50 protein-coding genes and 1 tRNA gene (1 of these 51 running past the window's edge) are annotated in these 57,671 nt (G+C 36.0%); 23 read left to right on the top strand and 28 right to left on the bottom strand.

Going from position 1 to position 57,671, the window contains the following annotated elements; genetic code table 11:
• Window positions 1-629: 629 nt before the first annotated feature.
• Both B0A80_RS20695 and B0A80_RS06155 read right to left on the bottom strand, forming a co-directional pair.
• Complete coding sequence (locus B0A80_RS20695) at window positions 630-827, bottom strand: hypothetical protein (protein WP_070906069.1); 198 nt, start codon at window positions 825-827, stop codon at window positions 630-632.
• A gap of 85 nt (window positions 828-912) precedes the next feature.
• Window positions 913-2,475: a vitamin K epoxide reductase family protein gene (locus tag B0A80_RS06155; RefSeq protein ID WP_089076744.1), complete on the bottom strand. Its 1,563-nt coding sequence runs from the start codon at window positions 2,473-2,475 to the stop codon at window positions 913-915.
• A gap of 259 nt (window positions 2,476-2,734) precedes the next feature.
• On the opposite strand from B0A80_RS06155, the gene B0A80_RS06150 reads away from it, so the two are divergent.
• Genes B0A80_RS06150 through B0A80_RS06130 form a run of 5 tightly spaced genes read left to right on the top strand, consistent with a single transcriptional unit; the run spans window position 2,735 to window position 3,514 of the window.
• Entirely contained in the window at window positions 2,735-2,872 is a 138-nt protein-coding gene (locus B0A80_RS06150) for an rSAM-modified peptide (protein WP_089059924.1), read from the top strand.
• Between the two features lie 20 nt (window positions 2,873-2,892).
• On the top strand, window positions 2,893-3,045 hold the full coding sequence (locus B0A80_RS06145) for a TIGR04149 family rSAM-modified RiPP (RefSeq protein ID WP_017494661.1): 153 nt from the start codon (window positions 2,893-2,895) through the stop codon (window positions 3,043-3,045).
• Window positions 3,046-3,066: 21 nt separating this feature from the next.
• Window positions 3,067-3,219: a TIGR04149 family rSAM-modified RiPP gene (locus tag B0A80_RS06140; RefSeq protein WP_017494660.1), complete on the top strand. Its 153-nt coding sequence runs from the start codon at window positions 3,067-3,069 to the stop codon at window positions 3,217-3,219.
• A gap of 20 nt (window positions 3,220-3,239) precedes the next feature.
• The gene (locus tag B0A80_RS06135; protein ID WP_089059925.1) at window positions 3,240-3,377 is read left to right on the top strand and encodes a TIGR04149 family rSAM-modified RiPP; all 138 of its coding nucleotides are present in this window, start codon (window positions 3,240-3,242) and stop codon (window positions 3,375-3,377) included.
• 2 nt (window positions 3,378-3,379) lie between these two features.
• Entirely contained in the window at window positions 3,380-3,514 is a 135-nt protein-coding gene (locus B0A80_RS06130; protein WP_017494658.1) for a hypothetical protein, read from the top strand.
• A 19-nt stretch (window positions 3,515-3,533) separates the two neighbouring features.
• Here the strand turns inward: B0A80_RS06130 and B0A80_RS21115 are convergent, their stop codons facing one another.
• Window positions 3,534-3,791, bottom strand: a complete 258-nt coding sequence (locus tag B0A80_RS21115) for a helix-turn-helix domain-containing protein (protein WP_369769999.1) — start codon at window positions 3,789-3,791, stop codon at window positions 3,534-3,536.
• Between the two features lie 1,650 nt (window positions 3,792-5,441).
• Between B0A80_RS21115 and B0A80_RS06120 the strand changes: the two genes are divergently transcribed.
• The 6 genes from B0A80_RS06120 (at window position 5,442) to B0A80_RS06095 (ending at window position 10,865) form a co-directional block, all read left to right on the top strand.
• A complete protein-coding gene (locus B0A80_RS06120; protein WP_017494656.1) occupies window positions 5,442-6,620 on the top strand; it encodes an acyl-CoA dehydrogenase family protein in 1,179 nt (392 codons plus the stop codon).
• A gap of 87 nt (window positions 6,621-6,707) precedes the next feature.
• Window positions 6,708-7,490 (top strand): DUF3050 domain-containing protein, encoded by a 783-nt coding sequence (locus B0A80_RS06115; protein WP_089076743.1) that lies wholly within the window; start codon window positions 6,708-6,710, stop codon window positions 7,488-7,490.
• A gap of 67 nt (window positions 7,491-7,557) precedes the next feature.
• On the top strand, window positions 7,558-8,289 hold the full coding sequence (locus B0A80_RS06110) for an SGNH/GDSL hydrolase family protein (protein ID WP_089076742.1): 732 nt from the start codon (window positions 7,558-7,560) through the stop codon (window positions 8,287-8,289).
• Window positions 8,290-8,421: 132 nt separating this feature from the next.
• Window positions 8,422-9,249 carry a helix-turn-helix domain-containing protein gene (locus tag B0A80_RS06105; protein WP_089076741.1) on the top strand — a complete coding sequence of 276 codons (828 nt, stop codon included), beginning with the start codon at window positions 8,422-8,424 and terminating at the stop codon, window positions 9,247-9,249.
• A gap of 69 nt (window positions 9,250-9,318) precedes the next feature.
• On the top strand, window positions 9,319-10,278 hold the full coding sequence (locus B0A80_RS06100) for a nitrilase family protein (protein ID WP_089076740.1): 960 nt from the start codon (window positions 9,319-9,321) through the stop codon (window positions 10,276-10,278).
• Window positions 10,279-10,358: 80 nt separating this feature from the next.
• The gene (locus B0A80_RS06095; protein WP_089076739.1) at window positions 10,359-10,865 is read left to right on the top strand and encodes a GNAT family N-acetyltransferase; all 507 of its coding nucleotides are present in this window, start codon (window positions 10,359-10,361) and stop codon (window positions 10,863-10,865) included.
• 90 nt (window positions 10,866-10,955) lie between these two features.
• Here B0A80_RS06095 and B0A80_RS06090 read toward each other — a convergent pair whose 3' ends face one another.
• The 8 genes from B0A80_RS06090 to B0A80_RS06050 form a co-directional block, all read right to left on the bottom strand.
• On the bottom strand, window positions 10,956-11,978 hold the full coding sequence (locus B0A80_RS06090) for a hypothetical protein (protein ID WP_089076738.1): 1,023 nt from the start codon (window positions 11,976-11,978) through the stop codon (window positions 10,956-10,958).
• Window positions 11,956-13,470, bottom strand: coding sequence for an NAD(P)/FAD-dependent oxidoreductase (locus tag B0A80_RS06085; protein ID WP_233430716.1), 1,515 nt, complete (start codon window positions 13,468-13,470; stop codon window positions 11,956-11,958). The genes B0A80_RS06090 and B0A80_RS06085 overlap by 23 nt, the downstream gene beginning before the upstream one ends.
• Before the next feature lie 88 nt (window positions 13,471-13,558).
• Window positions 13,559-15,079: a polyamine aminopropyltransferase gene (locus B0A80_RS06080; RefSeq protein WP_089076736.1), complete on the bottom strand. Its 1,521-nt coding sequence runs from the start codon at window positions 15,077-15,079 to the stop codon at window positions 13,559-13,561.
• Window positions 15,072-15,287, bottom strand: a complete 216-nt coding sequence (locus B0A80_RS06075) for a DUF350 domain-containing protein (protein ID WP_070906079.1) — start codon at window positions 15,285-15,287, stop codon at window positions 15,072-15,074. The genes B0A80_RS06080 and B0A80_RS06075 overlap by 8 nt, the downstream gene beginning before the upstream one ends.
• Before the next feature lie 195 nt (window positions 15,288-15,482).
• Window positions 15,483-16,715: a DUF4178 domain-containing protein gene (locus B0A80_RS06065; RefSeq protein WP_089076735.1), complete on the bottom strand. Its 1,233-nt coding sequence runs from the start codon at window positions 16,713-16,715 to the stop codon at window positions 15,483-15,485.
• A gap of 3 nt (window positions 16,716-16,718) precedes the next feature.
• The gene (locus tag B0A80_RS06060) at window positions 16,719-17,081 is read right to left on the bottom strand and encodes an S-adenosylmethionine decarboxylase family protein (RefSeq protein ID WP_089076734.1); all 363 of its coding nucleotides are present in this window, start codon (window positions 17,079-17,081) and stop codon (window positions 16,719-16,721) included.
• 141 nt (window positions 17,082-17,222) lie between these two features.
• Window positions 17,223-17,309, bottom strand: a tRNA-Ser gene (locus tag B0A80_RS06055).
• Between the two features lie 60 nt (window positions 17,310-17,369).
• Complete coding sequence (locus B0A80_RS06050; RefSeq protein ID WP_089076733.1) at window positions 17,370-18,239, bottom strand: LysR substrate-binding domain-containing protein; 870 nt, start codon at window positions 18,237-18,239, stop codon at window positions 17,370-17,372.
• Window positions 18,240-18,330: 91 nt separating this feature from the next.
• Here B0A80_RS06050 and B0A80_RS06045 point away from each other — a divergent pair, with 91 nt between their 5' ends.
• Window positions 18,331-19,563, top strand: coding sequence for an MFS transporter (locus B0A80_RS06045; RefSeq protein WP_089076732.1), 1,233 nt, complete (start codon window positions 18,331-18,333; stop codon window positions 19,561-19,563).
• 76 nt (window positions 19,564-19,639) lie between these two features.
• Here B0A80_RS06045 and B0A80_RS06040 read toward each other — a convergent pair whose 3' ends face one another.
• The 6 genes from B0A80_RS06040 to B0A80_RS06015 form a co-directional block, all read right to left on the bottom strand.
• Window positions 19,640-20,671 carry an asparaginase gene (locus B0A80_RS06040; RefSeq protein WP_089076731.1) on the bottom strand — a complete coding sequence of 344 codons (1,032 nt, stop codon included), beginning with the start codon at window positions 20,669-20,671 and terminating at the stop codon, window positions 19,640-19,642.
• Window positions 20,661-21,797, bottom strand: a complete 1,137-nt coding sequence (locus B0A80_RS06035) for a 1-acyl-sn-glycerol-3-phosphate acyltransferase (RefSeq protein WP_089076730.1) — start codon at window positions 21,795-21,797, stop codon at window positions 20,661-20,663. The genes B0A80_RS06040 and B0A80_RS06035 overlap by 11 nt, the downstream gene beginning before the upstream one ends.
• A gap of 64 nt (window positions 21,798-21,861) precedes the next feature.
• A complete protein-coding gene (locus B0A80_RS06030) occupies window positions 21,862-22,641 on the bottom strand; it encodes a TatD family hydrolase (protein WP_089076729.1) in 780 nt (259 codons plus the stop codon).
• A 195-nt stretch (window positions 22,642-22,836) separates the two neighbouring features.
• Window positions 22,837-24,492 (bottom strand): S41 family peptidase, encoded by a 1,656-nt coding sequence (locus B0A80_RS06025; RefSeq protein WP_089076728.1) that lies wholly within the window; start codon window positions 24,490-24,492, stop codon window positions 22,837-22,839.
• Window positions 24,493-24,683: 191 nt separating this feature from the next.
• Window positions 24,684-25,409, bottom strand: a complete 726-nt coding sequence (locus tag B0A80_RS06020; RefSeq protein WP_089076727.1) for a tetratricopeptide repeat protein — start codon at window positions 25,407-25,409, stop codon at window positions 24,684-24,686.
• 2 nt (window positions 25,410-25,411) lie between these two features.
• Window positions 25,412-25,996: an RNA polymerase sigma factor gene (locus B0A80_RS06015; protein ID WP_089076726.1), complete on the bottom strand. Its 585-nt coding sequence runs from the start codon at window positions 25,994-25,996 to the stop codon at window positions 25,412-25,414.
• 149 nt (window positions 25,997-26,145) lie between these two features.
• Between B0A80_RS06015 and B0A80_RS06010 the strand changes: the two genes are divergently transcribed.
• The 6 genes from B0A80_RS06010 (at window position 26,146) to B0A80_RS05985 (ending at window position 38,118) form a co-directional block, all read left to right on the top strand.
• Window positions 26,146-26,445 carry a hypothetical protein gene (locus tag B0A80_RS06010; RefSeq protein ID WP_070906090.1) on the top strand — a complete coding sequence of 100 codons (300 nt, stop codon included), beginning with the start codon at window positions 26,146-26,148 and terminating at the stop codon, window positions 26,443-26,445.
• Window positions 26,446-26,567: 122 nt separating this feature from the next.
• On the top strand, window positions 26,568-27,551 hold the full coding sequence (locus B0A80_RS06005; protein WP_089076725.1) for a hypothetical protein: 984 nt from the start codon (window positions 26,568-26,570) through the stop codon (window positions 27,549-27,551).
• Between the two features lie 180 nt (window positions 27,552-27,731).
• Window positions 27,732-29,684 (top strand): PKD domain-containing protein, encoded by a 1,953-nt coding sequence (locus B0A80_RS06000; protein ID WP_089076724.1) that lies wholly within the window; start codon window positions 27,732-27,734, stop codon window positions 29,682-29,684.
• Window positions 29,685-29,793: 109 nt separating this feature from the next.
• Window positions 29,794-32,457: a CHAT domain-containing protein gene (locus tag B0A80_RS05995; protein WP_089076723.1), complete on the top strand. Its 2,664-nt coding sequence runs from the start codon at window positions 29,794-29,796 to the stop codon at window positions 32,455-32,457.
• Entirely contained in the window at window positions 32,409-32,846 is a 438-nt protein-coding gene (locus B0A80_RS05990) for a retropepsin-like aspartic protease (RefSeq protein WP_089076722.1), read from the top strand. The genes B0A80_RS05995 and B0A80_RS05990 overlap by 49 nt, the downstream gene beginning before the upstream one ends.
• Window positions 32,847-32,940: 94 nt before the next feature.
• Window positions 32,941-38,118, top strand: a complete 5,178-nt coding sequence (locus B0A80_RS05985; RefSeq protein ID WP_089076721.1) for a T9SS type A sorting domain-containing protein — start codon at window positions 32,941-32,943, stop codon at window positions 38,116-38,118.
• Window positions 38,119-38,208: 90 nt separating this feature from the next.
• On the opposite strand, the gene B0A80_RS05980 is transcribed toward B0A80_RS05985, so the two are convergent.
• Window positions 38,209-39,177 carry a C1 family peptidase gene (locus B0A80_RS05980; RefSeq protein WP_089076720.1) on the bottom strand — a complete coding sequence of 323 codons (969 nt, stop codon included), beginning with the start codon at window positions 39,175-39,177 and terminating at the stop codon, window positions 38,209-38,211.
• A 198-nt stretch (window positions 39,178-39,375) separates the two neighbouring features.
• On the opposite strand from B0A80_RS05980, the gene B0A80_RS05975 reads away from it, so the two are divergent.
• A complete protein-coding gene (locus B0A80_RS05975; protein WP_089076719.1) occupies window positions 39,376-40,212 on the top strand; it encodes a hypothetical protein in 837 nt (278 codons plus the stop codon).
• 204 nt (window positions 40,213-40,416) lie between these two features.
• On the opposite strand, the gene B0A80_RS05970 is transcribed toward B0A80_RS05975, so the two are convergent.
• The 5 genes from B0A80_RS05970 to B0A80_RS05950 all read right to left on the bottom strand — a co-directional run bounded on the left by B0A80_RS05970 (window position 40,417) and on the right by B0A80_RS05950 (window position 47,391).
• Entirely contained in the window at window positions 40,417-43,593 is a 3,177-nt protein-coding gene (locus B0A80_RS05970; protein ID WP_017494633.1) for an efflux RND transporter permease subunit, read from the bottom strand.
• Window positions 43,594-43,685: 92 nt separating this feature from the next.
• A complete protein-coding gene (locus B0A80_RS05965) occupies window positions 43,686-44,753 on the bottom strand; it encodes an efflux RND transporter periplasmic adaptor subunit (RefSeq protein ID WP_017494632.1) in 1,068 nt (355 codons plus the stop codon).
• A gap of 11 nt (window positions 44,754-44,764) precedes the next feature.
• The gene (locus B0A80_RS05960; protein WP_017494631.1) at window positions 44,765-46,099 is read right to left on the bottom strand and encodes a TolC family protein; all 1,335 of its coding nucleotides are present in this window, start codon (window positions 46,097-46,099) and stop codon (window positions 44,765-44,767) included.
• Window positions 46,100-46,161: 62 nt separating this feature from the next.
• Entirely contained in the window at window positions 46,162-46,761 is a 600-nt protein-coding gene (locus tag B0A80_RS05955) for a TetR/AcrR family transcriptional regulator (RefSeq protein ID WP_017494630.1), read from the bottom strand.
• Between the two features lie 108 nt (window positions 46,762-46,869).
• On the bottom strand, window positions 46,870-47,391 hold the full coding sequence (locus B0A80_RS05950; RefSeq protein WP_017494629.1) for a YceI family protein: 522 nt from the start codon (window positions 47,389-47,391) through the stop codon (window positions 46,870-46,872).
• A 272-nt stretch (window positions 47,392-47,663) separates the two neighbouring features.
• On the opposite strand from B0A80_RS05950, the gene B0A80_RS05945 reads away from it, so the two are divergent.
• Window positions 47,664-48,638 (top strand): polyprenyl synthetase family protein, encoded by a 975-nt coding sequence (locus B0A80_RS05945; RefSeq protein ID WP_026109778.1) that lies wholly within the window; start codon window positions 47,664-47,666, stop codon window positions 48,636-48,638.
• A gap of 166 nt (window positions 48,639-48,804) precedes the next feature.
• On the opposite strand, the gene B0A80_RS05940 is transcribed toward B0A80_RS05945, so the two are convergent.
• From B0A80_RS05940 to B0A80_RS05930, 3 genes are all read right to left on the bottom strand, one after another.
• Window positions 48,805-50,670 (bottom strand): trehalase family glycosidase, encoded by a 1,866-nt coding sequence (locus B0A80_RS05940; RefSeq protein WP_089076718.1) that lies wholly within the window; start codon window positions 50,668-50,670, stop codon window positions 48,805-48,807.
• A complete protein-coding gene (locus tag B0A80_RS05935; protein WP_089076717.1) occupies window positions 50,660-51,880 on the bottom strand; it encodes an MFS transporter in 1,221 nt (406 codons plus the stop codon). Before B0A80_RS05935 ends, B0A80_RS05940 begins: the two co-directional genes overlap by 11 nt.
• A 105-nt stretch (window positions 51,881-51,985) precedes the next feature.
• Complete coding sequence (locus B0A80_RS05930; RefSeq protein WP_089076716.1) at window positions 51,986-54,625, bottom strand: TonB-dependent receptor; 2,640 nt, start codon at window positions 54,623-54,625, stop codon at window positions 51,986-51,988.
• Window positions 54,626-54,792: 167 nt separating this feature from the next.
• On the opposite strand from B0A80_RS05930, the gene B0A80_RS05925 reads away from it, so the two are divergent.
• Together B0A80_RS05925 and B0A80_RS05920 are read left to right on the top strand one after the other, a co-directional pair.
• A complete protein-coding gene (locus B0A80_RS05925) occupies window positions 54,793-55,818 on the top strand; it encodes a LacI family DNA-binding transcriptional regulator (protein WP_070906102.1) in 1,026 nt (341 codons plus the stop codon).
• 41 nt (window positions 55,819-55,859) lie between these two features.
• Window positions 55,860-56,213, top strand: coding sequence for a hypothetical protein (locus B0A80_RS05920; protein WP_070906103.1), 354 nt, complete (start codon window positions 55,860-55,862; stop codon window positions 56,211-56,213).
• Between the two features lie 12 nt (window positions 56,214-56,225).
• On the opposite strand, the gene B0A80_RS05915 is transcribed toward B0A80_RS05920, so the two are convergent.
• Together B0A80_RS05915 and B0A80_RS05910 are read right to left on the bottom strand one after the other, a co-directional pair.
• Window positions 56,226-56,792: a hypothetical protein gene (locus B0A80_RS05915; protein ID WP_124020562.1), complete on the bottom strand. Its 567-nt coding sequence runs from the start codon at window positions 56,790-56,792 to the stop codon at window positions 56,226-56,228.
• A 54-nt stretch (window positions 56,793-56,846) separates the two neighbouring features.
• Entirely contained in the window at window positions 56,847-57,398 is a 552-nt protein-coding gene (locus B0A80_RS05910) for a hypothetical protein (RefSeq protein WP_017494620.1), read from the bottom strand.
• 116 nt (window positions 57,399-57,514) lie between these two features.
• Between B0A80_RS05910 and B0A80_RS05905 the strand changes: the two genes are divergently transcribed.
• Window positions 57,515-57,671 carry the 5' portion of a 2-oxoglutarate dehydrogenase E1 component gene (locus B0A80_RS05905; protein ID WP_089076714.1) on the top strand. Its footprint extends 2,618 nt past the window's final position, so 157 of the gene's 2,775 nt are visible here — the first part of the coding sequence; its start codon is at window positions 57,515-57,517; its stop codon lies off the right edge, out of view.

The raw sequence follows: 57,671 nt of genomic DNA, 5'->3' as shown, positions 1-57,671 counted from the left end.
ATTATCTGCCTTACAAAAATATAATATTTATCCGCCAAAAAATCGCAATTATTTGTTTTTCCTTCTGATTTATAGTTAAAAAACAACAATGATCCTAAAAAAAGGATTTTACAAGAATTTTTCTTGTCGGGTTTAAGGCTACCAGACCATTTAAAAATCCTACCTCTATCCTTTACCGCCCTAACAATCAATCCATATAAATGATTTCATTAAGTTCATTACAAAGCGACGGATTAATCCAAAAAAAAACAGAGAAGAAATAAATCTTCTCTGTTAGAGTATTTAAAAACATATCTATTAGAAATACAATTTCTTTAGGACATGGCACTGGTTAACCCTAACCAATTAAAATCAACTCAGTGACCAATTTCCTAAGAATCCCTACACCAATCATCAATGTGGGGAAATTTGCTCAATGTTCCACGATCGAGCGCCTACAAATTAAAAAAAACATGACTAAATTCTAAAAAAGGCTATTTCGTACTTCTATTAAAACGCTAAAAAATTAATATCAAAAACGACCAAAGTCATTTTACCTTGTCTTATATACTTCAATTTCGAAACATTCTGTAAATGTGAAGATTTCTTTAGCCTCCTTCTTACATTAAATGCTCCTCATTAGAGTAAGACTACAAACAATCCTCAAGCACTGCCGGTATTGTACCATTCGAACAAATCGAATCACACGTTACAAGAGTAGACGAACCTCTACCCGGACAAACGCAACATCTTTTAGGCGGATTAATTGGCTGTCCTCCTACCATGCTTTTTTGCTCGAACGCACTTAGCTCTTGAGCACCTTCTAAGTTTAAAATGATTTTTAACATAACTAAAGGCTTTTGTTTTTTGGACTCATACTTCAATCATTTTAAGACAGTTGAAGCTTCTGTCTGTTGTAACTATTTTCAGATATTATGCTGTTTTTTCTAAAACAACCTCTTCTTTCTCTTCGATATAATCGTTTAAAAAGTATTTTAACTCTCCTAATTCATATTCTGCCGGAAAAATTTTATCATTTACAATCTTAACGGGTGTGTAATTAAAATCGTTTTTAGAACACCATTCATATTGCTTGTTTATTTCCTGCGTTATCATCATACTTACAGAATCAACAGTCCATTTTTTCAACCATTTCTTAAGACTCATATTTTTAATATGCCAGTCTGAAATAGCCTCAACTGTTTTTCCCGGTGTAGATCTGTTTATTGTTAAAAGTCTTTCAACTACCACTTTATATGGATTTTCGGCATTCTCAGGATTTACATTAAACAACACATTCAAGTGTATCTTATCCGGAAATCTCAACACTAAATCAAACGCCTCCTGAAATGTTTTATGACAATGTCCACAACTAGGGCTGATGATTACTGATAACTTAACGGCCGCATTTCTATTTCCAAAATGCAATCCTCTCAGATCATCAAGTCCATTTATGTGAGGCACTTTTTTAGACAAGAAGTTCAATAAAGAGTAATTTCTTTTAAACTTTTTCATCTCTTTAAGTGAACTTTCGGTACCTAAGATGTTTTTTATAATTGTTTTCAAAACTGCCCAAATAGGAACAAGAAGTGCCAATGAGAACAAGAATGGAAAAATTTCGGCAAAACTAAAACTCAACGTAAACAAATCTGATGCAAACCATATAGCACTTTGCACAAAAATCAAAGAAGACACCACTAAGCACATTACACACCATCTTTGAATTTCAAATTTTTGAATCCAAATAGAAGACACAATAACCGGTATCGCTAATAAGCTTAAAAAACCTATGAAAATCGAAGACTCCAATGGTTTTACCAAAATTGCAATCAAACTGGCTCCAAAAAACATTAGTGGCAAGTCCGGAAAGCTAATCCACTTACTTTCATTACCCTCTTTACTATTGATTACAGAGCTACAGGAAGAGTTAGAACTAAAATTGCAAAGTTTTGAAATGATACTATTCTTAAATCCCAGTTTTTCCTGAACAATGAAAACACTTACAATGAATCCTAAAATTGATGTTGTTAAAAAAACAAGGCTAAATAAATTGTATGTATTGTAAAAAAATGACAATCCAACTACCAACAAAAGCGGCAAACCATATTTCAACCAGCTGAATTCAACTTTTATTCTGTCTCTTGCTATAACATTGTTTGGTTCAATTGCAACTATAACTCCATTCCAGTCTAATAAAAACTTTTCATAAGCCATTTTCTGACTTCCTTTTTTCATCGTATTGATTCGAACAAAATTCTTTGCCTTTTCCACTAATATTAACTCCTCTTTGAAATAAGCCAAAAAATTTGAAGGCAAATCTACTATTTGCTCTTTCGGAACTCTTATCGCAGCATTCTCTACAGACAGTAAATCCAGAGAATCTGTTATCGCAAACAAACTAGGATAATTTGGATGAGAAAGGAACAAATCTTTAAACTCATTTTTAATCTCCGAGTACTTGTTTATTTGTAGAAATTTTTGGACAAGCTTTAACATCTTTTCGAGTCTTTAAAATCATAATTACACTGCAAAGATTGTTGTTTTTGTTGAGAAAAAAACGCTAGTAGTACACATTTTATTAATTATACTACATACAATTTATAAATTATATCAGTCTGAATAAAACAGCAACTTGTTGATTATCAGTATTTTGATCTTGAAATGATTTATCAAAAACCCCAAAAACCCCATTCTCGATTAAGCGTTTTCCTTTTTGCATAGTTTTGATATATCAATAATCCTAATACAAACAAACATGACAAATCGAGCACAAAAATTCGAAGATTTTCAATCTGAAAAACTGTCAAAAAAAGAACAAAAAACGGTTCAGGGAGGAGACGAATCTAATATTCCAGGTGACCCAAGTAGAGGGAATGGAAAAGGGTCTAATTAATCATTTAAAAAAATCAAATTATGAAAAATAAAAAATTAAACTTCGAAAATTTCAAAAGCAATACACTTTCAAAAAAAGAACAAAAAACGGTTCGTGGAGGTGACGATCCTACTACTCCTATCGAGACAATTACTGGTGATCCAAGTAGAGGAAATGGAAAAGGATCTAATTAATCATTTAAAAAAAATCAAATCATGAAAAATAAAAAATTAAACTTCGAAAATTTCAAAAGCAATACACTTTCAAAAAAAGAACAAAAAACGGTTCGTGGAGGTGACGATTCTAATACTCCCATCGATACAATTACCGGTGATCCAAGTAGAGGAAATGGAAAGGGATCTAATTAATCATTAAAGATCTACTAAAAATGGAAAATAAAAAATTAAATTTCGAAGATTTTACAAGCAATACACTTTCAAAAAAAGAACAAAAAACGGTTCGTGGAGGTGACAACGATAGTAATAGAGGAAATGGCAACGGATCTACACAACTAATAAACCTATAACAATGAAAACTAAAAAAATAAAATTCGAAGATTTTGGAAACGAAAAATTATCAAGAAAAGAGCAACAAACAATTTTCGGAGGTGACGGTGACCCTTCCAGAGGGAATGGTAAAGGAAGCACTGACGAAATTCCTTAATAAAAATCTAAGAAACTTTTTAAATATTATTCGCAAACTGAGCTGGAGACACTCCAGTTCTTTTGCGAAATGATTTAGCAAAAGACACTGCATTTTTGAAACCTACACTTTCTGCTATCGCCTGAGTTGAATATTTACGATACATATGGTTCGTGATCATTTCATTAATAACATAATTAATTTTCAACTCATTCGAATATTCACCAAAAGACTTACCGAATCGTTTGTTTACCACATAAGACAAATAGGTTGTATTTGTTTTTATCTTCTTAGCCACATAAGGCAAAGTAAAATCGGCATGCAAAAATTCCTGTTTACTTTCTAAAGCCAGCAATTTTTCTACTATTTTATTCTCTTTTGCCTCATCAATACTTAAATTGACATTCTCTTTCTTAAGTTGTAACTCCTCAGACTCCAGAACAGCAATCTCTGGTTCAGGGTCGTTTTTCTTCTCTAAATTAGCTTTAAACTCTTCTATTAAAGCATTCATTTTTTTATGTGCTTTATTTTTATCCCGTATGTTTTTTATCAGCAAGAATACGATACCTATAAATATAACAACATAAAATACTTTCAGCGCTTTATTCAGAAAAACGTCGTATTTATACTTCTCCTGAATGGTAACCATCTCACTGGTCAAATCTCCTACTCCAAGTTTATAATTTACTTCCAGAATCTCATCATTTAATTTTGATTCTGACTTTTCGTAATTATCAAGGTAAATTTTTGAATGTTTATAAGCCAGTTCTGGTTCTTTTAGTATGTTATAAATCTTTGCCTGATAATAATTTGACTTCAGATGATCTACCTGATTGGTTTTAGTTAGCTCGCCAATAGAATCTGATTTTTTAAAAAACACTAATGCCTTATCATACTTTTTGGTATTATAATACAAGTCTCCTAAATTATAATTAGTAGTACATAAGATTTCCTGCATATTATTTTGATTGGCCAGAAAGATGATGTCGTAATACGTTTTTTCGGCATTTTTATATTCTTTCAGCTCACCGTAAATATTCCCTAAACTTAATTTCGCTACAATCTTATTGTCCGGAAAATTTTGAGAATAGCTAATGGTTTTTTGGTAGAAATACTCCGCAGAGTCAAGCAAAACCTTCTTTTTAGGATCTTTCATATAAAAGCTTTCATATGATCCTGCCAGACTAAGATTGATGTTACTCTTATTATTAAGATACTGCTGCTTGGTATAAACGCTCTGGTTTTTATCCACAAAATCATTGAGACTCCGCAAATCCTTAATCGCTAATCGATAATTACCTACAGCAACATTTATAGCCGCGATATTACTCTTAAACTTAACAATTTGAATAATATCCCCAATCTTTATAGAGAGTTTTATTCCTTGTTGGTAATTTTCGATCGCATCACTGTAATTCTCTCTTTTCCATTCTGATAATCCGGCATAATTATACAAATAAGACCGAAGTTGAGTTTTTTCTTTATCATCCGGCATTTTGTCTAAGTAATTTAAGGCTAACTGGTATTTTTCCTTAGATTTTACTGCATTTCCTTTTAACTGAATCAAATAAGACAATGCAGCATTTGCAAAAGCCAGATGTTTATTGTTATTAGATCTTGCCAGCTGATTAGCATATACGATCGAACTGTCAACATTAGCATTTGCCGTTAGTCGAATTTTGTCTTGTAATATTAAGTACTCTTGTTCCGTAAAATCCTTTTTCTCCTGAGAAACAGCGACATTTACAACAAAAAAGAGTATAAAAGAGATGATCAGCCTCATTCAATTCGTTTTTTGAATCTCAAAAATAGCTTATAAATTCACAATAAACTAAAATTAATTCGTGTTTATACTATTTTCCCTCTTTGCTATTTATAAAAATATAACAATTTAACCGTATTTTGTTATATTTTTATTGCGTAGATTTGTATTATAAAACTATCAAAAATGAAACCAGACCTATTTCAAGCACCAGATTACTATAACTTAGATGACTTATTGACAGACGAACACAAACTAGTTCGAGAATCGGCGCGAGCCTGGGTCAAGAGAGAAGTTTCCCCAATTATAGAAGAATATGCTCAAAAAGCAGCATTCCCTACACAAATTATAAAAGGACTCGGCGAAATCGGTGGTTTCGGACCGTATATTCCGGTAGAATACGGAGGTGCGGGTCTGGATCAGATTTCTTACGGTTTAATCATGCAGGAGATAGAACGCGGAGATTCCGGTGTTCGATCGACTTCATCCGTTCAGTCTTCCCTGGTAATGTATCCGATCTGGAAATATGGAAACGAAGAACAGCGAATGAAATATTTACCAAAACTGGCTACAGGAGAATTCATGGGATGCTTTGGTTTGACTGAGCCTGATCACGGTTCTGACCCCGGAAGCATGATCACTAATTTTAAAGATATGGGAGATCATTATCTTTTAAATGGTGCCAAAATGTGGATTTCTAACGCTCCTTTTGCCGATATCGCAATTGTTTGGGCAAAAAATGAGGAAGGAAGAATTCACGGTTTGATCGTTGAACGCGGAATGGAAGGCTTTACAACTCCTGAGACACATAATAAATGGTCTTTGCGTGCCTCTTCAACGGGAGAACTAATCTTTGATAATGTTAAAGTTCCTAAAGAAAACTTATTACCTAACAAATCCGGTCTTGGTGCACCTCTTGGATGCTTAGATTCTGCACGATACGGAATTGCCTGGGGAGCTATTGGAGCTGCAATGGATTGCTACGATACTGCTTTACGTTATTCTAAAGAAAGAATTCAATTTGGGAAACCTATCGGAGGAACGCAATTGCAACAGAAAAAACTAGCTGAAATGATTACCGAAATCACAAAAGCACAGTTATTAACCTGGCGCCTGGGTGTTTTACGCAACGAAGGAAGAGCTACAACCACACAAATCTCAATGGCAAAACGCAACAATGTCGATATGGCCATACATATCGCACGTGAAGCCAGACAAATGCTGGGCGGAATGGGTATTACAGGCGAATATTCGATCATGCGTCACATGATGAATCTCGAAAGTGTTATTACTTATGAAGGAACTCACGACATTCATTTACTAATAACGGGTATGGATGTAACTGGAATTCCAGCATTTAAATAATGAATATTTATTAAAATATATACAAAACCAATACAAAAAGCTTCTTCTTAACGGGAAGCTTTTTATATTTGCATAAAAAATTCGAAAATGAATATTGAAACTATAAACAATAGCATTCAACCCCAAAAAGATCAACTTCTACAACACTCCTTATACAATAAAATCCAAAATATCGATGACTTACATCGTTTTTTAGAAACTCATGTTTTCGCTGTTTGGGATTTTATGTCCTTATTAAAAGCATTACAATCTAAACTTACCTGTACTTCTACTCCTTGGTTCGCGACAAAAAATCCTGAAACAAGATACTTAATCAATGAAATCGTTTTGGCAGAAGAAACCGATTTAAGTATTGATGGAAAAAGACAAAGTCACTATGAAATGTATATTGAAGCTATGGAAGATTGTGGTGCCGATACAAGCGGAATCAACCACTTTTTAGCCGAAGTAAACTCCTTGCATAACATTTTTGTTGCCATAAAACAAAGTTCCTTACATCCTGATACAAAAGCTTTCCTGGACTTTACTTTTAGAGTAATTGAAGAAGGAAAGCCTCATCAAATTGCTGCAGCATTTACTTTTGGAAGAGAAGATTTGATTCCGAGTATGTTTACCGCAATCCTGAAAAACTTCCAGAAGAATCTTCCTGAAACGGATCTAAGTAAACTTTTATACTATTTTGAAAGACATATCGAATTGGATGCCGATGAACACGGACCAATGGCGATGCAAATGATCACTGATTTGTGTGAAGATGATGCTCAAAAATGGAAAGAAGTGGAAGAAATTTCGATTTTGGCATTAGAAAAACGTATCGGACTTTGGAATGCTATTGAAGAAGAAATTCTAATGAAGACTGAAATGGTCTAAAAACCGAAACAAGTTATTTAACGTAACTATTTGTTTAAAATGAACCGAAAATTAATTTGTCAAAATTATGAAACTGCATTTCAAACAAATAGTTCTTGTTATCCTTTCTATATTCCTGCTAAGCTGTAGTTCTGACGAAACCTCTTCGGAAATATCTACTTTTCCAATTACACCTCTTTTGGGCTCCATAAAATATTTGGCTTTAGGAGACAGCTACACCATCGGACAAAGCGTATGCGAAACGTGCGGATTTCCTGAACAGTTAAAATCGAGTTTAACGGCAATTTATCCGCAAGCCAGCTTTTCTTTAAAGATTATTGCGACCACCGGATGGACTACCACTAATTTAATTTCGGCAATAAACACCCAAAATCCGGATCCTAACTATGATTTAGTCACACTTCTTATCGGGGTTAACAATCAGTATCAGGGAAAAAGCTTTTCGATCTACGAAAAGGAATTTCCGGAACTCGTAGAAAAAGCAATTGTTTTAGCAAAAGGGAATAAAAAAAGGGTAATTGTTATCTCTATTCCTGATTATGCTTATACTCCTTTTGGCAAAATACAAATGGAGGGAGAAGGCGAAAGAATTTCAAGCGAAATCAATCAATACAATTCCTTTGCTGAAAGCTACTGCAAACTCAATAATATTGTTTTTGTTTCGATAACCGATATTTCCCGTAAAGGTCTTGATAATCCTGATTTGGTGGCCGCAGATGGCTTACATCCTTCTGCCAAAGCTTATACTTTATTTACAGAACGTATTTTACCGCTGGTGAAAGTAGCTTTACAGAACTAATATTTAAAATCTTAATTGGAAAAATATCCTTAATTTTATCAAAAGTTATTCTTCACAAATCAAAAATGATCTCATACAATTGACTTTTGAAGAAGCAGCAACAATTGACTGCAGTCCATAATCTTTTAAACAATGCAGATTTCACCATCAGTAGAATTAGCACCTTACATTAAACATTATCTTTTTTTAGATACCAAAGAAGTATCCCAACAAAAGCTTCGCCTGTTTTCGGATGGTAATACCGGTATTGTGTTTTCTTTAAAAGGCAATCTTACCTCTGATCTAAACCATCAAGAAGTTCAAAGCTTCTTGCCGGATTCTTTTTTGTATGGACAACTTACGGGATTTAAAGACATTTATTCCAACCAGGAAATCACTCTTATAATTGTTGTTTTTCAGCCTAACGGGATTCATCAATTGTTGGGCATTCCGGCTTATGAATTTCTCGACTCTATTGTTTCTATTGATACTATTTTTAACAGAGAGGGTTTAATTCTTCAGGAGCAGCTGTGCGAAAACTACACGATCTCAGAGAAAGTTGAACTTCTCAATCATTTTTTCGGCACTTATATTTCCGATAAAACAGCTTCTTCCCAATTAATTATTGAAAGTTCGCTTCGTTTTATTACCGCACATAAAGGGAGTTTTAATGTAAACCAACTGGCTAAATTTACAGGTTATACGGAACGTCATCTGGAAAGAAAGTTCAAAGAGTGCATCGGATTAAATCCGAAGAAATTTGGAAATATTATCAAACTGCATTATTTCTTAAAACTACTAAAAGAGAAGTCTGTCGATATAAATCTCACAAACATTAGCTACAATGCTGGTTTTTCGGATCAGTCTCATCTGATAAAGGAATTCAAAAAACACACCGGAATCACTCCAAAAGAATACTTAAACAATACCGGAAAATTAACCAATAATCTCATCAAAACTGTTCCGCCTATTCTTCTTTAAAATGTCGGTTTTGTACAATTTTCAGAATAGTACCGATGCTACCTTTGTCTCTAATCAATAGTAAGCATTATGAAAAATTTAAAAATAGCCACTGCTCAGTTCGAGAACAAAAGCGGCGACAAAAGCTATAACTTATCCGTAATTGAAAAACTTTCACAACAGGCAGCAAGTCAGGGCTGCGATGTTATCTCCTTTCACGAGTGTTCTGTAACAGGCTATACTTTTGCCCGACATCTATCAAAAGAACAAATGCTGAACCTGGCAGAATTAATTCTAAGTGGAGAAAGTATTCTGAAATTAACTGAAATTGCGCGAAACCATAATATCGTGATTCTGGCGGGGCTTTTTGAGAAAGACGAAGACGATAACTTATTTAAAGCTTATGTGTGCGTAGACGAAAATGGTTTGGTTGCCAAATACCGAAAATTGCATCCGTTTATAAATCCACACCTTACTCCGGGCGACCAATACTGTATCTTTGAGATTAAAGGATGGAAATGTGGTATTCTAATTTGTTACGACAACAATATTATTGAGAATGTTCGCGCTACCACTCTTTTAGGTGCCCAGATTATTTTTATGCCTCACGTTACGATGTGTACTCCTTCTACCCGACCGGGTGCCGGATTTGTTGCTCCACAGCTGTGGGAAAACCGTGAGTCTGATCCTACTTCTCTCCGACTGGAATTTGAAGGAATGAAGGGCAGAGACTGGCTTATGAAATGGCTTCCTGCAAGAGCCTATGACAACGCTATTTATGCCGTATTCTCGAATCCAATTGGAATGGACGATGATCAACTGAAAAATGGCTGTTCAATGATTATTGATCCTTTTGGGGATATTCTTTCTGAATGCAGCTCTTTTGAAGACTCTTTTGTAACTGCACTATTAACTCCTGAAAAATGCCTTCAGGCTGGCGGAAACCGTTACATAAAAGCAAGAAGACCAGAATTATATCGGGATATTATTGGTCAGGAGCATCAATCCGAACAAAATGTGGTATGGCTGAATACTGACACAAAAAGTTAAAACTGATATTTCATGGGACTTTACGCTTCTTAAAGATTTACCTTTGAGGGATTCATTAATCTACAGTATACCGCCCAATAATGAAATTTTTTAAAACTACAAACGAAGATATCGATGCCGTTTTTGATCTTTATAATGAAGCTACCTCTTATCAAAAAACGGTCAACAACAAAAGCTGGAGAGGTTTTGAAAGGACTCTGATAGAAAAAGAAATTGCCGAGAATCGTCATTTCATCATCAAAGAAGGAGACGAGATTGCCTGTACCTTTGTGCTTACTTTTAACGATTTGATTATCTGGAAAGAAGCCAGCGCCGATCCTGCCATCTACCTTCATCGTATTGCTACGAACCCAAAATTCAGAGGAAAGTCGTATGTTAAAAAAATCATCGAATGGGCAAAAATATATGCTCGCGAGAATAACAAATCATACATCAGACTTGATACGCATAGCGGTAACGAAAGGATAAATAAGTATTACACCAGTTGTGGCTTTAACTATAAAGGAATTAGCACCATCGAATGGACAAGTGAATTACCGGAACATTATAAAGAAGGCTCTTTTAGTTTGTTTGAGATTAAGCTGTAACACACCATATAGATAGACTTATATTAAAAAACGGCATGTGAATAAAATTTCACAAGCCGTTTTTTAATTTATTTGATATTCAGATTTAATTTATTTTTTAGTCTTCCAGATAAAACCATCTAAAATGTAATGTGTAAATTGAGGTACACTCAAAAGAGGCACTAATAGGAATTGCCATCCCGAAAAATCGAAGCTGGTGCTTACTGCAATATTTTCATTCCAAACAAAAAACTCCCAAAGAAACTCTTCTGAAAAAGCAATTACTACTAATATCCCTATGTAAATTAAAACGCCATTGTATCTCTTTAAATAAGTCAGAATACCTATTTCTTTTCCCCCCTTTCCATCAATTTCTTTAAAGTAAACCAGAGCCATATAAGGAATTCCGTGTGAAACTACATTTAGCAAGGTGAAAATAAGATCATCGTTGAAGTAAACAATCCCAAAATACCATGAAAGTGCAGTTCCAAAAATAATGCTGTTTTTAGGAATATTAAAAAACTTATTTTTTACCGAAACAATAACAGTACGAATAACATAGACGAGTAGAATGGCAATATAAAACCAAAACAAAGTTTCTAAAATGGCTTTATTTTCAAAACGAAAGAATTCATTTTCAACAAACCAATTGAATTTTCTTTCGGGTGAAAAAAACCAAAATAGCATTGGGTAAATCGTAGCAGCATAAATTGCCAGATTATCAATCCAGACGGAGGTCTTTGTTTTGACTTCATTACGAGCATATAATCGCATAAACCCATATTGCTGTCGAATAAAATGAAAAACAGCTACATAGGCCAAAAAAGACCAAAAAATTAAACTCCCAAAAGAAAATAAAACCATTCCTGTAACGAAGCAAATAACAGGTAAAAGAATCAATCTCTTCTTGTCTTTCAGAAATTCTTCTTTTACAAAATAGGTTTTAAATAAAGTTGCATAAACATGTGCCACGTCAATAAATACAATTAGAAAAAGCCAGGTATAAAACGAATAATTATTTTCAATTGAAGTGATATAATCCTGAAAAACCAAAATAATGGCCAGCACAAAAAATGACGGTCCAATGATTAACAATGAATCTGTTTTTGCTTTATGAATCCAGGGCTGTTCCATCTAAAAGTTTATTTACGGCATTAATTCCTTGGTGAAAAGCTTCTTCAAAAATTGAAATCCCCGACAAATCAGAATGAGCAAAGTAGATTTGATTTTCAATACTTTGTGAAGCTTTATTCTTTACTTCTCCAAAAATAAAATCAGGCACCGGCGAAATCATTCCATGCCCTAATAAGAAAATTTCCATTTCTTCAGTATCATTTTCAATATCTGGATGGGCAATTTTCAAGTCATTAAAAACGACCTGTTTCCAATATTCTTTGTCTTTTTTGTAGATTTCTTTACGTGTTTTCTTTAGATCTGCAGATGAGAAACTGTAATAATATGTAATCACTTTTTTGTCCTGAATCTGATTTAGTGTTTGGTGCTGTGCATAAACGTAACCGAGACCTTTTGCTTCATAAATCACATTATCCCACGAAAGAGGGAAACTTAAATTATCAGCCAAATTGTTTACAACTAAAGTCGCCAAAAGCCATGGTGTGTAGTGAAACTGTTTTGTAAATTGTTTACGATCTTTAATGAGGTATTGATTTACAAATTGCGGCGTTGCCATGATAACGCTATCCGCTATTATTTCTATTGAAGACTTATTAACATCATCAAATGCTTGGACAATAACCTTGTCTTTTTCGATTTTCACCTCATAAACCAAATGATTTTTGAGCGTTTTTTGTGCTGTGTATTTTTTAAGATGATGTGCTAATCTGGCATTTCCTTCCGGCCAGGTTAAAACGCTATCGGATTTTTCTGCAGCTGCATCTTGTTTTCGTCCTGCAAAATAATGAATTCCTGCCCAAGCCGATACAAAAGTAATTCCTAAACCAAAATCATCTTTACAGCAATAATCAATATAATTAAACAGGGGTTTTGATTTAAAATTATTCTTCTCAAACCATTGCTGCATAGTAATTTTATCTAATGCTCTTGTTTCTTGATCTTTAGAAGAAAGATGTATTGGAATATCAAATAAGTATTTTTGATCTTCTCCTTTTGCACTTCTAAAAACATCCATTTCTCTGAAAAATCGTTGAAACTCTTTATGTTCTTCTTCTGAATTTCCTTCCTTTGGAACAACTCCTTCCTGCCAATTGTTTTTATAAAACAACCTTTCATCCGGTGCAAAAGTCAGTTGCAATTCATCAAAAACCGGAAGCCCTTTTTTATCATAACTCAAAATAATCTTTTCTTCTTCAAGAAAACCAAGAAGCTCTTTATCTTCAAAATTTGGAAGAGGCAAATAATGTGCTCCCAGAGGGTACTTAGAATATTTATTTTGACCATTTGAAGAGTTTCCTCCTAAATGATCTGCCATTTCAATCAATAAAAAATCAGAGACTCCCTTTTTATGAAACTGTCGTGCGGCACTCAAACCTGATATTCCACCACCAATAATTAAATAAGGTATTTTTATTTGTTCTTTCGGTTTCGGAAAATCTTTTATCCACAAGCGATGTCCTAAAAGATGATTTGTTCCTGATAACCGAATCATCAGGACTGCTATTTTATCAGAACAAAATTGTATAAAAGGAATTAAGAGCAAAGATGCTGTGATTCCTTTTACGAAATTTCGCCTTCCTTTATTGCAATTTTCCCCATTCTTCATCAAAATAGCGTACTAAAATCTGGTTATCCAAACGATTAATTTCTATTTCATTTGAAATCATATCGTTGGTAAAATAATTAAATCTGTCAAACTGGTAATTGTAGAATTTCAATCCGGGACTTTTTCTATTCACTTCGTTAAAACCGGATCCAAAACCATTGATTGCAATTGTATATCCCCATTCTCCAAACGAAGGAACATAGGCATGATAAGCATCAACCTGAGGAAAAACCTGCATTACTGTTTTATTGATACACCAGAATGACTTAGGCGCAAAATAGGGTGAGGTCGTCTGAATGACAACTGCCGCATTAGGTTTTAAAATTCCTTTTATCGTTTGATAAAAATTCAAAGAATATAACTTTCCTAAGCTATAATTTGATGGATCGGGGAAATCTATAATTGCAACGTCAAACTTCTCCTGACAACTTTTTGCCCAGATATAAGCATCCGTATTTATAACTGTAACTTTCGGATTGTTTAGTGAATTTTGATTGAACTTCGTCAATACTTTATTAGTTTTAAAAAGTCTGGTCATCCCTTCGTCCAGATCGACTAAAGTTACTTTTTGAACCTCTTTGTATTTCAGGATTTCCCGAACTGCCAATCCATCACCTCCTCCTAAAACCAGAACATTTTTTACCGCTTTTGCCATTGACATTGCCGGATGAACTAAGGCTTCATGATACCGGTATTCATCTACAGAACTAAACTGAAGATTGTTGTTTAAATATAACCTGTAATCACTTTTATTGTGCGTTAAAACAATACGCTGATACGGAGTTGTGTTGGTATAAATTATATTCTCACCATATAGTTTTCCTTCTGAATAAGATAAAATTACATCCGAAAAAATAAAAACCGTAAGTAAAACGATAAATGAAAAAATAGCTTTTACTTTTAAGAAATAAGGCTTTTTTAGTTCTTTGGTAAGCAAAAAGCACAACACAATGGCTATGCTGACATTGATCATTCCAAAGAAAAGAGAAGTTCCCATTATCCCTAATTTTGGAACTAAAACCAAAGGAAAAAGTATCGAAGCCAGCAGGGCCCCAATATAATCAAATGTAAATACATTAGAAACCAAGTCCTTAAATTCGACTTTGTCTTTTAAAATATTCATTAAAAGCGGAATCTCTAACCCAACCAAAAAACCCGTTACAAAAACGAACAGGTACAATATGAATTGAAAGGATTCAACACTTTCGAACAATAGAAATAAAACTACCGAACTCAGGCCGCCAATCAAACCCACCAAAATCTCGATTTCGACAAATGTATTGAGCAAGTTTTTGTGAAAAAACTTTGAAAAAAAGGAGCCAATACCCATCGAAAACAGGTAAACTCCAATAATAAATGAAAATTGTTTTACGGAATCGCCTAATAAATAACTTGCTAACGTTCCTGCAACTAGCTCATAGATAAGCCCGCAGGTCGCAATAATAAATACGGCAAACAGCAAAAGAAATTCAAACCTAAGAAACTTTTTACCCATGAATCGCTGCACTAATGATCATCGAAATCCCGATGATGAATGCGGCCAAAACAATCGCAACGGCAACATTATTTTTCTCCCCTACCTCTTTCCAGGTGTTTTCCGGCGTAAGTTTTTCGATAATTAGATAAGCTGCCAATAAAATGATTATTCCTAAAAAAGAAAAAATAACTGAATTAACTACTGGTTGAACATGTATTAAATCCATAGTAAAATATTATTTGTGATAAAAACGGTTATAAGAAGTCCGGCTTCCCGTTGACTTGTAATTTTCTGTGGTTTCGCAATCGCAAATTCGGTTTCCCGCAATTGCAAAATAAAGATAAACTCCAAAGCAAAAAAATCCTATTGCTAATGAAGCGGCATTATTATAGATAAAATCCGAAATTTTTTTCATGACTATTTATTCATCGTAACGAGAATAAGAACTATCAGCCCATCTCTCTTTTTCAAAATTATACGTAAAAAACCATATTATTAAGTAAATGACAATCATAGCAATAACTACCATCCAGACATTTCTGTTTGATGGTTCGTTCCAAACTACATTTACACGCATTTCACTATTATTGACATCTTCCGGTGCTTTCATTGGGGTTATCAAGAGATGATATCTTCCTGCTTTAACACCACAAATATTGAACTTCTCCATATTGTCACCTTCTGTCCATGATTCTCCATCAGAATAACCGTGATAAAATTCTATGTCTTTATTGGCATAAATTTCATCATTGGTCATTTCATTTACTAAAGCGACATTAAGATTTGCCCAAGAATTATCAACATCTGTAGCAACTGTAATACTCAGCGGTGCCGAACCGCCATTTAGAATAAAAGCATCACTTGTAATTTCTTTATTATCAAATTCAGCAAATTTTATGGATTTGGAAAACACCTTTTGTTTAAATTGATCCTTATAGATAAACCAATTGGTTGCTATCAGCAATGCAGCAATACAACAAAAAATAATTGCTGTATTATTAAGGTTAAACCGGGATGGCTGAACCATGTTTACACCAAACTTATAAGCCAGTACAACATTCTTAAAAGCCTTTTTTATTTCTTCCTTTTTAATGTATTCTCCATAAAAAGCCGTTTCAACTCCATTCATTCTTTCCACAGAAATCATGTAAGGTGGTCTTATATACTCCACTAAATGAATATTCTTATTCTGAGGCAATTCGAAATCGAAAAACCCCTGAGCGTTTATAATTGCAGCATCTGAATATTCAAAAATATTATAGTCTTTGTTATTGTGCTCCAGAATTAAAGGGTGCTTTTTTACCTCAAAAACCTCTTCCATTTCTGTTAGTAAAATCCAATGTCCGTTAGAAACCGAAAGGTAAATACACTCGTTTTCGTGGTTCTCCAATATAAATTCTGTCCATCTGTAATCAGGATGAACTTTTTTTACCAGGATCCCAGTGACTTTATACTCACTTCCTTTTAAAAATCCAACATCACCAATCGCCAATGGGAAATCATTGAGTGTGGTTTTATACTTAGATCTCCTGCGAAACATCCCTTCACTATCACGAGTATACAAACTCTGACAATTGGGACATACAAAATTCACAACCTCAAAACCAACTCTTAATTCAGTTTCTGTATTACAATCGTAACAAGCAATTTTCATATCCTATCGGTTGATTTCAAAATCTTTAATAATTTTTCCTTCAAAATAGCTAATATAATCAGCCATAACATCTCTAACTTTCTTTGAATTATCCTGCAGATAATTACACAAATAAACATCCAACGTTAACTGATGGTATTCTGGCCAAGTGTGTATACAGATATGAGATTCTTTTAAGCAGAATGAAATGGTGAAACTATTGTTATCAAAATTATGCACAATTACACCTACCTTCTCCAGAACATACTTTTCTAAAATCATATGGGTCGCATCAACAAAGCCCTGACTATTGGTTAGTTTCTGAGTTTCATCGACATATAAAGTAACCAGTTTATGCAATCCTGGTGAGTAAGGAGGTAAATCCATTCTAGTTTTTTAGGGAACAAAAAAGGCCAAATATATAATAATTTCTTTAATAAAATAATCTAAAAAACACTCCGATATATCCTTTCTAAGGAGAAAGCCGCAACTTCATTTTTATATGAAATTGCGGCTTTCTTAATTTTGCAGAAAGGAAGGGATTCGAACCCTCGATACAGTTACCCATATACTAGCTTTCCAGGCTAGCTCCTTCAACCACTCGGACACCTTTCTAAATTGGTCTGCAAATAACATAAAAAAAAATGACTTAGAAAAACAAAATCGGATATTAGTTTACATACTTTTTCTAAATTCTTCCATAAACAGTTTTACGGCCTTTTTTTGATAGCCTCCAAGAGTCAGCATAAACGATTCTCTTTTTGTGGGAACTCCCGTAATCTGAATCGCTTTCAGCTCGTCCCAGCCTTTTAGGGCTTTCTCTGCCACTATGGTGGCCCAGTCACTGTCCTGCACCATTTGCAGCAGGGCGTGAATGGAGTTCAGTTCGATGGAAATCTTGGGTCTCATTTTGTTTTTGGCAAATAAATCTTCCACAAATTCTCTGGAGTTTGAACCTTTTCCGGGCAAAACAAGCGGAATTTCCTCTATTTTCTTGAAAGCGATTTTATCTAAAGCTGCCAAAGAATGTGTTTTTGAAACCACCAATACCATTTGCGAAGTAAACAAAGGAACTTTCTCAACGGGAATATTGATTTCATGTGACGAAATCACCAAAACCAAATCCAATTCGTTCGTCAATAATTTTTGTTCTAAAGCTTCTGTCGTGCCGTATTCGACGACAATTTTCAGGTTAGGATACTGTTTGGCGAACGTATTGATAACCGGCAAAATTAAAAGTCCGAAGATATAGGTTACGCCAATTCGCAGTTCACCGCCAATCATTTCGTTTAAATCTTCAATAGCCTGTTTTCCGTTTTCTACATTTTCGATAACTTTTTTGGCGTGAATCAGGAAAACAGCACCGGCTTCGGTAAGCTGTACTTTTTTTCCGATCCGTTTAAATAAAGGCATCTCGAGTTCTTCTTCGAGTTTTTTTATTTGCTGTGATAAGCCCGATTGTGTTACAAAACACAACTCGGCCGCTTTGGTAAAATGAAGTACCTCAGCGGTTTTTATAAAATATTCCAATTGATAAATTTCCATATTGATAAGTTTAAATACTTATTATAAGTAAAATTATTAATTTTTCTAATGAAATCATAATTCCGAACTTTGTAAAAAAATATCAGGCATCATGTTTAAAGCGTTAAAATCAAAAAATTTCAAGTTGTTCTTTTACGGACAATCTGTTTCTGTAATTGGAACCTGGCTTCAAAAAACAGCTGTAAGCTGGATGATTTACAGCGTTACGGGTTCGGTTTTCTTACTGGGATTAGCGACATTTTTAAGCATGATCCCGTCCTTGTTTCTGGCTCCCTTGGCCGGAAGTATTATTGGCCGTTACGACAGACACCGCACTATGATTCTATTGCAATCTTTGGCGATGCTTCAGGCCGGAGCTTTGGCACTGTTAATTTATCTGAAAATATACAACATCAACTTTATTCTGGCCTTAAGTTTAATTCAGGGAATCATCAATTCTTTTGACATGACTTGCCGACAAACGATGATGATTGATATTGTTGACAATAAAGAAGACTTACCCAATGCAGTGGCCTTAAACTCTACGCTGAATAATTTCGCCCGAATTGCCGGACCTGCCTTAGCCGGAATTATTCTGCACAATTATGGTGAGGACATTTGTTTTATTGGAAACTTCTTAAGCTACATTCCGGTTCTGATTTCTTTATTGATGATGAAAATCACACCGCATATTAAAGCCACTGAAAAAATGAAAATGGTTGATGACTTTCTTGAAGGTCTGGATTATATTAAAAAAGAAAGTGAAATGGCCAAAATGCTTCTGATGTTAATGTGCAGCAGCCTGTTTGTGATTTCGTTTAATACTTTAATGCCTGTTTTTGCCAAGGATATTTTTAGCGGAAATGCACAGACTTTCAGTTGGTTTGAAAGTGCTGCAGGAATTGGTTCGATACTGTCTGCTATTTATCTGGCTAATCTTAAAAAAGCAGACAATATGGGCAAAATAATGATCGCTGCGAGCTTATTATTAGGTTTTAGCATTATCGTACTGGCCTATTCCAATAGTCTGACTGTGGCACTTATTTGCATGGCTCTGAGCGGTCTGGGAATGATGGCACAAACCTCGTCTATAAACATTTACGTTCAGACACAAAGCCCTGTGCACCTGCGTTCGAGAAGCATTAGTTACTATCTGATGGCATATCAGGGAATGATTCCTGTGGGAAGTTTGATTATCGGATATGTTTCGCACATTATCGGAACCCGAGAAACTGTGGCAATTCAGGGTATTATTTGCATTCTTTCTGTAATAGTTTATGTGTATTACAAAAAACAGAGTTCTGAAGAAGAGTTTGGAACTTGTGAGGTTCGTTACAAAAATTGATAAACTCCAAATTTAGAAATTCCAAATTCCAAAATGAAGATATAATCAGCAAACGATTGGAATTTGGAATTTTATTTTATAGCGAAATCTCCCCGCGTAAAGCTGTTTCGAAAATTGCCTTAAATTCAGTTTGAGGAATATTTTGCCCCAGCAGGTACATTAATTTTGTAATGGCTGCTTCCGTAGTAATGTCCTTTCCGGAGATAACTCCAAGCGATTTTAAAGCAGTACTGGTTTCGTATTGCCCCATATTGACGCTTCCACCTGAACATTGGGTCACGTTAACAATGTGTAATCCGGACTGAATTGCTTTCTCAATCAAATCCAAAAACCAGTCTTCTGTTGGTGCATTACCCGAACCGTAGGTTTCCAAAACGATTCCCTTTAGATCTTTAATCGCCAGAATTGAAGCTAAAACCACTTCACTCATTCCAGGGAACATTTTGATGATTGCAACATGATTGTCCATTTCTTTATGAACGATTAGTTTTGCGTCTGTCTTTACAGGAAGAAATAAATGCGTGTTCAACTTTAAATGAACTCCTGACTCTACTAATTCCGGATAGTTTGGTGCTGTAAATGCTCTGAAATGTTCTGCATTTACTTTTGAAGTTCGGTTACCGCGGTACAGTTTATATTCAAAATACAAACAAACCTCAGTGATTACCGGTTTTCCGTTTTCCTGAAGTGAAGCAATCTGAATAGCTGTAATCAGGTTTTCTTTAGCATCGGTACGCAAGTCTCCTATCGGAAGCTGGGAACCTGTAAATACTACCGGTTTTGCCAAATTCTCCAACATAAAACTCAATGCCGAAGCAGAATATGACATGGTATCTGAACCATGAAGTACCACAAACCCGTCGTAAGCAATATAATTTTCTTCAATAATAGCGGCAATTTTCGTCCACTCTTGAGGATTCATATTTGAGGAATCAATCGGCTCTTCAAACGAAACCGTTTCAATATCGCAGTCTAATTGCTTGATTTCAGGTATCTTTTGTAATAATTTACCAAAGTTGAACGCTTTGAGCGCGCCTGTCTCAAAATCTTTACTCATACCGATAGTTCCACCGGTATAGATTAGTAGTATTTTTGGTTTAGATGACATCCTGATATTTTAATTTATTAACAACCGGATTAGCGTACATGGCCAAAAATCCTTGTCTTGTTACTGGGTTATCACTTCCGATACGCATTTCTAAACGACGCTCGAACAACGATTTTTCGCTTTCTTTGTACAAGTGCGCAAACTTATTGGTCTCGTTTAAAATATCGTAAGCAATAAAATTAGTTGGCCATAATTGATAATTTTTCAAAACCGAATCGTCAATAATCTGGGCCAAGGCCTGTACTTGTTTGTTGACATTGTCATTTTCAGCTACAATCTGATCGATTTCTGTATCTAAAACATCTCCAACCGAAATATGTATTCTTTTTTTAGTTCCCATGATACCACTCAGGATATTCATGAAATCTTCGTTTTTGTCTTTAACATAAACCTCATTATTGGCTTCTGCCATTAACTGTGGCATCTTCAGAACATCTGTTGGATCGTATTCGTATGAAATGGACACGGGAACAATTTTTAATTTCTTAAAATAATCCATTAGATTAGGCTCATCAGATCCCATTCCGATCATTTTTAAAACTCCCGGATTGGTTTCATCGTTTCCGTCTTTGGTACGGCCTTCTCTCTGTGCAATCCAAACCGAACGATTCTCACGAAGCAATAATTGCCCTATATATTCTGATAATAATTTAGAACTCTGCAGCATTTCTCTTGGCGATAAACCTCTTAGAACCAAAAAGTTTCGATTTAATTTTGCCAAAGTACTCAGGAATGCTTTTTTTACCAGATTGTCTCCAATGGCAGATGCCGTCATCACTAATCCGTGCTCAAAAAGACAAACGTTCAATAAAGTGGTATCTAATAATATATCTCTGTGATTAGAGATAAATAAATAAGAGGTGTTTTTTTCCAGTTTTTCAAATCCTGAAGTAGTAAGACCTTCAGAACTTTTCTCTAAAACTTTTTGTATGGTGTTATAAATAAAATTGCATTGAAAATCACGAATAGAATGTGTCTTTTTTAGCTGCTCTTTCCAAACCTCATCTGCTACTTCCGGAAAAGTAAAGTTCATCATGGTTTTCATCATCGGATGATTGACCACATCATGAAGTGCTTCATTTATTTCAGAATCATAAAACGGTCGAATGGCATCAAATCTCTGCATTATTTATATTGGTATTAAGTGGGCAAAAGAACAAAAAAAAAATTAAACTATTGTAAGGTACGGGTTAAATCCCAAAAACGTCTTTAGAATTCTGAGTGGTTCGTTCTGCAATTTCTTCCTCTGAGACGTCGTATATATCCGTTAATTTGGTAATAACATTTACCAGATAACTGCTTTCATTTCGCTTTCCGCGATACGGAATTGGTGCTAAATAAGGAGAATCGGTTTCCAGAACGATATGTTTCAAATCGATCTGATTTAGAAACTGATCGATTTTTCCGTTCTTGAAAGTTACTACTCCACCAATTCCCAGCTTCATATTGTAAGACAGCGCCTGAAGTGCCTGCTCGTATGTTCCTGAAAAGCAATGGAAAATTCCAAATAAATCCGCTGATTTTTCCTCTTCCAGTACTTCAAAGATTTCGTCAAAAGCCTCACGACAATGAATTACAATAGGCAATTTGTATTGTTTTGCCAGTTGAATTTGTCTTTTAAAAGCAATTTGCTGCTCTTTTAAATGCGTTTTATCCCAATACAAATCGATTCCAATTTCCCCCACAGCGTAAAACTTTCGTTTGGCCAGCTCCGTTTCTACATGCTTTAACTCTTCTTCGTAATTGTCTTTCACATAGGTAGGATGCAACCCCATCATCAAGTATACATAATCCGGATAATTTTGCTCCAGATCGTACATCGACTGTGTGGCAGCGGCATCAATTGCAGGAATAAAAAAACGGGTTACTCCGGCATTTATCGCTCTTTGCATCATCTCGTCGCGGTCCTGATCAAATTCTTCAGAATATAAATGTGTATGTGTATCGGTAATTATGGGCTTCAAATTCAATTGTTATAATTTTTAATGGCCCAAAATTACGATAATATTAAAAACTTTCCCAATTTGAATGAAATGAGGAAAAATAGCACGCGGACTTTTACGGATTCACTTCGTAAAAACGCAGATAAAAACGGATTTTTTCTAAAAGTAAACCCGACAGGTTTTTAAAAACCTGTCGGGTTTGAATAATTATAAAATAGTTAGTTATTTCCCTGTTTTAACAAACAGTAAAGCGCGATCCAGAACTTCGTCTTTACCTTTTTGAGCGCCCAAAATAGTTGGGATCACTTTAATATCCGGAACAATCCCAATACGCTGTGTTTCTTTTTTATTTGGATAAAAAACCCCCATTGAAGTAAAAGAAGAATCAAATCCGTTGATAATATTAAATTCATAATTTGGTCCATCGGAGCCCGATGTCTGAGTACCTACTATTGTAACATTTGGTGCTGTCTGCAGGCTCATTACGGTTTGCTCTCCAAAACTATGAGTTCCTGAACCTACCAAAACAATTACTTTACCTTTATAATAATCCGGATTACTTTTACCACATTCTTCCATATCATTCCTAAAATAATAACGACCAGGATAACTTAAGTCCTGTTGAAGCAATGTCAAAATGGGTCTTCGTTCCGGATTTAGATATTCGCTGACTAAAAAATCGGTATAGGCTGGTCTGCTTCTGGCTTCAAAAATAATCGCTTGTGTCCTCTTTAATTCCTCCATCATCGTTGCAACTTCCTCTTTTGACACTTTACTCATTCTTACATAGCCAATATTATCTGCCAGAATTTCCCATTTTGCAGTTTTTTTGGGAGGCGATCTTTTAATTTTTTCGTTTGGGTAGCGATGTATTTTCTTTACTGATGCTGTATTATCTCTAATGAATTCAATTTCTAAATCATCTGTATTTCCTGTAAACATAATAAAACCTCCCACTTGAGTTGCTGCGGCTTTATTAGATCCCTGAGTATACTTTGAAAGCTCTGCTAATTGTTGTTCCACTGTCCTCCCATCAACTTTCGTTATAATATCGCCAATTCTTAAGTCGTCTATTTTGGCTAAAGAATCATTTGCTACAGCGACAATTACAGCTTTATCATCTATAAATTTAGGAGTAAAAGCAGTATATTTCTCTCCACCCAAATATTTAACCATATCCGGACTAATAGTCCCGGCATGGGTGTCATTAAGTTTTATCGATATTTCACGCATTGCCAGTAAAAATTCTTTTTCGGAAGCCGGAGCTTCAATATGAGGAAGAATTTCCGTAAGCGCTTCATCCCAATTCTGATCCATTACATATTTATATGGAAAAAAGTATTCTGTGTAATTCCAAAAACGAAATAGTGCCAAAAGACGTAAATTTTTATCTGTCCATTTAAAGTCAGTATAGACTGGTTCATTAACAAACTGCAAACGAACATTTTTACCCTCTTGATTTACAAAATGATTTACACCCTGAAATCTATTCTCTGTAATAAATTTCAATTTTTGAGAAAGGCTTTTGGTGAACAGTTTGCCTTTTTGCGTCCATTCTAAATTTAAATTTTTATAAAAATAGTCTGTTTTTGAATCAGGAGCCGCCGGTGTATTCGCAGATACTTCTCCCAGACTTTCAATCCATTTTTCGATTGTGGCAGAAAATTCTTCTTTGGTCTGTGCTTTTTCAATTTTAGGCAAAACTTCAAAAAGTTTTTCATCCCAGTTTATTTTCCCACTGGCCACTGCAGGATGATAATATTTTAAGAATCCCCAAACTTTGCAGGTCGCAGCAAGCTTTTCGGTTTCTGTGATTTTGGCATAGCCAAAGATCGTTTGAGTGCATACAATAAGAAAAACTAAAGTAATTTTGTTCATGTAAATAATCCGGTTAGGTTGAAATAGTTTTTTGGTAAATTTTTCTGAAAAAAAATAGCCGAATGTAAGACTAAAAATCCGGATTCGTTTACGGCTTTACATAAAAACCCTTTTTATATAAACAAACCCGACAGGTTTTAAAAACCTGTCGGGTTTGAAAGTATAATAATTTTACCCTTTTAAATAAACAATCAATCTAACTCGTCCAGCAACTCCTGAACATCGTCATAGTTTTCATAATCCTGAGAAATGGTCTGCAGAATTTCTCTGCAGGCATTGTAATCTTTCTGTTTTAATTTGGACAATGCCAGACTCCATTTGGCTTTTTCTTTGTAAGCTGAAGTACCTGATTTTAGTTCATTAAAAACTGCTTCTGCTTCTTTATAATCACTTTCTTCCAGTAAAGAAACCCCGTAAAAATATTGTATTTCAGGTGTTTTATTCTCTTTTAAAATTTCCTCAAAAAACGGAATTGCCAGTTCATAATTCTTTTCGTTGAATGCTTTTTCTGCTTGCTTTAAAGTTTCATCCGCATCCCCACGTTCGACAAAAGAAGCGGTTTCGGGATGATTAAAATCTTCAAAATCAGGATTCTGATTGTAATCAAAAAAGAACAGTCCGAATAAAATAACAATCGATGCCGCTGCTGCGAAATACCAAGGTCGCATTTGGACCACTTTAGGCTTGTTGGCATTAAAATGTTTCTCTGAAATCTCCGTCAGATTTGCCGTAAAGGCTTCTCTCTCTCTTTCGTGTTCAAATTTACTTTTGAGCTGTAACTGCACTTCTTTGAAAGTTTCAAAGGCTGAAGCCAGTTCATGATCCTCAGACAATTGTTTCTCAAAACTATTTTTTTCCTCAACAGTCATTTCTCCCTGAAGATATTGATCGAATAATATGTAACGTTCTTCGTTCATGACTAATTATTTTTTAACGATTTAAAATTCCCGGCTTCCTGAATCCATTGTGTCAATTGCCCTACGCACAACGATTTTTTCTTACGAACATACCCATAAGTCACGTTGAGTTTCGCTGCAACTTCTTCCATCGTTTTGGTGGTGAAACTTAGTTTTAACAACTCCTGACATTTGTCTCCTAATTTTTGAAACATGGCATCAAAGAGCTGCTGTCTTTCATCAAATTCTTCGGTTTGACCAATTAATTCCAGTGCAGATTCATTCATAGATACTGCATCCTCATTAATTGTTACCCCTTTATTGGATGTTTTTTTAAGTTCGTTAAGCCATTTCCTTTTGCACAATAAAAAAAAGTAAGCGTCAAAAGGACAAGTCAGTTGTAGTGTTTTCGCTTTGGCCTGATTAAAAAGTAAAATCATGACTTCCTGAACCACATCCTGAGCATGTTCTTTATCTCCCGAATTGTTCATGACAAACATGACCACCTTGGGAACGAATTTTTTGTAAATGCTTTGAATGACTGCGGAGTTATTTGCAGCAATACCATCAATATACATTTGATCGGGATGAATTTTATTCTTAACCATAAAGAATCATTTTGTAGCTAATTTAAAAAACAATTGGAAATAAATTTCATGTCATAAGGTAACAATTAACAAATCAAGTTGATGTAATAACAAAGAACTCCTAAAATAGTCTTAGAGAAGAATCTAAAAACCATCAAAAAATCAGAAAAATGGAAACCTATCAATTTGTAAACCAAAAGAGTTTGGATCAATTTCATCAGATGATTTCTGCCAAAACACGAAATGGATTTGTGGTTGTGGAGCATAATGAAAAGCTCCCGTATGTGGTTTTATCCAAAAAACCAAAAGCAATCAATCATCCGTTGCACCTCTTTCTGACCTGTATCACATTCGGACTCTGGATTACAGTATGGATCTATTTTTCAATAACGCTTTCACGAAAGACAAGCATTCTTGTTGCTGTAGATGAAGACGGCAATTTATTTGAAGACAGGTGTCTTTCAGAATAAACTCAGAAAAAACAAAAACAGGGGTAACAATATCAAACCCAAATTGATATAGCAATATAATTAACAACCGAAATCTGAAAACCACCTGATCATCAGGACAGATTTATAAAAAACTAGAAATCATGAACACACATTTTAAAAAAATCGGACTTTTATTTTTACTGGCAATGAGTTTTGTAAGCTGCGACAATAGCGACAGCGATGATGCTCTTATTTTGCCACCCTCGGCTTCTGCTTTCAAAAGCATAAGTGAACAAGGGGTGAAGAAAAACACACAGAACTTTACCATCACTGCCGGAACCGGTGTGGTAACTTTAACTTCGGCTAAAGGAGTAAAATTAAGTATCAACGGGGATTGTCTTACCAAAAATGGAGTTGCGGTAACGGGGGCAGTTGCAATTGAGTACATCGAACTTTTTGACAAAGGAACTATGTTGGTTACCAACAAACCTACTATGGGGGTTATGCCTGACGGAAAGAAAAACTTATTGATTTCCGGTGGAGAATTTTTTATCAGAGCTACTCAGGGCGGCGTTGAACTTAAAAGTTCCTGTTCTATGAATTTAATTGTACCTGCGGCTTTAACAGATGGTGTCGACAATGCCATGACTTTATGGGTCGGTAAGATTGATGAGAAAGGGGAACTGGCATGGGAACAGCCTAAACCAAATGCTGACGGAACCGGTGGTAAAGGCGGCGTTCAGGGCGAAGGAACCAATTACTTTGTGACTTTTGGTAATTTTGGATGGACAAACGTTGACCGTTTTTACAGTGACCCAAGACCGAAAACTACTCTTTTGGTTGATGCTCCTGACGGTTACGATAATAATAATAGCGCAGTTTATTTGTCTTATGATGGTGAAGGCACTAATGCGCTTGCAAAATTAGATACTTATACTCCTGCCGGATTGTTTAGCGAGCACTACGGACAAATTCCAATTGGCTTAAAATGTCATGTGATTTTTGTAACCGAAGACAATGGCCAATGGCGATATGCAATTAAAGCGGTAACTGTTGCTGCAAATGATGTGTACACCTTTACACTGGGGGAAACAACAGTGGGAACTGAAGCACAATTAGTAGCCGCAATCAATGCTATTCAGTAAGTTACAAAATACTTTTTAAGAAAAAGTGATGATTTGCTCATCACTTTTTTTTACATTTAATCCAGTTTTCAAATCAATTCTGATACTTTTCAGAAGCTAATCCTGCTGTCCGCTGTATCTTTTGTCCCGAACCCCGTGACAAAAGGATGCCGCTCCCATCAGGGCTAAAAACCTCTAGTTATGAAACCACTATCGTCTATTTTATTGATGCTATTTTCTATTCTTGCAATGGGACAAACGAAGGTAAAAGACACCATAACCCGAAGGGCCAATATTGTTTTCATTCAGAACGGAAATGCGGTTACTTATAAACCCGAAACGCCTCCTTTAATTCCCATTGCCGGTGCTCCAAAACCCAGTTATTCTTATTTGTGGGAACTCGGTGACGGACATTACAGCAAGGAAGCCGAACCAAAACATGTCTACAAAAACAAAGGAACCTACACTACCAGACTTGCCGTAACCAACAATTACGACAATGGAAAACCTCCGGCAACACGCCCAAAAAAAGTAGCCGTAAATGACCTTACGGATACCAATTATAAAGACATTGCTTCTATAGCCGATCAAAACGGATTTGCGATTTTAAAAAACTGTGACCCGATTCCGGAACAGGAAATGGTAGTCGTAGTGAGTTATCAGAATATGGAGAATTATGTTTCCAGCGGAAAACTGTATTTATTTTATAACGAGAAGCAATTTAAGAATAATAATTTCGAACTGGTTGATTACAGAACCTACGCCAGCGAGCGTGAAGTAAAGGAAAAAACCGTTGCTTCTGTAGACGATCTGGACGATTCTAAAAACTATGTTGCTTCGGCCGAAAACTCTTTTAAAGCCAAAAAATACAGGAATACAACCAGCGAAGAAGATCTGGATGCTTCCTTACTCGACGCCCATAAAACCTATCATAATGTTTCGGTTTTAGAGTTTGACGATGCCAATCCTAATGAAACCCGAAATGTTTTTTATACTTTTAAAACGACTCCTGAAATGATCAAAGATACTAGCGCAACGGTTACCATGCGCGGTATTTTTGTTCCGAACCGAAGTTATAAAAACCATAAAATCAAGAATCTGGAAATGGAAATCGTAACGTCTCACGATCCTAACAAAATGGGATCCAATGGGCGTTTTATGAATTACAGACTGGTTCGTTTTAAAAGAGTAAATTTTAAAACACGTTTTCAAAACAACGGTGAAGGCCCAGCCCGAATGATTAGACTTGAAACTGATATTCCGGATATGTTCGATAAAAAAACCTTCCAGATCGAAGACCTATACCCCAAATGTCCCATCTGTCCAAAAGATGAAGTTCCAACGACAAGCTGTCTGGATACCATTATCAAAAAGAATCAAATCTTTTTTACCTTCAAAAACATTTACTTACCAGGAAGCGAACAAAAAAACGTGCACGAAAAAGACAGTACAAAAGGTTTTGTAAAGTATTCGATGAAGTTTGGTGAGGACTTTCATAAGGTAAAAACCCGAAGCCGAACTGCTATTATTTTTGATAAAAACGAACCCATCATCACCAACTACGCCACAACCCGATTCCTTCCCGGAATTTCAATTGGAGCAAAAGCCGGTTATAACTTGTATCCTGATCTGGAAAAATCAACGAGTTATTTTGTGGGTGCCACTATTTCGCCTTTTAAATCGTATCGTTTTTACTGGCAGGCAGAATGGATTAATGCCCTGAACAAATACGAAAGCGGCCTAACAGTGATCGATCAGACTGTGGCAGGTGCCAATGGCGTGAAGCAATTGCAACGTACCACCACAACAACCGAAAACAAAAATATAAACTGGGAAATCCCCGTCCTGATTCGCTATAACCTGAACAATTATATAGGAGTCGGAGCCGGAATTCAGGCCAATTTTGATATCTCATCAGAACAAAATCAAATCCAAAAAATTGAAAACTTTGAAGGTGGAACAGATCAGTTTTTAATCAGTGCCCGAACGCAGTCCAATTCGATAAAGAACGGTTTTGGAAATTTAAAAACCGGAGTTTTGTTCGATTTAACAGCCGGATTTGCCAGAATCGGACCGAGTTTTGGCGCGCGTTATGTGATTAATTTTGAGCAGAATTTCAACTATTTTCAGTTTTATGGGATTTGGAGGTTTTAAATGTTTTTTGTTCGTCACTGAATGTCACCCTGAGCAAAGTCGAAGGCTTCCTGACAATAAAGGTCTTCGACTTCGCTCAGACGGACACTCGTAGTATTACATCTATTATATGAACTTATATCGCTTATATGTTTCAATCTTCCTTTTTTTCAATCTGAATGTTTTTGGACAGAATCAGGAAGATCAAATATATACCGCAATTGACTCTTTTATTGCTCACCCTTCCCCCAAAGCGCTACAAGATCTCACTAATACAGAATCTGTTTTCTGGAAAAATCCGAAGTCAAAAACCAAAGACGAATTACTGGCGATTGTAGTTTTAAACTGCAATAAAGCGTATTATGAAAATCAATTTGGGAAAGCCGAAAAGGCCATTGCGAGTTATGAAAAAGCCTGGCAAATTTATCAGAAAAACAAACTTTCAGATTACGATATTATCGAATACTGCCTGAAACCCTTAGGCAATTTATATACCGTTTTAGGCGACTATGACAGTGCGGAAAATACCATAAAGCAGTATTTCTTTATTGTTAACACTGCTCCAAATTATCCGGATGCCCAAAAGCAAAAATTTGCTGCAATCCTGAATTTATCCAATGTCTATCAGAGCTCAGGTAAATTCAATCTGGCCATTGATTTATTGGAACAAATCCTGAAAACGGAGAAACTGTCTAATGCTCAGAAAGGAATCGCACTAAATAATCTAGGCAACAATTACCTGCTGAGTTCCACTGGAAATTTAATGCATCCTGAGACGTATCAAAAAATTGAAAACACTTTTAAGTCGTCTGTAAATTATCTGAAAAGCGAGAAAAACCAATCTGAGACTTTATCTAATTCTTACCGGAATCTGGCGATGCTAAATCGGCAAAAACATCAATTTGAAGCATCCAGTTCTTATTTAACGAAAGCGGAAAAGCTTCTGCTGGAAACACCTCATATACAAGCCCGAAAAATAGCAAAGCTGTACTATGAAAAAGCCTCATTACTTTTTGATGAAGGAAAATATGCTGAAAGCACCGAACAGCTTAAAGCCGTTTTTAAACTTTTAATCGCAAATTATCCGCCTCAGAATGTTCTTCCAAATCAAAATCAATTGTATGCCGAAACGGTTTTAATTGATGCACTCGATTTACAGGCTCAGCTTTTCCTGAGTCAAAATCAGCTTAAAAAAGCATTGGAATCTTACGAACTTTCGCTTCATATCGAAGAAGTATTGATGAACATTACTCTTTACGAAAACTCCAGGATAATCAGCCAGATTCGTTCCCGAAATCGTACCGAAAAATGTCTTTTGATTTATGATCGTTTGTTTCAAAAGGAAAACAAAACAGAATATCTGGAGAGCGCTTTTCAATTGGCCGAAAAAACAAAATCAGGGGTTTTAAAAAGTTATCAATCGAATATCAAAAAGGCAACTACAGAAGAGAAATCACTTTTAGTGCAGCTTCAAAATTTAAACAATGTTATTGTAAAAGAACAGCAAAAGGGCAGTCTGGCTAATATTGCGAACATCAACCAAGCAATCAAAAAACAGAACGAAGTTATGCTCTCTCTAAAGCAAATTCGATCTAAAAACCCGGATTTACTTCCTAAAATCAGTGACCTAAAGACCTTGTTTTCGAAATTGGAAAAAGACAAAGCGGTGATGGTGTACTACTTTATGGGAGCTGAAAATTTGTATTATTTCACCTTACAGAACAACCGAATCAGTCTCCATCGTCTCGATACGGCACCTACAGCCATGCTGAGTATTATAACATTTATAAACTATTTTAATACCTCAGCCGCTATTACAAACGATATTTGGGGATACAGCTACTATGGCAAAAAAATATACGATTTATTGCAAATGCCACGAAATACTATTTACCAAAACCTCATCATTGTTCCCGATGGCATTTTAAACTTCTTGCCTTTTGAGGCTTTGATTACAAAGGACTCAAAAACCACCAATTTTGCCAAGATGCATTATTTACTGAATGATTTCAGGATTGCTTATGCTACTTCAGCAAACCTGTATCTGAACCCTAACCCGGTTTCAAATTCAGAAAATACTATTTTGGGTGTTTTTCCGGTTTTTGAAAATACTTCTTTTGAATTGCGTTATTCTAAAAAGGAACTAGAGGCTATCAGAAGTAATTTTAAGGGGAAATATCTGGAAAATTCAGAAGCAACATTTTCTAATTTTAAGAATGATACGAACCATTATTCGATTTTACACTTGAGCACTCACGCTTCTTCGGGTGATATTGAAACTCCTGCCAGCATTAAATTTTACGATCAGGAAATTTTATATTCTGAATTATACAATCTGAATGTCAATCCTGATTTAGTAATTTTGAGCGCCTGCGAAACCGGAATCGGTAAATTGTACAAAGGCGAAGGTGCCATGAGTGTGGCCAGAGGATTTCAATTTGCAGGAGCTCAGAATTTATTGTTTTCGTTATGGAAAGTCAACGATTATACGACCTCTGTTTTTATGACCGATTTTTATGAAAACATCAAAAAAGGACAATCCTATGCGGAGGCCAATACGAATGCTAAACGTGCTTTTTTACAGGACAAGTCCATTTCGAATGCTAAAAAATCTCCGTATTACTGGAGTTCTTTTGTATACTATGGTGCTATCCAAACAGAGAAACAATCGACAAATTATATCTTTTATATCATTAGTTTATTGGGGGTAATTGGTTTATTTTTGGTTTTCAATCATAATCGAAAATGGAAAATCTTCACGAGGTTCTCAAAAAAGAGAAATACAGAAAAATAAAATTCAAGGTTACCAAAACGCAGCATTTATTGATTAAGGCAAAAATCAACGATGTTTCGGGAAATTTTATTTTAGATACCGGTGCCTCTAATTCCTGTGTAGGATTTGAAAGTATTGAACGTTTTGAACTGACTGCAAAAAAGTCTAAAACCAAAGCTTCGGGTGCCGGAGGAACGGGTATGTTAACCCAAATTTCAAAGCACAATCGCCTACAGCTCGGAAGTTGGAAAAACCACGATTTTAGTCTGGTTATTTTTGATCTCTCTCATGTAAATGAAGCTTTGGAGTCTTACAAAGCAAAACCTGTTCATGGTATTATTGGTGCAGATATTCTGCTTGAAGGCAAAGCAATTATCGATTATTACAACCATTATTTGTATTTAAAATAATCGATTACAAATTTTAAATTCCAAATCTCAATACCGGGATTTTTAATCTGTTTTTTGTATATATTTGTTTGCCTATTTTAACAAACCGATACGTATGAAAAAAACTCTACTTTTTTTTATTTTACTGTTTTCTAATTATTTTTATGCTCAGGTCAGTGATATTGAGCATTGTTACGGGGATACCCAGTTTAACTTAACGCTCAATCAATCTGCTTTACTTGGTAACTTAAATCCGGTAGAAACTACGCTTAGTTATCATCTTAGCGCTCAGGATGCTGCGGCTAATACAAACGCAATTGCACAGCCAGCCTCCTACAATAGTACGGCACCGTCTACGACTATTTTTGCCAGAATAGACAATAAAGGAACGGTTACAACAAACTATTTTAATCTAAAAATATACGATCAGATCAATTTTACACCTCTTACAATACCCGCAAGTTGTAAAGGACAAAATAACGGTATTTTAACTGTAGCTCCGTCAGGAGGCAAAACACCTTATGCTTATAGTCTGGATGGAAGACCTTTTACCGTTTATAATGGTAATCCCATAGGTACTTTTAGGGACTTGTCAGCAGATACACATACCATTGCTGTAAAAGATGCCATAGGCTGTCAATCGATGCTTTATACTTTTCAGATAACCGAACCTTCTGCTTTGACAGTAAAACTATTTACTGAAAATCAAACGGTAGTGGTTAGTGCCTCAGGAGGAACATCTCCATATCAATATTCTTCGGACGGAATCAATTATCAAACGAGTTATGTTTTTTCAAATATGCCTGTCGGATCCTACACTTTTAGCGTAAAAGATGCTCAGGGTTGTGTAGCATCAGAATCGGTGAATGTTTATTATCCACTGACTTTGGGAACCCAGATACTAAAACCTATTGACTGTATTGAGAAGGCTAGAGTTAGTGTTTTTGCAGCTGGAGGAAATGCTCCGTACGTTTACGCAGTCAATAAAGGTCCTTATCAACCTATGAATGTTTTTTCGAACCTTGCTGCAGGAGATTATGTTTTTGAAGTAAAGGATGTCCAAAATGTGGTGCGTTATGCTAATGTCACGATAGCCGAACTTGTACCTCTTTCCATAACAACAGCAAAAACAGATCCTACAACTAACGATGATAATGACGGTACTATAACCGTAACGGCCAATGGAGCCCTTAAACCTTATACGTATACCCTAACCGATAATGCCGGTAATCCTCTTAAACCTTACCAATCATCAAATGTTTTCCAAGGTTTGAAATCAGGAACTTATGGTGTCCTGGTGAACGATGCCACTAATTGTAGTGCATCGCAAACCAATATTTCTATTCTTAAAAAAACCACGCCTTTATCAGCAGTCTTAGACATATCTCCTGTTACATGTTCTATGTCAACCGGAACTATAACAGTAAATGCTTCGGGAGGTTCAGCTCCTTATCAATACTCAATAGACAACGGAAATACGTATAGCAGTTCTAATGTATTTTCTAATTTAAGTGCCGGAACTTACAATGTAAAAGTTCTTGATGCACAAAACGCTGTAGTTACGGCAACTGCAATTATAGATCCAATAAAAATACCCGTAATAAACACAACTTATAAAAGTATATTGTGTCACGGAGATTCTAATGGTTCCATATTAGTGGGGACCAATAACGGAAAATCGCCTATTCTTTTTTCAATAAACGGAGGGCCTTATTCTTCTAATAACCTTTTTGAAAATTTAACAGCAGGGAATTATGTATTATCTGCAAAAGATTCAAACGGCTGTATTGTTTCGACAACAGTAGTATTAGAAGATCCTACTCCGATAACTGCCGAAATTACCTATTATTACAGAACTGTAACCGTTAATGCAAGTGGTGGTTATGGAAAATATCAATACGCCCTTGATGGAGGTAGTTATCAGGATTCGAGAATTTTTGGAATGGTAACTTATGGTAATCACACTATTTCTATAAAAGACCCTAATAAATGTACGGTAAGTATTCCTATAACAGTAGTAGAGCCTACCCCACTTGTTTCGTCTTATGTAGTCGACAAAGGTACTGTTACGATTACTACCAGTGGGGGTATCACACCTTATAGTTATAGGCTGCAAAAGTCGACCGGATCTCCATTAACGACAACTCAGTCCAATGTATTTACAAACCTGATCAATGGTTCTTACGACATAATAGTATCAGACGCACAAGGCGGTCAGGTGCTGTTCTCTAATATCATTATTTCTGAATCGGCTCCATTTACTGCAGTAGCTACTTCAACTCCAATCACCTGTACGGATTTAAAAAGTACAATAACGGTAACGTCAACCGGAGGCTCCGCTCCTTATCAATATTCTATGTCGAATCCGGAGAATTTTGTAAATTCAAATGTCTTTTCTAATTTAAATGCCGGGAATTATCTGGTAACCGTTCGGGATTCAAATAATTTTCGAACTACTGCTTCGATTACAATTTCAAGCGCAAAACCAGTATTGGCTTCAGCACAGATTATCTCAGCAATAAGTTGTAATGGTTCCAGTGAAGGTGTAGTAAAAGTAAATGTAACTCAGGGACAGGCACCCTATACCTATGCTCTTGATAATGATCCATTACAAACTGATGATACTTTTAGGAATGTTAGTCCGGGAACTCACACCCTACGTGTTTTAGATAAAAATGGCTGTCAGGCTACTGTATCTGTCACATTATCAGAACCTACTTTAATACAAGCAACACTTGCTGTTAATGGTAACTCGATTACTGCATTCGCAACAGGTGGAACACCGCCTTACAGGTACTCTTTAGAAAGGAATCATGTAGTTGTGGCAGATCTTCAGAACTCTAATACTTTTAATAATCTTCCTGCAGGAATTTATACGGTTCGAACTATAGATGCAAACGGATGTTATTTTCAATCAGATTATTTAGAAATTTCTCAGTCACCTGTTCTTTCCGCTTCAGCTGTAATAACTCCTATGGACTGTAATAATTCTAACGGAACAATTATTGTTACTGCAACCGGAGGAACGCCACCTTATGAATATTCGATAGACAACGGAAATAATTATACTTCCTCAAATGTTTTTAATAATCTTATTGCAGGAAGTTATCTAATGAAAGTTAAAGATTCACAAGCTGCTACAGCTGCCATAACTGCTGTTATAAGTCCTGCAAACCCTTTAACTGCCGTAGCAACTATTACCAAAACAATAGATTGTATTAGTAATGGTACTATAAACGTTGTCGCTTCAGGAGGTAACGGATCTTATCAATATTCGATAGACAATGGAGTTACCTATACTTCCAATCCTGTTTTTACTAATTTAATTGCAGGGACTTACTCTGTTCTGGTAAAAGATGCTTTAAATTGTACTGCACTTGTAAATGCTATAACGCTGGAACAGCCTGTTCTTTTAACAGCGACAGTCACTCATACGCCAATTACAAATTGCTCTTCTCCTGTAAGTGATGTAATCATTAATGGCGTTGGCGGTACAGTTCCGTATCAGTATTCCTTAAACGGTCTTCCTTTTCAATCTAGTTCTTTCTATACGGGTATAAATCCCGGAAATTATATTCTGGAAGTCAGAGATGCAAACGGATGCAGCTTCAGTACAGTATTCACTATAGTACCACCAGTTTCTTTCGTGGCAACTGTAGTCATTAATCAGGCTCAAAATTGTAACGATTTTGATATCGCAACCATTACAGCAATCGGAGGACAACCGCCTTACACCTATTCTTTTAATGAATCTAATACATTTTCAGCAGCGAATACCTTCACTTTAGCTCCCGGAACATATACCTTAAAGGCCAAAGACAGCAATGGCTGTATCGCAACAGTAAACGCTACGATAGCCCCCCGTACTACTCCTGAAAGTACATTAATTATTACAAATGCAACAACCGCAACCAGTAATGACGGAGCTCTAATCGTAAATGCGATCAGAGGAACAGCTCCTTATACTTACACCCTTTTGAACAGCAATAATACAATCATAGTTCCGGCGCAAAGCGCAAATACCTTTAATAATCTGGCTCCCGGAACCTATAGTGTGATTGTTAAAGATGCTAAAGGCTGTTCTTCAACACAAACACAACTAACTATTCTGGCTCCTAGTCCGCTTTCAGCTGTAGCTACTGTTATTCAGCCAGATTGTAATAATCCAATGGGAACAATAACCGTAACGGCATCGGGAGGCATCTTCCCTTATCAATATTCAATGGATAATGGTGTAACTTATAACCATTCCAATACTTTTACAGTTTCTCCGGGCAGCTATAGCATAAAAGTGCGTGATGCTAATAATGCCCTATATACTTTTGTAACAACAGTTGTAGCTCCAAATCCATTACATCTTACTACTGTAGTTACTTCCTCAGTATCCTGCGTTTCAAACGGAGCAATCATGGCAAATGCTATAGGAGGACAGGCTCCCTATACTTATTCCATAAATGGAAGTCCTTACCAGACCAGTAATAATTTTGTGAATTTAAATGCCGGTGTTTACACCATAACTGTAAGAGATACTAATAATTGTACCGTAACAACCACTTTAATGTTGCAAGCACCAATTCCTATAGCGGTTTCAGCAACTGTCTACAATAAAAATATAACGGTTACAGCAACCGGTGGCACTACTCCTTATCAATATTCATTAGATTTAAATACTTTTCAGTCAAGCAATACTTTTACAGTTTTCAACTACGGGATATATCAGGTAGCTGCAAGAGATGTTATGGGATGTATTGCATTAATCCATGTTACCATAGATCCTCCTGCGCCTTTAATAGAAGGCAAAAATACAATAACTGTCGATTTTAAACCTGGCCAAACTTTAGGAGATCTTGTTATCGAAGGTCAGAACATAAAATGGTACAGCACTAAAGGCCTTTCAACAGGTAAAACGAGTAAAACTTCTGAAACTTCTTTGCCATTGACCACTGTTTTAGTTGACGGAGTTACGTATTATGCCTCTCAAACCATAGACGGAGTCGAAAGTACAGAACGTCTTGCGGTTACGGCAAAAGTAAACGGATCGCTTTCAACACCGGATTTTGCGCTACCGGATTTCAGATTTTATCCAAACCCTGTTCAACACAACTTATCGATACAGAACAGTTCGGCTATTGATGAGATTGAATTAATCTCGGTTTCCGGAAAGACTATTTTAACGAAGAGAATAAACCATACACAATCTGAAATTGATTTATCGAATGTAGCGGCAGGGTTCTATTTCCTTAAAGTAAAAGCTGAAGGACAAATCAAAACTGTTAAAATAGTGAAGAAATAAAGTCACAAAAAGCTCATCACTTTCTATAAAACAAAAGGAGACGGTCTAAAATTAGACCATCTCCTTTTTTTGATTGAGTTAATTGTATGACTAAGAATTCGCTCCCGGATTTGGAATAATACATCCTGCCCAATTGAAGGCTCCGTTAGCAATATTGTTGTACGTTACATAAAAGAACCCACTGCGTCCCCATCCAGGTCCCCATGAATTTTGTACTTTAAAAAGTCCTGTAGCATCATCATATCCTACGATACAAACACAGTGACCTCCTTGTCTGCTTCCGTAAAGACTGGACCACACATGGTTGTTATTACGAATATCATAAAAACTCTGATTGACATCAAAACACACTGCAACGGCATAATTTTGATTCAGATAATACTTGATATCAGCTGTACTTCTTGGATTCACATTAAACCATCCTCCCGTTTTTCTGGCGGCAGCCCATGTTTTTTGCTGAGCTGAAGGCTGAGTATTACATCCTCCGGCAATGTAAGGCATTTGAACCTCTGAACATTCTCCCTGATTTTTGATCAAATTCATGGCATCATTCGGGTAAGAACCTGCTCCGCAATTCCCCAGTTTTATCTGATTGTAAATATAGGCTGCACTTCTTGAAGCCCCACTCCAATTGCTTTGATGTACTGAATTATTAAGATATCTGGCGATACTGTGTGCCGCATAACCCACTCCCCAGCCTACGCAGGAACCTTCGCTTCCCTGATCTCCAACCGGTGGAGTCGGTAAGTTTTTTGCGGCCGCAACTTTAGCAGTCAAAGACATTTTTTGGGTGCTTGTCACTAAATCTGGTCGTAACTCAGCAATTCTCGCACGATAATCAACGGGAGTTAAAAATTCAATACTCTTTAAATAGGCATCCGGCATCTGAGCAAGTCCGTATCTTCCTTTGTCTAAAAGATCGACATTACCGTCCATTAATTTGCCCTGAGCAACGGCATCAGCCTGGTCACTTCCTTTTTCACAAGAGTACAAGGCAAGCAATGCCAGCAGTACAAGTGCCAGTTTTTTAATCGAAAATTTGGTAAATAGTTTTTTCATAATTCTTTTGGGTTTTGTTGTTAATTTTTAATTTGTTAAATTATTTAACGAATTTATTATTAATTTTAGCAGAACATTAACACTAAAAAGATCACAACAATAACTTATCTTACACACAAATCTATAATCAGGATTTAATTAACAGGAATTGTATTTAATTATCGTCAAAACGAACGTCAATTATTAAAAAATTCGCCTATGGAAATCATAATAGAAAAATTAATAAAGGGCATACAATCACATCCAATCATACAAAACAGTACACTCTCCGGTGTTACAGACTGGAAAAGAGCGCACTACATTATCCTTTCGGAAATAATCTCTGATGTTTTAGAGAAATCGGAATTTATGCAGGGCTCCAAAAGAAATGAGCTTGGATGTTCGATCTCGAGCATGACCTTGCAAAGGATTTTCACCAATGACTCTTCTAAAACCAAAAACTCTGATTTGCGGTTTTTAAAGAGTCTGGACAAACTGGCTATCTTTATTGGCTATCCTTCTTTAAACCATTTTCTGAATGATGAAGCGACAGACGCTGTAAAAACTTTAGAGTCTGAAAATAAAATGGAATCGGGTGCCTTTTTTGAAAAACTGATTAGCGATTATTGTCAGGAAGAGTTTAATTCTTTACAAAAATTACCTGTCGTTAGTATGGATGGATTATGCGATTTTGTATTCAAAGAAGGACCTTTCGCAAAAAGGATTAAGGATCTTTTTGAAAATTATTCGACTTTAAAATATCATTTAAACTGTGAAGATAACCGGTCTAATTTTGAGCTTTATGATTTTAAGATTTCAAGTATCGAAGAAAATATCGCTATTCTTACGGTGAAGGAGTTTTGGAATCTGGAGTGGAAAAACGAAAATGACGTTACTACGATTGTCCTGAATAAGGTGAACAGACAGACTTATTTCATCAAAAAAAGGGACGATGTCTGGAAAATATGGGACAACTACAACCCTGATTATAACGAGATCTCAACAAAAATACACTCGGCTATAGAAAGCCAGCACATCAAAAAAGTTCTTATTTAACAAAATGTATAATTTTAAGCTATTAAAAGTATTTATTTTTAACCCATAGAAACCAATTCTATATAAATCACACCCAACAACTTATCTAAATTTAAACCATAAAAAAATCCCAAACTCCTTTCGGAATTTGGGATTTTATTTTTACCAGTTCCTCCCGAAGTGTCGGGATTGGAATTTGGAATTTCTTTATTAAGATTTTAAATCTTAATGAGTATGTTTAGGATTAAAACCATCTTCGCTTAATTCTGTTGGCGTATAATCCGCGAACATTTCAGCTTCGTAGTTGATTTTTTCTCCTTTAGAGAATTTATGAATAATTTTCTCCATGATATTATAGATAACCGGAACCACAATTAAGGTAAGAAATAAAGACGAAATTAATCCTCCGATAATTACCCATGCCAAACCGTTTTTCCACTCAGCTCCTGCTCCTGATGCTAATGCAATTGGGAACATACCGAATACCATCGCAATGGTTGTCATCAAAATTGGACGCAAACGAGCGTGGTTGGCCTGGATTAATGCGGTACGAATAGATTCCCCTGCCGCTCTTCTCTGGTTCGTATAATCGACCAACATAATCGCATTCTTACACACCAGACCGATCAACATGATGATCCCCAGAATCGTAAATATGTTCAATGAGTTGTTGGTCAAAGCCAGGGCTAACATCGCACCGATAAACGAAAGCGGGATAGCAAATAATACTACGAACGGGTGAACAAAACTGTCATAAAGTCCAACCATTACCAGGTAAACCAAGATAATAGCGGCCAATAAAGCGATTCCTAAAGTACCAAATCCTTCTGATTGGTTCTCCTGGTCACCACCCCAGATGTAGTTTACACCGGCTGGTTTTTTCAGTTTGTCTAATTTCACTTGCCATTGCTGAACAATTGTTCCAGATGGTACCCCAACGTTTTGTCCTTTTACCGTTACAGAAGCCGATTTATCTCTTCGCTCTAACTGGCTAGGTCCTGAACCTTCTGTAATGTCTGCAAATTGAGACAATTTAATTTGTTGACCTGCTGCATTAATAAAAATCAGATTGCTAACGTCAGTAATACTTTTTCTGTCGAATGCATTGTATCTGATGTTGATATCGTATTCGTATTCACCAGCTCTGTATTTACCGTCTGTATTTCCACTAAAAGCAGTCTGCATGGTTAAACCAACGGTTTGAAGTGTTAGCCCTAATGCGGCCATTTTATCACGATCTACCTTAACGTTGATCTCCGGGTTTCCGTCCTCAACCGTTAATTTAATCTCTGTTGTTCCCGGAATCGTGCGTAATTCTGCTTCTGCCAATTTAGCAAATGCCATAGCACTTTCTGTTGACGGACCTGTTACGATCAATCCTAATGTAGCATCTTCGGCTGTTCCTAAGATACCTACCGGAACGGTTTTTACTTTAGCACCAACTAATACTTTTTCTAACTTTCGTTTGATTTTTGCTGCGTAAACGTTAGCATCATCCGTACGATCTTTTTGTTCGATCATTTTTACGTCGATCTCCGCTTTGTAAGCCGTTGCCTGCGATGCTCCAAAACCCTCACTGGTTTGTCCTACTGTTGTAATCTGACTGTGAACATATTCCTGTGCTTTCAAATAAGCTTCTGCTTTCTGAGTCATGAAGTTGGTTTGCTCTAACGAAGCGTCTTTCGGCATTTCGATTTGAACTAAAAACTCCCCACTATCAGAAGAAGCAAAGAACTCTCCTCCGATGAAACCTCCTGCCATTAAACCAATTGTTGAAGCAAAGAACAATACAATTACTACTGCAAATGTTTTAATATAATGATCCAGACACCAGGTTAATAAGTGAGAAACCCAGTCCGTAAAACGTGTTAAATAACTTTCGAAACCAAGAATAATTCTTCCAAATAAATTCTTTCCTTCAATATGCTCTAATTTACCATAACGAGAAGACAACCAAGGAATGATGGTAAAAGAAGCTAAAAGCGACAACATCGTTGAAATAATTACCGTCACACAAAATTGTGTAATAATATTAGAAACTAACCCGGAGCTCATCGCAATTGGAAGGAATACCACCACAATTACCAAAGTAATCGAAGTTACAGTTCCACCAATTTCTGCTGTTCCGTCATACGAAGCACGAATTCGGCTTTTACCCATTTCCATGTGTCTGTAGATGTTCTCCAGTACCACAATCGCATCATCCACCAGAATACCAACTACAAGAGATAATCCTAATAAACTCATTAAATTCAGGGTGTATCCCATTAAATAAATACCGATAAAAGTAGCAATCAAAGAGGCCGGAATCGACACCATTACAATCAGTGAGTTTCTGATACTATGAAGGAAGAACAACATTACGAAAGCTACCAGAACTACCGCAATTAATAAATCGTGTACTACAGAGTCTGCCGCCTCTAAAGTAAAAACGGTACTATCCTTTGCTACTTCCAGCTTTAACTGGTTTGCTTTATAATCTTTTTCAAGAGTCGCAATTGTCTTTAATAAATGCTCACTTACCGCAACCGCATTTGCATCTGATTGCTTTACAATTTGCAAAACGATCGCACTTTTCTGATCTACACGTGATATTTTTTCAGCGATCTTCTGAGTATCCTGTACATCGGCAATATCTTTTAAACGAACCTGGATTCCGTTTTGAGAAGAAACTACGAGGTTTCTTAATTCTTCAACACTTTTATATTTACCTGCTAAACGAATTAATATTTTCTGATCACGAGTCTGGATGTTCCCTGTTGGGAAATCCAGATTCGAAGTCAAAATGTTTTGTTGTACCTGTGGAACAGATAATCCGTACCCCTGCATTTTTAAGGCATCAAGGTTTACCTGAATTTCACGCTCTGAACCACCAATAATATTTACCTGAGCCACACCTTGCACACGGGATAAGATAGGAGCAATTTTTTTGTCAATTAAGTCATAAAATTCTGCCTCGTCCATTTTTCCGTTGGCACCAAGCGTCATGATTGGTAAATCACTTAGCGAGAATTTGGTTAGTGCCGGTGTTTTTACATCTTCCGGTAAATCACTAATAATCGCGTTTATTTTTCGCTGTGCATCATTCAGAGAGAAATCGACTTTTGCTTCAGATGTTAGAGTAATCGAAACGATAGATAAACTCTCATACGATTTCGAATCAATTTTCTTAACATTCTCTAAAGATGCGATCGCATCTTCAATTTTCTTGGTTACTGTGTTTTCTACCTCACTTGGAGAAGCTCCCGGATATATGGTAGAAATGGTAATAACGTTTTGTTCAAATTTCGGGATCAGCTCATAACCTAACTGGCTGTAGCTGAACAGTCCACCTAATGTTAGAATTGTAAAGAGTACAATTACCAACGACGGACGTGTGATGGATATTTCGGCTAATTTCATATATGTTATTTTAGGCTGTAGGCTATACGCTATAGGCTTTAGGCTCTTATTAAAGGCTTAAAGCTTACGGCGTAAGGCTTAAAGCGGTACAATTATTTAATAATTTCTACTGTGTTACCGTCTTGCAGGTTGATTTGACCCGTTACAATTACAGTTTCTCCATCAGTTAATCCGTTGATAATTTCTACTTTATCACCCAAAATTCTTCCGGCAGTTACTTTTCTTAATTTTGCAATACCTTTTTCTACTACGAAAATTTGGTTACTGCTCACACTTCCTACGAATGCATTTCTAGGTACAACCATAAGGTTTTGTTTTTGTTGTTTCGATGCAAAGTTTGCCGTTCCGTACATACCTGCTTTCAGGTCGTTGTTTACGTTATTTGTAATTTCGATTTCAACCGGGAAGTTCAAAGATTCATCCGCTTTCGCAGCAATGAAAGTAATTTTTCCAGAGAAGTTTTTATCCGGATAAACACTTGCTGTTACGTTAATATGATCTCCTGTTTTTAAACTCGCTACCTGATTTTCGTTTACGGTAACTACTAATTTTAATTTAGAAACGTTAACAATATCAAACAAAGCTGTTGCAGGCATTCCGGTTAAGATAGATCCCGGCTCGATGTATTTTTTATTGATAAAACCGCTAATCGGAGCTTTTACTCTGGTATCACCAACATTGATTTTTGCTTGTGTCAAATGAGACTGTGCATTGGTTAAAGCTAATTTTGCCTGGTCTACTTGCTGCTTAGTTACTCCTCCGGTTTTATAAGCATTCTCATATCTCATGTAATCTGATTTTGCATTTTGATAAGCCGCTTCTGCAGTCTGAGCATCAACATTAATAACGTCTCCTCTCATTGTTAATAAAGTTTGACCAACTCTTACATAGTCTCCTTCTTTAGCCAGAACACTGATTACTTTTCCTGATTTCTCAGCAGAAAATGTCAATTGCTGGGTTGGTTGGAAGTTTCCGTTTGCTACGAAATCAAGTGAAACTTCTTCTGTTTTAACCGGAGATACTTTTACGGAAACTGCAGCATTTTTCTCTGCTACGATATCTGTCTTTTCCTTGTTCTCTTTCTTATTTTTATTTAAGATATATCCAATCACGCCCAGAGATGCGATTATGATTACGATTGTTATAATAGTTTTCTTCATTGTACTTCTAGTTATTTAATAAGAGTTTTAAGTTCGCCTTTTGATTTGATTAATGCTACTTCAGCTATTTTATAATTTAAAATGGCTCTGGTATAATTATTTTGTGCTTCAAGAGAGGCATTTTCTGCATCTAACAAGTCTGTTAAAGAGGCCAATCCCTGAAGGTAATTGTTTTTTGTATTGCTTAAGATTTCTGTCGCTAAGCGCATATTTTCTTTTTGATTGGTGATCGTCACAAGGTTGTTATCGATTTGTGCCATCGCATTTTTATAGTCCAGATCAAGCGAAAGTTTGGTATCCTTGATATCTTCCTCAAGTGATCTTAGCTCAACATCGGCCTGTCTTACTTTTGCACGAGTTCCGAATCCGGTAAAGATTGGTACATGAAGGTTTAAGGCAATTGCAGAGAAATCAGACCAATAAACTCCCTGAGAAGGTTTTGCAAACCAAGGCATTTGAGGGCCCTGTCCGATGTAGTTATACCCAGCAGTCAGAGAAAGCGTTGGGTAATATCCTGCTTCAACTGCTTTTTTATTGAATACTAAAAGTTCTTGTTGTTTTTTCAAAAGCAGGTACTCTGTTCTGTTTGCCGTATTTGGCTGTTCCGTTAAGGCAGCAGGTACCACTTCAAATTCTTCTTTTGGCATATCAATTTGAGTTTCTATTGGCATTCCCATGTAAAACTTCAAAGCATTTTCCTCCAGGGTAATCTGATTCTTAATTTGTTGGCGTTCTGTATCAATGTTTGACATTTTTACGATGATACGATCTAAATCAATCTTTTTAGCCAGACCATTGTCAAACTGTCCTTTTACGATATCACGAACTTTAGTCGTGTTAACATAATTACTGTCTAACAAAGTCAGTCTTTCTTTTTGTACATAAACAGAATAGTAGTTATTGGCAACTCTTTCAATTACTTGCTCTTCTGTCAACTGATTGTTGATCTGATAGAACTCACGGGTAGATCTTGCCGCTCTTAATCCTGTAAAAACGGACTGATCAAAAATGGCCTGTGTTAAAGAAACTCCTGCAGTCGAAACCCATTTTTGACCAAATGCTGCCTGAATCGTAGTTCCCGGTGCACCAAATCCTGCACCATCAATTACAGTTGTCTGAATGATCGGATTGTGTGTTAAATTTCCATTTGCCGAAATTTGAGGCAAAGCTCTTGAGCGTATTTCCTGTATTTTGTATTCACTGTTTTCAACCTGAAGTTTCGCCTTTTTAGCATCGGCTTTATTTTGAAGCGCATAAGTAAGCGCGTCTTTTAAGGTTAAACGTGTGACTTGTGCACTGGCTGACAGGCCTATTGTACACAAAAAAATGAGAACTATTCGTTTCATATGCTGTTAGATATTTGTTTGTGTTGATGATTTAAAAAAATCATACTATTATTGATTGATGATTATACTCTGATTTTCTTAAGTTGCTTTTCCAATTCTACTATTCCTTTTTCTGTAGCCATAGCTCTGGTGTGATATTCCAGTGCCTCCAGTTCTATTTTTTGTGCTTCACTTTCCGAAACGGTAGTCTCGTTGATGTGAAAAATTAGTGTATAATAAAATTTCACATAAACGTCTACATTCAGGTCTTCACGATAAAGCCCCTCACTAATTCCTTTTTCAATATTCTTTCTGAACCAATGGCTGCACAAATCAATCTCCTGGCACAATATATTTTGATAAATATCCGGATAATGCTTTTTTAGCTGATAAATGGGCGAAGTATCGATGTTGTTTTTAAACATGTCTCTGAACATTTCTCTGATTTCAAAATTTTCATGAATAGAATTGTAATTTTTCGCTACAATAGTGTCAATTATTTCGTGTACCTGCTTATGAACCAATGAGGTACTTTCCTCAATCAGGACTTCTTTATTACAGAAATATTTGTAGATCGTTTTTTTCGAAATACACATTTCTCCTGCTATGTCGTCCATTGTGACACTTTTAAATCCAAGTTTTAAAAACAGCTCGCTTGCTTTTGCTATGATTTTCTCTTTCATTTTAATTTTCAAATTGCATTACAAATATACTGAGGAAACTAAACTCACGAAAATAGTTTCCGTAATATTTGTAATAATTTTACATTAATTTACTTCATTCTGTAAGATTTATATGCTAAACTCTAAATTTGCAATAAGCTTAATGTCTTTTCCTAAAGCCAATCCTCCATTATGACTGAACGAATTATAATCTAAACCAAAATCCTGACGCTTAATGTCTCCTTTGATTTCAAAAGCAACTTTCTTCTCACCATTGTACGTATTAACCCCTATAAACTCGGCATCAAGTTCCACTACTTTCGTAACATCTTTAATCGTTAAGTCACCCTTGAAAAAATTAATATTGTTGTTTACTTTTTGAAACGAAGTCGATTTGAAACTAATAATCGGATGCTCGTTTACATCAAACAAATCCTGAAGTTGTAAATAAGTATCAATTTGCTGAAAATTATCAATCTTGTTGTTAATGTCAAGCGAAAACTCAACCGATGCATCTTCTACTTCATTGTCTTCAATATTCACATAACCACCAAATTTATTTGTAGTTCCTCCCATGTAAGCAATAATCGAATGTCTCATTTTAATCAAAACATCTGATTGGCTAGAATCTAAGGTCCATGTTGTTTTCATAAATTACTGTTTTTACTGAGGTTATACATTTCTCAATTCTACAAGGAAACTATTTGAGTGTTTCAAGTTTCCTGTTCGACGGTGCAAATATAGACAGGAAACTCTGAATACCAAAAAAGTTTCCAAGTTTTTTTGAAAATAATTTTAACATCTTACAAATTAGGGAATCTAAAGCCTATTTTAAATGCTGATTAATCATTTCAATTTTAAAAAAAAGAATAATTTAATTAATGAATTGTATCTTTGGACCTCGCAAATCAGAATTTCATTTTATGCACGATATTAGTCAGTACCAGGATTTTTTTATTCATTATTTAAAAAACCAAAGCATACAAAAAGAACCCAAAAATCTTTACGCACCTATTGAATACATTCTGGGCCTCGGCGGAAAAAGAATTCGTCCCGTACTTACTTTGATGGCCGCAGAAGTTTTTAATACTCCTTATACAACAGCACTTCCGGCTGCAATGGCAGTGGAAGTCTTTCATAATTTCTCGCTTGTACATGACGATATTATGGATGATGCGCCTTTGAGAAGAGGACAGGAAACTGTTCATGAAAAATGGGACCTCAACACCGGAATTTTGTCCGGTGATGCCATGCTTATTCTGGCGTATCAGTATTTTGAGCAATACGAACCAATTGTTTTCAGAAACTTAGCAAAACTATTCAGCAAAACAGCTCTTGAAGTTTGTGAAGGGCAACAATGGGATGTTGACTTTGAACAAAGAAATGATGTTACGATTCCGGAATACCTAAAAATGATCGAATATAAAACGGCTGTTCTGGTTGCTGCTGCCATGAAAATGGGAGCCATCGTAGCCAAAACATCTGAAAAAGAAGGTGATTTAATTTATGATTTCGGATTGAATTTAGGGCTTGCTTTCCAGCTTCAGGATGATTATCTGGACGCTTTTGGAGATCCGGAAACTTTCGGAAAACAAGTGGGCGGAGACATTATTGAAAACAAAAAAACGTATTTATACCTCAAAGCAAGAGAATTTTCTTCTCCTGAAAAAGCTTCAGAATTAGAGCAATTATTCAGTTTACAATTAGAAGACAACACAGCTAAAATAGCTACTGCAAAAAACATTTTTAATGAATCCGGTGCTTCAAAAGCCACTCAGGATGCCATTGAAATGTATACTTTTAAAGCTTTTGAAACGCTGGATAAAATGGATCTTAACGCTGAAAAGAAAAACATACTGCGTACTTTCGGGGAGAACTTAATGGGGAGAAAGGTCTAGGCTTCGACTTCGCTCAGCCTGACATTTGACTTCGCTCAGCATGACATTTGACTTCGTTCGGCATGACAGTCGAATCTCGGCTTGATAATAGACTTCGCTCAGCCGGACACAATAATTTAAATGATAACGTTGTGTCCGGCTGAGCGAAGTCGAAGCCCCCTTTTAACTAAAAAAGTACATCCGGATCAACCAAGTCCGATAATTTTTGTTTTAAATCTTCTTCCAAAATGGTTAAACCATACTGGTACGAAGCATTCATCCATCCGAAACCTTCTTCGGGGATAAAGTCAAATTCGGTTCCGACGTTTCCATATTCTGCAAAGATTTTATGCGAGCTGATCGATAAATCAAACTTTTCCGGAATGGTTCCGTTATAATCCACTGCATTTCTGGTAATCAGCCAAAGCCAGCGGTACACCATTTCCTGTGCTTCTTCATTAAAATTATAATTCAGCAAACCTTCCCATAAAAGCATTTGATGCGGTGCCCATCCAAACGGATAATCCCATTGACGTACAGGTGCGTTTTCGTCTATAGCTGCAATGGATTCTTTGGTACTTCCGGCAATTCCGCCTTTCATCTTAAATTTTGGAAGGGTCTTCTTTACCAGAATATCAGCTTGTTCGGGTGTGCTTATTTTGGCCCAAAGCGGGTAAAAAGTAGTTGCAGCCTCAAAAAAATGCTGCTCCTCATTTACAAAATTATAATCCAGATAACATCCATATTCTGAATTCCAACACAATTGATTGATTTTTTCTTTTCGCGAAGCTGCTTTCGCAAGCCAATATTCGGTTGAAAAAGACTGGTCCTCAAAATATTGAAATTCGTTTTTAAAATATTTCCTAATCAAAAACGCAATATCCGTTTCGTATTTGTAAAGCAGACTATTGATCGCAACGGTATTTAAATTGGCACAAATTCCAACCAGTCTGTTGGTCGTGTCATGACCGCTTTCGCGCATGCTTCGGTCGTGAATAAAATACTTATCCAATTCGACATCGACCACTTCCCTTTCCAGATATTTTTTTTCGAATTCACGGGTAGACAAATTGTATTTTGGTGCGTATTGCTCCAGAATATCATCAAAATGCCCCTCTTCTACTTCAAACGGAAGTCCGATTCCTTCAGCTTTGTACCGATTCAACCCATTAGCGGTTAGTCTTTTGCCTTCCTCCATCCAAACTGTCAGATATTCTTTAATGGCCGTTTTTAAATGTCTTTCAATCCAGAAAATATCCGGATTCGATTTTTCTAAAACATCTCTTATCAAGGACGTATAAAGCGGAGGCTGCGTACGGGTTAAATAATAACTCCGGTTGGCATTTAGTATTTTTCCGTAATGATCAATCTGGTATTTAAAATTCTCTGCAATTCCCAGAGCCAACTCTATTTTATCATCTATCAAAAGTCCTTTCGCAATAAAATAACTGTCCCAGCCGTACATTTCATTAAACCTTCCGCCGGGAACTACAAAAGGAACTCCCGAAATTTCATTGTTTTTAATTTGAAGTGCCAAAGCCAGTATGCCCGGTTTTTGATTGAGCGACAATACATATTCCGGTGAAATATGTTTCGGCATTTGTACCACTTTTAACTTTGGAGTTACAGCTTCCAGTTTTTTGAAATAATCAAAAACGATTTCATCTCCAAAAGGCACGTACAAATACGAAATCGCATTTTCTATTTTATTGTCTTCTAGTATTTTTTTCACCCCATTGGCATCAATCGTACGTGTCAGTCCTTTCCAATACAGGTTTTTTATTTTTCCGGAGATTCTTTTTACAGGATCTTCAATGATTTGATCCAGACTGATTTCGGCAAATTCCGTATTTTCCTTTTTAGCCAAAGCCAGTTCCTGCAATAAGTTTGAAAGCTGATAGGTTCCTTCAATAAGGATTGAATTTCCCTCTTCACCGTTCAGTAAAAATCGCTTCGGACCATGATCATCGATCGTTATTTTTTTATCGCCGTCAGTATCTTCCTGAGTCAATAGTTTTTCGATAGTTTGGGATATATGTAGTTTAAATTTCATCTTTTGCAGTTATTTTTTTAAGAATAAAAAAAGACACTAATAATAAAGACATTGGAATTAATGTAAAATAAAATGCCTTTTCCGGTCCTTCATTTTTGAACAGCCAGCCTGTTATTCTGGAGCCTAATGTTCCGCCAAGAGCCGAGAAAATCACAATTAATCCTGTCATTGAACTTTGCAGATTTTTAGGCAGCGCACTCAATACTATCGAGTTTAACAACGGATAAATTGGCGCAATAAACAATCCGATTAAAGGAAATGCGAAACCAATTAAAGGTATATCTGCCAAAGTATTGATACTTTTCACTTCTAATCCGACGGTTTTTGGAAGTACGAAAACCACAATCAGCATGGCTGAAAGAATACAGAAACTCAACACCCAGATCCAGCCCACTTTTTTAGTTACAATTCCGGCAATCATCCTTCCGGCTGCCAATGAAATGGCCAAAATACTAGCCATCATAATGCTTATATTCTCCGGTAAATGCAGCACTTTGGTATTGAACGTAGGCAGCCACGAAAGGATTCCCTGTTCAATCATTACGAACAAAAAGACACTAATCACAAAAATAACCGTTAGTAATTTTGCCATTAAACGGAACATTTGCATGAAATCATCTCTGAGATCTGCTCCCGCGGCGACTTCGGTTTCTTCAAATTTCACAAAGAACAAAAACAGAAACGACAGCAACGACAATCCGGCCAGAAACCAATACACATTTAGCCACGAATTGGGATCTTCTTCCTTATTAAAAGCCGGAAACAGAAAATAAGCCAGTGCAATTCCAACCATAAAAAAACCTTCAATACTGCTCATCAAAGCATTGTGCTCTTTTTTGGTTTCGGTCACGGTACCAATTAGGGAATAAACCGAAACTTTAATCAAGGCAAACGAAACTCCAACGGTTGCAAAGAGAATTTTAGCATTGTCGAATGAATTCCCAAAATACATAGAAATACAAGCCAGAGTAACCAACCCCAAACCAATCAGCATGGATTTTCGATATCCGATTCTGGGCAAAAAAGAGGCTATAAAAAAGGAAACAATCGCAATAGGCATGTCCTTAAACGCTTCTAAAATACTCGCCTGAACTTCATCTACTCCATAATTTTTCTGCGATTTCAAAATCACAATGCCTACGCTATTCAGTAGAATAGCGAAGACAAAATAATTGAGATAGAGTGAAATTTTGATTCCTATGTTTTTCATGTACTTATTGGTTTGTCTTTTAGTTGGCGAAATGTTTCAGATTTCAGGTTTCAAGTTTCGAACATACTCTACACCTCACATCTTATATTTCACCTCCCACATCTCTTAAAAGTTAATCGCCACCGAAAATCTAAAAGCACGTCCTAAAATTGGTCTTGCCATAAACACATCGCTTGCTGCAGAGGTAGTCTGTCTTGGGTCACCTTCGGTTAAACCAATTTCATTGAACAAGTTTGAAGCATCAACCGCAAAACGAAGATTATGATAGGTATAATTTAATCCTGCCCCTACTTCTTTATAAGCCGGCAAAACTTGTTTATTGTCCTGATTCGTGAATTTTTTATCATAATAAGAGAACTGAACATACGCTGTAAAATCTTTTGTAATATCAACTTCCGGTCTTAAATTACAGAAAAACTTAGGGATTCTTCTGGCTGTGTTTCCGTTAAAATTAAAAGTAGATCCGTCAGCATTGGAACCCGTAAAATTATCATACTCCGGTTTTTGAACGGTGAAGGTAAAGTTCATTTTTACCATTTTGTATCTGGCATTGGTTTCTACTTCAAGACCAATATTGTTTACATCGGCGAATTTATTCTCAGAAGATCCATCCGATAAAATATCCGTAAAAGCAACATTTTTCAAATTCATATGAAACAGGTTGGCATTTACATTGAAGAAAGAATTAGAATATTTATACCCCAACTCAAACTGATTTACTTCGGTGTTTTCCAGCTTACTCAAATCGGCTGCATTATCATAAAAAGACTCTTCGATAGGCGATCTGAAACCGTGGCTGTAACGTACATACGAAGCCATGTTGTCATTGAATTTGTAGTTTCCGGCAGCGGTATACGACCATTCACTCACATCATATCTCCAATACGTATACGGATTTCCTTTTACCGTTGTTACCTTATCATCCGCCGTATTATTGTTTAAAACTCCCAAATTCTCTGCAAAAAATCTCGCATTGTCTCGGTACCCTGAATATTTGTCTTTATTATATCGTAAGCCCGCATTGAAAGTCAGCTTGTCTGTCGCTTTAATTTCGGCATCGGCATAAACATCATTCAAAACTCCTTTAGTTTGCGCGTCTCTTTCTAACCAAGTAATTCTCTCCACCCCATTCCAGGTATGATTTACACCTGATGTATTGTCTTTTACATTTAACAATCTCGGATTGTCTGAAACTCCTACTAAATACGAATTCCAATTCCAGTATTGATTCGATTTCCAGTTGGAATAATAGTAGCCCGCAGTCAGTTTTACAGGATCTAAATCAAACGCAAAAGAGAAATTATTCGCAAAATTATTCATCTTTTTCTCGATGTGCCAAAGATCTGCTCTCATAATTAAGGCATTCGGATCAAGTGTTGCTCCGTTATCTACATAAGAATAGGTCAGGTTACTGGCCGTGGTATTCTGAACCCCTGTTGCATAAGCATCTTGTGTCCACGGACCTCCATTTGGAAAAATAGCATTGTAATTCAAATTGATATTGGTTTGTTTGAATGCATTCTTGAACGTCACTTTCTCCGATATCTTCTTTTTGAATTCAGCACCAATCGAATTGATTATCGGATGAGAACCGTCTTCTAAATCTGCTGTAAAAGTTCCGCCTCCGTATTGAGGCACATTTAAACGGCTAAAATTTACTGACGTCAAGGTTCCGTAATTTGGATTAAAACCCGGAATTCCTTCGATTTTACCATTGTTACTTTTTAGCGGAATCGGTAAATAGAACGCATTTCTGTCATCCAGATGTTTGAAGTTAATTCTTAAATAATCGTTATCATCAAATTTATAAGTAATGTTTCCTTTGATCTGCCCTCCTTTATTAGCAGTAAAACCGGTATTTCTTACTCCATTATCAGCTCTGTAAAAACCTCCAATATTAAAGAACAATTTATCCTGAATTAAAGCCCCTGATAAATTAAGGTCGGTTCTGAACATTCCATAATCTGAAGTCGAGAATTTAGCCCTTCCCTGAAAATCATTCTGTCCTGTTTTCGAAATGAAGTTGATGATTCCTCCCGGTGCATTATTAGCAAAAATAGATGCCGAACCTCCACGAACCGCTTCCATTTTACTTACGGTTTCGTCTAGTCTGTAAAAAGTATCGGCATTTGCAAACTGCAAAGCCCCATCTTCAAAAACCGGTAATCCGTCTTCCTGAATCTGCACATACTCATAGGCTCCCGCAGACGGAATTCCTCTCGCAAAAAGGTTATTTCCAATTTCTCCTCCCGAGGCTTCTACCACAAATCCGGGAATCGTTTGCAATAAAGCAGCCGTACTTGCCGGAGCTCTGTCTTCGATAGCCTTAGCTCCCATGGTGGTAATGGCCACACTGGATTCTAATTTAGACCTCGGACTTGAAGATCCCGTTACCACAACTTCTTTCAAACTTTGTGATTCCCCTTCCAGAAGTAAATTAACCTCTAAAGATTCTCCTTCTTTTACGGTGATTTGTTTTCCAAAGGTTTTGTAACCAACATTCGTCGCTACAATGGTATAATCTCCGGCGGAAACATTCGAAAATACAAACTTTCCATTTTCATCTGTAATCGTATTTTTATCTGTTCCTTTAAGAGAAACATTGGCTCCCGGAATAGTTTGGCCGCTATCATCAAGTACCTTCCCGGAAACGGTATTTTTATCCTGGGCAAACAGATGGTTTGGAACAGAGATTAAGCACAATATCAAAAATAATATGCCTAAATAAGAATGTTGCTGTTTCATGATTTTTTGGTTTAGTTAGTTAATCTTTCATTTATGAAATGTAAACTTACTCAAGGAATTAACTCTAATTTAAGAATTCTAAATCGAAAACGTTTTCGAAATCCCCTAAAACGTTTTCGGAAGTTAATTTTTTATCAATACACTTTATTTTTTAGTACTTTTATTTCATGAATGACACCAAATTAATAGATATAGCATCGGCATTGGGAATTTCGGTTACCACGGTTTCAAAGGCATTAAAAGGCTATACCGACATTAGTAAGTCTACACGTGCCCGTGTGATCGAAATGGCCGAAACCATGAATTACATGCCCAATTCGGTTGCGGTAAATCTGAGAACCAACGAAACTAAAACAATTGGCGTAATCATTCCGGCTACCGTGCATCATTTCTTCTCCAGTGTCTTAAATGGCATTCTCGAAGAAGCCGAAAAAAGAGGCTATCTTGTCATTATATTACAATCCAACGAAAAATACGAACTGGAGAAAAAACAACTGGCCTTATTAATTCAAAAACGTGTTGACGGGGTTCTGATGTCGCTCTCTAACGAAACGGATGATTTTACTCATATTAATGAAGCGATCCGCAAAAACACGCCCGTTGTATTGTTTGATAAAATTGCCAAAAGAGTCGATTGTTCCAAAGTCGTGATCAATGATGCCAAAGCGGCATTCGACGCTGTTTCTTACCTCATTAATAAAGGATTCAAAAAGATCGCACATTTCAGGGGTTCGTACGTTCCTCAAAACTCCATCGATCGTTTCTTAGGATACAAAAGAGCTTTGGAAGCACACGGAATTGAATACGATTCCAAACTGGTTTACGTGTGCGATAACAATACCGATTTTGAGGATGGCTACGAAAATGCCCAGAAAATAATGACCGAACACCCGGACATAGACGCGATTTTTGCCATCACCGATCTGGTAGCCATCGGAATTATCAAATATTTTAATGAGGCGGGAATCAAAACACCGGAACAGGTAGCGGTTTTTGGCTTTAGCAATTGGTTTATGAGTACGGTTATCTCACCTAAATTGACTACTATTGACCAGCCAGGCTTTGAAATGGGGCATCAGGCGGTTTCGCTTTTAATAGATGAAATTGCCGACCTGAAAGAACATCGTCCGGTGACGCATCAAATTATTGAACTACCTACAAGAATCATTGAAAGAGAATCGACTGTTAAATGATTTTTTAGTTTTAACTTTGCGTCAATTCTTAAAAAGCATCAATGTTTCCAATCCCCGCAAATACCGATATTTTATTGGCCGATGCCGAAAGCGAAAATCTATATTTAAGTCTGATTGAGCAAATTAATAAAGATTTTAATTTGGCCAACGAAGGAATAGATTTTCCAATGAGTATTTCTCCCGACGAACTAAAGATTCAGCTTCACGAGAAAATCTACAGAATGATTCAGTACAAATTTGCGGAGTACCTCAATCTGCTTTACATCATTGATGTGCCTGAAAATGAAATCAAAAAACTCGACGGTTCTGATTTAGTAATCTTAGCCGAGCAGGTTTCTTTTTTGATTTTAAAAAGAGAATGGCAGAAGGTTTGGTTTCGAAATTATTATAAGTAAGGCGCTAAGGCTCTATGTTTTTTTCTCATAGGGACGAACGATATTATGTAATTTATCTAATTCCTCAAAAAGTCCAAAATACTGGGTATCAATTTTACTTCCGATAATTTGGAAACGACCACATTTAAAACAGATTTTTGCTATCCCAATTGTCTTTTCTTTCTTTTTGAAGATAAAAATATCACGGTATTCAGGAACACAGGCATAAGCACTCATTTGTAGAGAATCTTTTTGACTGAATACATTTTCAATTTCCTTTTGCTGTTTAATAGTAAGATTCGATTTCTTATAATTATGACTTATCAAAATTTCTTCAAAATCTCTTTTAGGAATACTATCAGGAAAATATCCCATAAATAAATCTTCAAATTCCTGATGTTTTTTTGATTTTTTACTTTTTTCCTCAAAATCAATTATACTTTCAAGAGTGTAATTCACAAAGTAATGATCAATTCTATCAGAATCAAAAAAAGGTCGTAATTCTTTTTTTACAACTTTTTGAATTTCAAGATTTGATTTTTTAGAGTCATTACAACTCATAAACACAATGACAATAAGTATAAAAATATATCTCTTCAATTTTTTCGGATTTTAAAAACCTTAGAAACTTAGCATCTCAGAACCTTAGCTCCTCTAAAAATAAACTCTCACAAAAGGCATAAACCCGGATCCGTAAAGACTGGTATTTTTATCATACAAAACATCATAACGTGCTCCAATAGTAACACTTCCGGTTCGGTAACCCGCACCGAGATATAAGGCGGTATTCCAATAATCATCAGAGTAACTTGGTCGATAAGCCGTTGATTTATAATCCGTATTTATGCGAACCTGTTCCAATTCTGCTGACAACTGAATTTCAGGAATCGGATTCACGAGTCCAACCACACTTCCGCCATAGACAAAAGAGCTGTAATAGTTTTTAGAGGACAAATAACCAAACTGCAATCCAACACCAACCGCTACAATTTCGTTTACGTTATAAATGGCACTTGGTGAAACCGAAATGTCCGTATATCCGGAACCAATTCCTAAACCAAGACCTCCTCCAAACTGAACTTTCTCCCAAAAATGATTGCTGTTGTCTATGACATATTTTTGTTGTGCAAAAGCAGAACTCGAAAATGAGACGGCCAAAATCACAAAAAAAGTTTTGAAAACGATTGAAATTTGATTTTTATCCATAGTTGGGTCTATTTTTAACAAATTTTTACGTAAAAGTACGTAAAAAAAAGATTTAAATAAATGTGATTGTTGTACTTTTGCGATTCTATTTAACAAAAAGTATATTCACTCATATTATGGATAGGTTTTCATTTTTAAATGCAGCGCATACAGAGTTTTTCGCACAATTATATGATCAGTATTTAGTAAACCCAGATAGCGTTGAGCCAAGCTGGAGAAGTTTTTTTCAAGGTTTCGATTTTGGACAAACGACTTATAATGACGAAAATCCGG

It is taken from the genome of Flavobacterium tructae, from assembly GCF_002217475.1.
Taxonomy (GTDB): Bacteria; Bacteroidota; Bacteroidia; order Flavobacteriales; family Flavobacteriaceae; genus Flavobacterium; species Flavobacterium tructae.
The sequence above is the reverse complement of the archived record's forward strand: the minus strand, read 5'-3'. Positions and strand labels throughout refer to the sequence as shown.

Coding starts and splice junctions, on each gene's coding strand:
- B0A80_RS20695 (WP_070906069.1), bottom strand. CDS start 827: ATGTTAAAAATCATTTTAAACTTAGAAGGTGCTCAAGAGCTAAGTGCG.
- B0A80_RS06155 (WP_089076744.1), bottom strand. CDS start 2,475: ATGTTAAAGCTTGTCCAAAAATTTCTACAAATAAACAAGTACTCGGAG.
- B0A80_RS06150 (WP_089059924.1), top strand. CDS start 2,735: ATGACAAATCGAGCACAAAAATTCGAAGATTTTCAATCTGAAAAACTG.
- B0A80_RS06145 (WP_017494661.1), top strand. CDS start 2,893: ATGAAAAATAAAAAATTAAACTTCGAAAATTTCAAAAGCAATACACTT.
- B0A80_RS06140 (WP_017494660.1), top strand. CDS start 3,067: ATGAAAAATAAAAAATTAAACTTCGAAAATTTCAAAAGCAATACACTT.
- B0A80_RS06135 (WP_089059925.1), top strand. CDS start 3,240: ATGGAAAATAAAAAATTAAATTTCGAAGATTTTACAAGCAATACACTT.
- B0A80_RS06130 (WP_017494658.1), top strand. CDS start 3,380: ATGAAAACTAAAAAAATAAAATTCGAAGATTTTGGAAACGAAAAATTA.
- B0A80_RS06120 (WP_017494656.1), top strand. CDS start 5,442: ATGAAACCAGACCTATTTCAAGCACCAGATTACTATAACTTAGATGAC.
- B0A80_RS06115 (WP_089076743.1), top strand. CDS start 6,708: ATGAATATTGAAACTATAAACAATAGCATTCAACCCCAAAAAGATCAA.
- B0A80_RS06110 (WP_089076742.1), top strand. CDS start 7,558: ATGAAACTGCATTTCAAACAAATAGTTCTTGTTATCCTTTCTATATTC.
- B0A80_RS06105 (WP_089076741.1), top strand. CDS start 8,422: ATGCAGATTTCACCATCAGTAGAATTAGCACCTTACATTAAACATTAT.
- B0A80_RS06100 (WP_089076740.1), top strand. CDS start 9,319: ATGAAAAATTTAAAAATAGCCACTGCTCAGTTCGAGAACAAAAGCGGC.
- B0A80_RS06095 (WP_089076739.1), top strand. CDS start 10,359: ATGAAATTTTTTAAAACTACAAACGAAGATATCGATGCCGTTTTTGAT.
- B0A80_RS06090 (WP_089076738.1), bottom strand. CDS start 11,978: ATGGAACAGCCCTGGATTCATAAAGCAAAAACAGATTCATTGTTAATC.
- B0A80_RS06085 (WP_233430716.1), bottom strand. CDS start 13,470: ATGATTCGGTTATCAGGAACAAATCATCTTTTAGGACATCGCTTGTGG.
- B0A80_RS06080 (WP_089076736.1), bottom strand. CDS start 15,079: ATGGGTAAAAAGTTTCTTAGGTTTGAATTTCTTTTGCTGTTTGCCGTA.
- B0A80_RS06075 (WP_070906079.1), bottom strand. CDS start 15,287: ATGGATTTAATACATGTTCAACCAGTAGTTAATTCAGTTATTTTTTCT.
- B0A80_RS06065 (WP_089076735.1), bottom strand. CDS start 16,715: ATGAAAATTGCTTGTTACGATTGTAATACAGAAACTGAATTAAGAGTT.
- B0A80_RS06060 (WP_089076734.1), bottom strand. CDS start 17,081: ATGGATTTACCTCCTTACTCACCAGGATTGCATAAACTGGTTACTTTA.
- B0A80_RS06050 (WP_089076733.1), bottom strand. CDS start 18,239: ATGGAAATTTATCAATTGGAATATTTTATAAAAACCGCTGAGGTACTT.
- B0A80_RS06045 (WP_089076732.1), top strand. CDS start 18,331: ATGTTTAAAGCGTTAAAATCAAAAAATTTCAAGTTGTTCTTTTACGGA.
- B0A80_RS06040 (WP_089076731.1), bottom strand. CDS start 20,671: ATGTCATCTAAACCAAAAATACTACTAATCTATACCGGTGGAACTATC.
- B0A80_RS06035 (WP_089076730.1), bottom strand. CDS start 21,797: ATGCAGAGATTTGATGCCATTCGACCGTTTTATGATTCTGAAATAAAT.
- B0A80_RS06025 (WP_089076728.1), bottom strand. CDS start 24,492: ATGAACAAAATTACTTTAGTTTTTCTTATTGTATGCACTCAAACGATC.
- B0A80_RS06020 (WP_089076727.1), bottom strand. CDS start 25,409: ATGAACGAAGAACGTTACATATTATTCGATCAATATCTTCAGGGAGAA.
- B0A80_RS06015 (WP_089076726.1), bottom strand. CDS start 25,996: ATGGTTAAGAATAAAATTCATCCCGATCAAATGTATATTGATGGTATT.
- B0A80_RS06010 (WP_070906090.1), top strand. CDS start 26,146: ATGGAAACCTATCAATTTGTAAACCAAAAGAGTTTGGATCAATTTCAT.
- B0A80_RS06005 (WP_089076725.1), top strand. CDS start 26,568: ATGAACACACATTTTAAAAAAATCGGACTTTTATTTTTACTGGCAATG.
- B0A80_RS06000 (WP_089076724.1), top strand. CDS start 27,732: ATGAAACCACTATCGTCTATTTTATTGATGCTATTTTCTATTCTTGCA.
- B0A80_RS05995 (WP_089076723.1), top strand. CDS start 29,794: ATGAACTTATATCGCTTATATGTTTCAATCTTCCTTTTTTTCAATCTG.
- B0A80_RS05990 (WP_089076722.1), top strand. CDS start 32,409: ATGGAAAATCTTCACGAGGTTCTCAAAAAAGAGAAATACAGAAAAATA.
- B0A80_RS05985 (WP_089076721.1), top strand. CDS start 32,941: ATGAAAAAAACTCTACTTTTTTTTATTTTACTGTTTTCTAATTATTTT.
- B0A80_RS05980 (WP_089076720.1), bottom strand. CDS start 39,177: ATGAAAAAACTATTTACCAAATTTTCGATTAAAAAACTGGCACTTGTA.
- B0A80_RS05975 (WP_089076719.1), top strand. CDS start 39,376: ATGGAAATCATAATAGAAAAATTAATAAAGGGCATACAATCACATCCA.
- B0A80_RS05970 (WP_017494633.1), bottom strand. CDS start 43,593: ATGAAATTAGCCGAAATATCCATCACACGTCCGTCGTTGGTAATTGTA.
- B0A80_RS05965 (WP_017494632.1), bottom strand. CDS start 44,753: ATGAAGAAAACTATTATAACAATCGTAATCATAATCGCATCTCTGGGC.
- B0A80_RS05960 (WP_017494631.1), bottom strand. CDS start 46,099: ATGAAACGAATAGTTCTCATTTTTTTGTGTACAATAGGCCTGTCAGCC.
- B0A80_RS05955 (WP_017494630.1), bottom strand. CDS start 46,761: ATGAAAGAGAAAATCATAGCAAAAGCAAGCGAGCTGTTTTTAAAACTT.
- B0A80_RS05950 (WP_017494629.1), bottom strand. CDS start 47,391: ATGAAAACAACATGGACCTTAGATTCTAGCCAATCAGATGTTTTGATT.
- B0A80_RS05945 (WP_026109778.1), top strand. CDS start 47,664: ATGCACGATATTAGTCAGTACCAGGATTTTTTTATTCATTATTTAAAA.
- B0A80_RS05940 (WP_089076718.1), bottom strand. CDS start 50,670: ATGAAATTTAAACTACATATATCCCAAACTATCGAAAAACTATTGACT.
- B0A80_RS05935 (WP_089076717.1), bottom strand. CDS start 51,880: ATGAAAAACATAGGAATCAAAATTTCACTCTATCTCAATTATTTTGTC.
- B0A80_RS05930 (WP_089076716.1), bottom strand. CDS start 54,625: ATGAAACAGCAACATTCTTATTTAGGCATATTATTTTTGATATTGTGC.
- B0A80_RS05925 (WP_070906102.1), top strand. CDS start 54,793: ATGAATGACACCAAATTAATAGATATAGCATCGGCATTGGGAATTTCG.
- B0A80_RS05920 (WP_070906103.1), top strand. CDS start 55,860: ATGTTTCCAATCCCCGCAAATACCGATATTTTATTGGCCGATGCCGAA.
- B0A80_RS05910 (WP_017494620.1), bottom strand. CDS start 57,398: ATGGATAAAAATCAAATTTCAATCGTTTTCAAAACTTTTTTTGTGATT.